At 41.2% G+C, this 57,671-nt stretch carries 48 protein-coding genes, 1 tRNA gene and 1 pseudogene (2 of these 50 cut by a window edge); 24 read left to right on the top strand and 26 right to left on the bottom strand.

The features are described 5' to 3' along the window. Positions 1–95: the start of a putative selenate ABC transporter substrate-binding protein gene (locus H5181_RS11140; protein WP_182751027.1), read on the bottom strand. The gene continues 760 nt to the left of window position 1, outside the view; only the first 95 of its 855 coding nucleotides appear in the window; it begins with the start codon at positions 93–95; its stop codon lies off the left edge, out of view. Between the two features lie 238 nt (positions 96–333). On the opposite strand from H5181_RS11140, the gene H5181_RS11145 reads away from it, so the two are divergent. Together H5181_RS11145 and H5181_RS11150 are read left to right on the top strand one after the other, a co-directional pair. Beyond that, the gene (locus H5181_RS11145; protein WP_182751028.1) at positions 334–1,008 is read left to right on the top strand and encodes a response regulator; all 675 of its coding nucleotides are present in this window, start codon (positions 334–336) and stop codon (positions 1,006–1,008) included. Then, entirely contained in the window at positions 999–2,351 is a 1,353-nt protein-coding gene (locus H5181_RS11150) for an ATP-binding protein (protein ID WP_182751029.1), read from the top strand. The genes H5181_RS11145 and H5181_RS11150 overlap by 10 nt, the downstream gene beginning before the upstream one ends. A gap of 70 nt (positions 2,352–2,421) precedes the next feature. Here H5181_RS11150 and H5181_RS11155 read toward each other — a convergent pair whose 3' ends face one another. Further along, entirely contained in the window at positions 2,422–3,117 is a 696-nt protein-coding gene (locus H5181_RS11155; RefSeq protein ID WP_182751030.1) for a 2OG-Fe(II) oxygenase, read from the bottom strand. 115 nt (positions 3,118–3,232) lie between these two features. Between H5181_RS11155 and H5181_RS11160 the strand changes: the two genes are divergently transcribed. Continuing rightward, positions 3,233–4,483: a DUF3391 domain-containing protein gene (locus H5181_RS11160; protein WP_182751031.1), complete on the top strand. Its 1,251-nt coding sequence runs from the start codon at positions 3,233–3,235 to the stop codon at positions 4,481–4,483. A 175-nt stretch (positions 4,484–4,658) separates the two neighbouring features. Here the strand turns inward: H5181_RS11160 and corA are convergent, their stop codons facing one another. Beyond that, complete coding sequence (gene corA, locus H5181_RS11165) at positions 4,659–5,606, bottom strand: magnesium/cobalt transporter CorA (RefSeq protein ID WP_011637944.1); 948 nt, start codon at positions 5,604–5,606, stop codon at positions 4,659–4,661. A 450-nt stretch (positions 5,607–6,056) separates the two neighbouring features. Then, positions 6,057–7,085, bottom strand: coding sequence for a nucleoid-associated protein YejK (gene yejK, locus H5181_RS11170; protein ID WP_182751032.1), 1,029 nt, complete (start codon positions 7,083–7,085; stop codon positions 6,057–6,059). Positions 7,086–7,268: 183 nt separating this feature from the next. On the opposite strand from yejK, the gene H5181_RS11175 reads away from it, so the two are divergent. From H5181_RS11175 to H5181_RS11185, 3 genes are all read left to right on the top strand, one after another. Beyond that, entirely contained in the window at positions 7,269–7,481 is a 213-nt protein-coding gene (locus H5181_RS11175) for a YejL family protein (protein ID WP_011637946.1), read from the top strand. Positions 7,482–7,566: 85 nt separating this feature from the next. After that, positions 7,567–9,357, top strand: coding sequence for a DUF3413 domain-containing protein (locus tag H5181_RS11180; RefSeq protein WP_182751033.1), 1,791 nt, complete (start codon positions 7,567–7,569; stop codon positions 9,355–9,357). A 283-nt stretch (positions 9,358–9,640) separates the two neighbouring features. Next, a tRNA-Pro gene (locus H5181_RS11185) sits at positions 9,641–9,717 on the top strand. Positions 9,718–10,088: 371 nt separating this feature from the next. Here the strand turns inward: H5181_RS11185 and H5181_RS11190 are convergent. The 6 genes and pseudogenes from H5181_RS11190 to H5181_RS11215 form a co-directional block, all read right to left on the bottom strand. Beyond that, a complete protein-coding gene (locus H5181_RS11190; RefSeq protein ID WP_182751034.1) occupies positions 10,089–10,529 on the bottom strand; it encodes a hypothetical protein in 441 nt (146 codons plus the stop codon). A gap of 116 nt (positions 10,530–10,645) precedes the next feature. Then, entirely contained in the window at positions 10,646–11,038 is a 393-nt protein-coding gene (locus H5181_RS11195) for a hypothetical protein (protein WP_182751035.1), read from the bottom strand. 416 nt (positions 11,039–11,454) lie between these two features. After that, positions 11,455–12,594 carry an HNH endonuclease gene (locus H5181_RS11200; protein WP_182751036.1) on the bottom strand — a complete coding sequence of 380 codons (1,140 nt, stop codon included), beginning with the start codon at positions 12,592–12,594 and terminating at the stop codon, positions 11,455–11,457. A gap of 438 nt (positions 12,595–13,032) precedes the next feature. Continuing rightward, a pseudogene (locus H5181_RS11205) lies at positions 13,033–13,401 on the bottom strand (hypothetical protein). Positions 13,402–13,824: 423 nt separating this feature from the next. After that, the gene (locus H5181_RS11210) at positions 13,825–15,264 is read right to left on the bottom strand and encodes an ankyrin repeat domain-containing protein (protein WP_182751037.1); all 1,440 of its coding nucleotides are present in this window, start codon (positions 15,262–15,264) and stop codon (positions 13,825–13,827) included. 117 nt (positions 15,265–15,381) lie between these two features. Next, a complete protein-coding gene (locus H5181_RS11215; protein ID WP_182751038.1) occupies positions 15,382–17,460 on the bottom strand; it encodes a hypothetical protein in 2,079 nt (692 codons plus the stop codon). Between the two features lie 1,153 nt (positions 17,461–18,613). Between H5181_RS11215 and H5181_RS11220 the strand changes: the two genes are divergently transcribed. Then, positions 18,614–19,270, top strand: coding sequence for a glutathione S-transferase (locus H5181_RS11220; RefSeq protein ID WP_182751039.1), 657 nt, complete (start codon positions 18,614–18,616; stop codon positions 19,268–19,270). A gap of 152 nt (positions 19,271–19,422) precedes the next feature. Here H5181_RS11220 and H5181_RS11225 read toward each other — a convergent pair whose 3' ends face one another. From H5181_RS11225 to H5181_RS11235, 3 genes are all read right to left on the bottom strand, one after another. Next, the gene (locus H5181_RS11225; protein WP_182751040.1) at positions 19,423–20,181 is read right to left on the bottom strand and encodes an ATP-binding protein; all 759 of its coding nucleotides are present in this window, start codon (positions 20,179–20,181) and stop codon (positions 19,423–19,425) included. A 372-nt stretch (positions 20,182–20,553) separates the two neighbouring features. Next, complete coding sequence (locus H5181_RS11230) at positions 20,554–21,438, bottom strand: DMT family transporter (RefSeq protein WP_259397034.1); 885 nt, start codon at positions 21,436–21,438, stop codon at positions 20,554–20,556. Positions 21,439–21,777: 339 nt separating this feature from the next. Continuing rightward, the gene (locus H5181_RS11235) at positions 21,778–23,484 is read right to left on the bottom strand and encodes an AMP-binding protein (RefSeq protein WP_182751041.1); all 1,707 of its coding nucleotides are present in this window, start codon (positions 23,482–23,484) and stop codon (positions 21,778–21,780) included. A 537-nt stretch (positions 23,485–24,021) separates the two neighbouring features. Between H5181_RS11235 and H5181_RS11240 the strand changes: the two genes are divergently transcribed. The 3 genes from H5181_RS11240 (at position 24,022) to H5181_RS11250 (ending at position 29,695) form a co-directional block, all read left to right on the top strand. After that, positions 24,022–27,354 (top strand): MHYT domain-containing protein, encoded by a 3,333-nt coding sequence (locus H5181_RS11240; RefSeq protein ID WP_182751042.1) that lies wholly within the window; start codon positions 24,022–24,024, stop codon positions 27,352–27,354. Positions 27,355–27,368: 14 nt separating this feature from the next. After that, a complete protein-coding gene (locus H5181_RS11245; protein WP_180957206.1) occupies positions 27,369–28,364 on the top strand; it encodes a two-component system response regulator in 996 nt (331 codons plus the stop codon). Positions 28,365–28,489: 125 nt separating this feature from the next. Next, positions 28,490–29,695, top strand: coding sequence for an MFS transporter (locus tag H5181_RS11250; protein ID WP_182751043.1), 1,206 nt, complete (start codon positions 28,490–28,492; stop codon positions 29,693–29,695). Between the two features lie 261 nt (positions 29,696–29,956). On the opposite strand, the gene H5181_RS11255 is transcribed toward H5181_RS11250, so the two are convergent. Beyond that, the gene (locus tag H5181_RS11255) at positions 29,957–31,150 is read right to left on the bottom strand and encodes an NADH:flavin oxidoreductase/NADH oxidase family protein (RefSeq protein ID WP_182751044.1); all 1,194 of its coding nucleotides are present in this window, start codon (positions 31,148–31,150) and stop codon (positions 29,957–29,959) included. 109 nt (positions 31,151–31,259) lie between these two features. Here H5181_RS11255 and H5181_RS20780 point away from each other — a divergent pair, with 109 nt between their 5' ends. Continuing rightward, positions 31,260–31,361, top strand: coding sequence for a LysR family transcriptional regulator (locus H5181_RS20780; protein ID WP_244262828.1), 102 nt, complete (start codon positions 31,260–31,262; stop codon positions 31,359–31,361). Between the two features lie 575 nt (positions 31,362–31,936). Continuing rightward, positions 31,937–32,815 (top strand): LysR substrate-binding domain-containing protein, encoded by an 879-nt coding sequence (locus H5181_RS11265; RefSeq protein ID WP_011637961.1) that lies wholly within the window; start codon positions 31,937–31,939, stop codon positions 32,813–32,815. A 132-nt stretch (positions 32,816–32,947) separates the two neighbouring features. On the opposite strand, the gene H5181_RS11270 is transcribed toward H5181_RS11265, so the two are convergent. Both H5181_RS11270 and H5181_RS11275 read right to left on the bottom strand, forming a co-directional pair. After that, positions 32,948–33,316, bottom strand: a complete 369-nt coding sequence (locus H5181_RS11270) for a cytochrome c3 family protein (protein WP_102035745.1) — start codon at positions 33,314–33,316, stop codon at positions 32,948–32,950. A gap of 10 nt (positions 33,317–33,326) precedes the next feature. Beyond that, on the bottom strand, positions 33,327–34,856 hold the full coding sequence (locus tag H5181_RS11275; protein WP_182751045.1) for a flavocytochrome c: 1,530 nt from the start codon (positions 34,854–34,856) through the stop codon (positions 33,327–33,329). 723 nt (positions 34,857–35,579) lie between these two features. Between H5181_RS11275 and H5181_RS11280 the strand changes: the two genes are divergently transcribed. Then, on the top strand, positions 35,580–36,479 hold the full coding sequence (locus tag H5181_RS11280) for a LysR family transcriptional regulator (protein ID WP_011637964.1): 900 nt from the start codon (positions 35,580–35,582) through the stop codon (positions 36,477–36,479). Positions 36,480–36,600: 121 nt separating this feature from the next. Here H5181_RS11280 and H5181_RS11285 read toward each other — a convergent pair whose 3' ends face one another. The 3 genes from H5181_RS11285 to H5181_RS11295 all read right to left on the bottom strand — a co-directional run bounded on the left by H5181_RS11285 (position 36,601) and on the right by H5181_RS11295 (position 39,215). Further along, the gene (locus tag H5181_RS11285; protein WP_182751046.1) at positions 36,601–38,088 is read right to left on the bottom strand and encodes a glutathione synthase; all 1,488 of its coding nucleotides are present in this window, start codon (positions 38,086–38,088) and stop codon (positions 36,601–36,603) included. 192 nt (positions 38,089–38,280) lie between these two features. Continuing rightward, positions 38,281–38,820, bottom strand: coding sequence for an RNA polymerase sigma factor SigZ (gene sigZ / locus H5181_RS11290; RefSeq protein ID WP_182751047.1), 540 nt, complete (start codon positions 38,818–38,820; stop codon positions 38,281–38,283). Positions 38,821–38,921: 101 nt separating this feature from the next. After that, positions 38,922–39,215: a helix-turn-helix transcriptional regulator gene (locus H5181_RS11295; protein WP_011637967.1), complete on the bottom strand. Its 294-nt coding sequence runs from the start codon at positions 39,213–39,215 to the stop codon at positions 38,922–38,924. Between the two features lie 106 nt (positions 39,216–39,321). On the opposite strand from H5181_RS11295, the gene H5181_RS11300 reads away from it, so the two are divergent. The 3 genes from H5181_RS11300 to H5181_RS11310 all read left to right on the top strand — a co-directional run bounded on the left by H5181_RS11300 (position 39,322) and on the right by H5181_RS11310 (position 41,936). Continuing rightward, entirely contained in the window at positions 39,322–40,257 is a 936-nt protein-coding gene (locus H5181_RS11300) for a permease (RefSeq protein WP_041413083.1), read from the top strand. A gap of 279 nt (positions 40,258–40,536) precedes the next feature. Beyond that, entirely contained in the window at positions 40,537–41,520 is a 984-nt protein-coding gene (dmeF, locus tag H5181_RS11305; protein ID WP_182751048.1) for a CDF family Co(II)/Ni(II) efflux transporter DmeF, read from the top strand. Positions 41,521–41,528: 8 nt separating this feature from the next. Then, entirely contained in the window at positions 41,529–41,936 is a 408-nt protein-coding gene (locus H5181_RS11310; RefSeq protein ID WP_102035743.1) for a MarR family winged helix-turn-helix transcriptional regulator, read from the top strand. A 171-nt stretch (positions 41,937–42,107) separates the two neighbouring features. Here H5181_RS11310 and H5181_RS11315 read toward each other — a convergent pair whose 3' ends face one another. The 5 genes from H5181_RS11315 to H5181_RS11335 all read right to left on the bottom strand — a co-directional run bounded on the left by H5181_RS11315 (position 42,108) and on the right by H5181_RS11335 (position 45,254). Further along, complete coding sequence (locus H5181_RS11315; RefSeq protein ID WP_102035742.1) at positions 42,108–42,443, bottom strand: DUF6488 family protein; 336 nt, start codon at positions 42,441–42,443, stop codon at positions 42,108–42,110. A gap of 55 nt (positions 42,444–42,498) precedes the next feature. Then, on the bottom strand, positions 42,499–43,020 hold the full coding sequence (locus H5181_RS11320; RefSeq protein ID WP_011637972.1) for a hypothetical protein: 522 nt from the start codon (positions 43,018–43,020) through the stop codon (positions 42,499–42,501). A 13-nt stretch (positions 43,021–43,033) separates the two neighbouring features. Beyond that, the gene (locus tag H5181_RS11325) at positions 43,034–43,732 is read right to left on the bottom strand and encodes a HupE/UreJ family protein (protein ID WP_182751049.1); all 699 of its coding nucleotides are present in this window, start codon (positions 43,730–43,732) and stop codon (positions 43,034–43,036) included. Positions 43,733–43,888: 156 nt separating this feature from the next. Continuing rightward, positions 43,889–44,773: a M56 family metallopeptidase gene (locus tag H5181_RS11330; protein ID WP_259397035.1), complete on the bottom strand. Its 885-nt coding sequence runs from the start codon at positions 44,771–44,773 to the stop codon at positions 43,889–43,891. A gap of 97 nt (positions 44,774–44,870) precedes the next feature. Next, complete coding sequence (locus H5181_RS11335) at positions 44,871–45,254, bottom strand: BlaI/MecI/CopY family transcriptional regulator (protein ID WP_011637975.1); 384 nt, start codon at positions 45,252–45,254, stop codon at positions 44,871–44,873. A 410-nt stretch (positions 45,255–45,664) separates the two neighbouring features. Between H5181_RS11335 and H5181_RS11340 the strand changes: the two genes are divergently transcribed. Next, complete coding sequence (locus H5181_RS11340; RefSeq protein ID WP_011637976.1) at positions 45,665–45,838, top strand: DUF6435 family protein; 174 nt, start codon at positions 45,665–45,667, stop codon at positions 45,836–45,838. Positions 45,839–46,078: 240 nt separating this feature from the next. Beyond that, the gene (locus tag H5181_RS11345) at positions 46,079–46,408 is read left to right on the top strand and encodes a hypothetical protein (protein ID WP_102037716.1); all 330 of its coding nucleotides are present in this window, start codon (positions 46,079–46,081) and stop codon (positions 46,406–46,408) included. A 12-nt stretch (positions 46,409–46,420) separates the two neighbouring features. Here H5181_RS11345 and msrQ read toward each other — a convergent pair whose 3' ends face one another. Both msrQ and msrP read right to left on the bottom strand, forming a co-directional pair. Beyond that, the gene (gene msrQ, locus H5181_RS11350) at positions 46,421–47,026 is read right to left on the bottom strand and encodes a protein-methionine-sulfoxide reductase heme-binding subunit MsrQ (protein WP_182751051.1); all 606 of its coding nucleotides are present in this window, start codon (positions 47,024–47,026) and stop codon (positions 46,421–46,423) included. Next, complete coding sequence (gene msrP / locus H5181_RS11355; RefSeq protein WP_011637979.1) at positions 47,026–48,063, bottom strand: protein-methionine-sulfoxide reductase catalytic subunit MsrP; 1,038 nt, start codon at positions 48,061–48,063, stop codon at positions 47,026–47,028. Before msrP ends, msrQ begins: the two co-directional genes overlap by 1 nt. Before the next feature lie 307 nt (positions 48,064–48,370). Between msrP and rmuC the strand changes: the two genes are divergently transcribed. The 6 genes from rmuC to recC all read left to right on the top strand — a co-directional run. Next, positions 48,371–49,867, top strand: a complete 1,497-nt coding sequence (gene rmuC / locus H5181_RS11360; protein ID WP_011637980.1) for a DNA recombination protein RmuC — start codon at positions 48,371–48,373, stop codon at positions 49,865–49,867. A 156-nt stretch (positions 49,868–50,023) separates the two neighbouring features. After that, positions 50,024–51,952, top strand: a complete 1,929-nt coding sequence (locus tag H5181_RS11365) for a transglycosylase SLT domain-containing protein (protein WP_011637981.1) — start codon at positions 50,024–50,026, stop codon at positions 51,950–51,952. A 446-nt stretch (positions 51,953–52,398) separates the two neighbouring features. Continuing rightward, positions 52,399–53,310: a MoxR family ATPase gene (locus tag H5181_RS11370; RefSeq protein ID WP_182751052.1), complete on the top strand. Its 912-nt coding sequence runs from the start codon at positions 52,399–52,401 to the stop codon at positions 53,308–53,310. Between the two features lie 12 nt (positions 53,311–53,322). Continuing rightward, on the top strand, positions 53,323–54,441 hold the full coding sequence (locus H5181_RS11375; protein ID WP_182751053.1) for a DUF58 domain-containing protein: 1,119 nt from the start codon (positions 53,323–53,325) through the stop codon (positions 54,439–54,441). Next, on the top strand, positions 54,438–56,495 hold the full coding sequence (locus H5181_RS11380) for a DUF3488 and transglutaminase-like domain-containing protein (RefSeq protein WP_182751054.1): 2,058 nt from the start codon (positions 54,438–54,440) through the stop codon (positions 56,493–56,495). Before H5181_RS11375 ends, H5181_RS11380 begins: the two co-directional genes overlap by 4 nt. 103 nt (positions 56,496–56,598) lie before the next feature. Continuing rightward, a protein-coding gene (gene recC / locus H5181_RS11385; RefSeq protein WP_182751055.1) for an exodeoxyribonuclease V subunit gamma crosses the window boundary here: on the top strand, positions 56,599–57,671 show its beginning. It continues 2,737 nt past the right edge of the window; the window shows 1,073 of its 3,810 coding nt (coding positions 1–1,073); it begins with the start codon at positions 56,599–56,601; its stop codon lies beyond the right edge, outside the window.

The following is a 57,671-nucleotide window of genomic DNA, read 5'->3' on the forward strand; positions in this document are numbered from 1 at the left end:
TCATCTGGGATAGCAGTAAAGGTAAAAGTTGCACTTAATGCAACTGTCGAAAATAAACTTAAAAAGCTAGCCGATAATAAATGTGTTAGTTTCATCTCAATCTTAAAAGTTAGTCGGTCAATGACGCTATTCTAACTTACCTGATGCTTGATTACATCGACTAAGCCCTTTCAGGGCAAAATGTGAGTAAAATAATTATCACAAGCACCATGATGGTATTCAGTTTGAATATGGTTATCATAAAATTCTGTTTAATATTTAACCTTCTAGATTTGTAAGGTAATATTGGTCAAGCACATTTCACATATAATGACGGCTTAACAAGGATGGATTATGCGCATATTGATTATTGAAGACGACCCTCTTTTATCACACCATTTACAGGTGCAGTTATCAGCTCAAGGTAATCAAGTGCAAGTGGCATTAACCGCAAAAGAAGGGTTTTATCAAGCCACTAATTATCCTATTGATGCTGCCATTATTGACTTAGGTTTGCCCGATCAAGATGGAATAAGCCTAATCAAAATGTTGCGTAATGCAGATGTTAAAGCGCCTATTCTAATTTTAACCGCTCGACTAACGTGGCAAGATAAAGTCGAAGGGCTCAATGCAGGTGCAGACGACTACTTAGTTAAACCATTTCAAAAAGAAGAACTCATCGCCAGACTTGACGCTATAGTGCGCCGCAGCAGTGGTTTTGTTCGCTCAACCATCACCAGCGGTGCACTGCAAATAGATGTTGCAGCAAAACAAGTAACACTAAATCAAACACCATTAGAGATCACTGCCTTTGAATACCTAATTCTGGAATACTTGATGCGTCATTGCCATGAGGTTGTCGCTAAACAGCGTTTACTGGATGTGGTCTATGCCGACAAAGAAGGCGACCCCAACACCATTGAAGTGATGGTCAGCCGATTAAGAAAGAAACTAGCTCAAGGTGGAATAGAACAGTCCATCATTACCCTTCGCGGCCAAGGATATAAATTTAATCACCCATGCGACTAATTTTACAACCTAAAAAACGCCTGCTTACAAGGATGTTCTTAACGTCCTTGAGTATTATCGCGTTAGTGGGATTTGGTCTGGCGTGGTTAATTACCCTACTTCATGCCCAAAACCGCTATAACCAAACCACCAGCGCTTTAATCGCCCAATTACCCATCATTGCCGCAGAGTTTCGCGAAAACAATTTAATCCCTATCACCCAAGCCCGTGAAGGTGATGACGTCGACACGCAATACATTATGGCTACCTGCAATAGTAGCTATAACACCTTATGGCGATCTGACTACGCTATCAGCTTAAACTTGAATAACATCTGTGAACAATATCTTGATATAAAAGATGATTTACCGCCTTTCTACCTCAACTTTAATGGCCAACAAAGCTACTTTGCTTACTTGCTCAGCATTGACGTTGAAACCGAAATGTATCATTTATTGATTTTGAAAGATGCCACTGCACTGAAAGCTGAACTCAATCAATTTAATCGACTTACTTATTTTAGATTGGCAATGGTAATGGCTATTGCACTACTGCTTTTAGTGAGTGCAGCTTACTGGGGAATGCGGCCGTTAACTCAGCTAAAACAAGAGTTATTGCAGCTACAACAAGGACGTAAAAACAGCCTATCACAAGATTACCCCGTCGAATTACAAGGCATCACCACAGCGTTAAATCAACTTATGGACCAAACAGACCAACGTCAAACTCGCTATCAAAATGCCATGAACGACCTTGCTCACAGCTTAAAAACGCGTCTCGCCGCCAGTATTGCCATCATTGATGATGACTCATTAGATCGCCAGCAACAGCATCAAAAAATACTTGAACAAATAAACGACATGGATCATTTAGTACAATATCAACTTAAACGCGCCATGTTAGGCCAACAAAGTTTACGTCAGCAACAAACCGTTATCGCGCCAATTGCTCAACAACTTGCGCAAATGCTCGATAAAATCTATCGAGACAAACATGTCATATTCACCCTAAACATATCACCTTCATTGCAACTACCACTCAGCAAAGGCGATGTTATGGAGCTATTGGGTAATCTGCTGGAAAATGCATTTCGCTTATGTGGCAATAACGTCATGATCAGCGCCGCTAGCCTCGATAACAATCTCATCCAACTCAGTGTGGAAGATGACGGCCCGGGCGTAGATAACGCCATTAAACAAAATATAATCCAGCGCGGTATGAGAGCCGATACTCAATCATCTGGGCAAGGAATTGGTCTAGCAGTATGCCATGAGCTCGTTAGCAGTTATGGCGGCACAATGACTATTGGTACTAGCGAGCTTGGCGGAGCAGCTTTTGTCATTCAGCTCCCCGCAACGGTATAAGCACGCAGCAACAAAGTCATCAATCAAATAAGCATATAAAGCCACAACTGGTTTTGCTCAACAGTAATCACTAACTTAATGGCGCATAAAGTTGCTCGGCACGATTAAACATCGCCCAAGAAGTCGCAATATATTTATCGTTACTAATGGGCACATTGCCACGATGGCTATGAGTAAAACCCGCTGGAGCAATCACCATAGTGCCTTTTTTAGGGCTTATTTTACGTTGTTGATAATAAAACTCCGTTTCACCGCCCTCTTCAACGTCATTCAGGTAAAACATGTATAACACCACCCGATGAAGCGCCTCATTATGGCCATTCTGTGGATACTGCTCTGAATGCCAATGCGGATATCCACCCACACCTTGCTGATAATGCTGCACATTAATCGTACCACTGCGGTACAAATACTTGGTTAATGCCGCCGCCCTTGGCCGACCTAACACATCAAAATTATCAGGCGTTAACGTTTGTGGTTGACCATTTTCATCTGCTACTTGTACAGAAACCGCCCCCATTAACGTTAATGAGTATTGAGTAAAATAATCGCTAATATGGGTAAATGTCGACGCTAAAAGTTCATTTTTTAATTCGGCTAAATCATCAAAAGCATCTAGCATTAAATCACGACTGCGCTTTTTCTCGGTATCTACACCAAAACCCGTATGACCAGGACCCACACTCGGATGCGTTTCAAATGCCGCAATTAAACGATCACATAAGTCATTACTTATCGCATTGGGATATACTTCAATAAAATCCATAGGGAGTAACTATTGTTAATAAATTTATAGTAGTATGCTGCCACGCAATTAAAGTGCCTGTAAAGGGCAATGCATAACATAGCTAATTGTTCTTCAAAGTAACTATCGATTGAATATGAAAAAAAACCAAAAAATCTCTGTAGAACAGTTAGAAGTGGGCACCTTTATCCGCTTGCCAATTTCCTGGAAAGACCACCCTTTCCTGTTTAGCAGTTTTAAAATTAAAGACGCTGCACAAATAGAACTCATCAAAGGCTTAGGCCTAAAAGATGTTTTTTTTGATCCCGAAAAAAGTGATGTTGAACCTGTAACGTCCGAGAATGCCAGCACCCAGAAACCCGATGAGCAGGCCCTCAACGCGCTAAAAGAACAAATGATTAGCCAGAAGTCGGCCAAAATCGATGAGCAACAGAAACTCAAACGAGATTTGAAGAAAACTGAACAACAATTTAATCGTTCTGTGTCGATGATGCGTTCAATGGTGTCTAAAATCAGTAGCCGACCACTCAATGCGGTCAGTGAAGCGAAAGACCTCATCAGCAACATGACCACCATGTTACTCAATAGTGATAATTTAGCCTTACATTTAATGGGCGATGCTAAAAATGATGAGCATATTTATCACCATTCACTTAACGTCGCTATGTTATGTATGTTAATGGCAAAAGAGCTAGGTTGGAGCCGCGAAGAAGTTGAAACGATTGGTATTGGTGGGTTATTTCACGATATAGGTAAACTCAAAGTTCCGAGCAACATTCTCAACAAGCGAGTGCCGCTTACCACGCCAGAAGAAAACTTTATTAAACAGCACCCATTGATGAGCATTAACTTTCTCAAACTCGCTGACAGCTTTCCAGATGAAGCCAAACCGTTAATTGCTAATCATCACGAATATTTAGATGGCAGTGGCTACCCACAAGGGCTCAAAGCCGACAAATTAGACAAGCTGTCACAGTTAATCGCCGTGGTTAACGAATACGACAATTTGTGTAATGGCACCAACCAAGCTAAGGGTAAACCACCCAGTATCGCCTTGGGGTTGCTGTATAAAAACTATAAAAACAAACTCAACACTGAATATATTAGCAAGTTAATCAAAATGTTAGGTATTTATCCGCCTGGCAGTATTATTGAATTATCCAGTGGCCAATTTGCTATGGTTATGTCGGTAAACTTGCAGAAGCTATTGTGCCCCAATATTGTGGTTTACGATCAACTGGTACCCAAAGATTTAGCCCCCATCATTAGTTTACAAGATGAAGGCTTGAGCATTGTACGCAGTCTACCTGCCGCAGCATTGCCAGAAAAAATCCATAAATACCTCAATCCTAGAGAACAAATCAGCATAGGAATTGGTCAAAACTAGTGTTGTGCCGGAGATGAATTAAGCAGAATTGAATAATCTATTTTATCTCTTTAAGTAGTGGCTTACATAACACTTTTCAGTCGACTTATTTCCGCCTAACTCAAGTATTTGAGGCATAAAAAAGCCATCAATCGGCAACAATTGATGGCATTATTTTGTGTAAAATAAGCTACTGCTACAACCAACCTTTCCGTTTAAAGAAAAAGTAGGTTCCTGCTGCACTGGCAAGCATTAATGCCACTGCCATTGGGTAACCAAAGCGCCAATCGAGTTCTGGCATAATATGAAAGTTCATCCCATAACTGCTGGCAATTAGCGTAGGGGGTAAAAATACTACCGCTGACACCGAAAATATTTTAATGATTTTGTTTTGTTGCAAGCCACTGAATCCCATCGCCGCATCCAGTAAAAATTGTAACTTGTCGAAAATAAACTGGCTGTGTGGCATCAATGATTCAATATCCGATAACATCTCACGAATATCTTTCAAGTTTTCATCCGACAATCGGTCACGATAATAACGTTGCATATAACGTAATGAACGCTGAGTATCCAACAAACTTAATCGAATTTTACCGTTCGAATCTTCTTGTAAGGTAATCAGTTTAAAAACGCCATCAAGCTCTTCGTCATTAAATACTTGCTCGCCAACATTTTCTAAAATACTATAAATATCTTCAATTAAGTCAGATAGATAATCAACTTTCAAAGTAAAGAGCTCTAACAACAAGCCTTGTGGAGTGGTAATATCCAAGCGCCCTAAACGTAGGTAATTACGCAGTAAACGAATAAGGCCGACATCTTCTTCACGCATTGTTAGCAAAAAACGTTCTCGCAAGTTAAACGACACGTTCACTGCGCGTACATCTGAACTCACACGCTGAGGAAACAACGAGTTAATGTGTAAACCGTCTTGGTTTTGGTAAAAACGCGCCGAAGCCTCAATTTCTTTAATATCTTCTTCGTCAGGAACTTCTTCAGCAGAGAATAGCCTCAACCATTGACGCTCTGCATCATCGGGTTTTAATAAATCTAACCACAAGGTTGATTCAGGGACTTTATCGCCCACATTCAATTCGGTGGTGATTAATTCTCTATTTTGATAGGCGTATGCAGTGATCATCGCTCCCCCAAAGTCCGTTAGGCTATTACAAGCATAACAAACAAAAACACTCAAAAAGTGGCGCTAGTTTACTCAACTACAAATGAATGAAAAGTAAAATATTCAACTGCGCCAAAAATCGTACCAGTTAGATAATTTGTTCGGTAATTTGCTAAATAAGCCATGAGCTAAGCCGTTAGATAAATCCAAACAAAACGTTGCAAAGTTCACCGCCACTGACACGTTTACGCATCAGTATATTGATATAAAAAATCTGCGTAAGTTAATGTCACTTTGCACGCTATTGAACCCAAAAATCACACGCAATACTAGATGCTACAACATGTTAGCTCGCTTTACTTACTAACTCACCAAAGCATAGCACGCGTTAAACCTAGACTCGCTATTATCTTCGCTCATAAAAAAGCGCCCAAATAGGACGCTGTTGTAACAACACCAATTAAGCTTACGTTATTCGCCTTTTAAGCGACGATCTAATTGGTCTTTCAAATTAGCTGGCACGCCTTTAATCAAAATAGTGTCAGATATCGGATCATAAATAACCCGCTCACCTAAATGGCCGCCATCAAAGCTCAATGTCACCCCACCGCCGGTACCCGAGAACTTCTTCAAGCTGCGTAAACTGGCTTTATCAGCTGGAAACTCTTCATCTAACTCATAGCTGCCGCCACAAGCAAAATCGTAAAATGAATCCATACCAGAATCCGCTAACTCATCTGCTAAGTCTTTAACCTCAATCACTTCACCCGCGTCAGCGCGTTCAGAGCAATACTCAAATACCTTGTTACGGCAACCTTGGCGTTCATCTTTGGTTAACTCACTGCCCGCGACAAAATCTTCAACCGCATGGATCAAGGTTTTGTTTTGCGCCTTAGTGTTCACCCCTTCGACACAACCCATAAAGTCTAAAAAGAAATCGGCAACTTTACGGCCAGCACGGCCACGAATAAACGAAATATACTTACGTGAGCTTTTATCTGCCTGCCACTCGGTTAAATCTATACGCGCCGCTAACTGAATATTATTTAAATCTAAATGATTGTTTTGCGACAATTCCATGTCATCTAATACTGTCATCGACGACTTAGCGCTTAATAACGCCACAAATAAATAGTCGCTTGTCATGCTGGTGTAGCAAGACATCAACAAAAAACCGCCTTGGCTAAAATCGTACTTGGCCAGTTCTTGTTGCAACAGTTGGCTCGCTTGACCGCTAAACTCAACAAAACCTAAATCGCCTTTACGATAACCGGTCAGAGCATCAGAAAATTCACTGTTGGCTTCGCCATCATCGCCATGGGTTCCAAAAAAACCAAATCCCTTGCCCGCTTTACCCGAATAGGTTTGATGCAACTCTTCTAACATGGTTTCAACGGCGTGAGTATTCAACAACGGTTGCGGACGTAAACGACAACGCATTTGTCCCTGACTGTCTTGAGAAATTTCGTGAATAATTGCTTGCTCAATACTAATGCTCATAAGCCTTGTTAATCCTAGTCTGTCGCAGATGTTATTTTAAAAAAGAATGATATCAGACCAACCGTATAAATCGAACAAGGGTTTACAATATTCCTCACATACAGCGAATAAAACTTGAGGCGAGCGCCGGCTAAATCCGTTATTATGTGCAGCTAATTCATTATTTATTGAAGTTTTCTGACTATGGCAATTCAATCTAAATACACAAACACTCAAGTTGAAGCACTTATCAGCGAGCTGCTTGCTGTACTAGCTAAGCATCAAGCACCTACCGATTTAAGCCTAATGGTATTGGGCAATTGCGTGACCCATTTACTAGACAAAAAAGTCCCAGGTGAATCACGTCAAAAAGTTGCCGAGCAATTTGCTAAAGCCTTAACACAGTCGGTTAAGTAATCGACTAAATAAAATTTATCATCAATGCTAACAATCAGTTACACTGAAAATAGTCTGTGATAATAACGTAGGAATACGAGTTAACATGATCGAGCGCAAAAAGCAGCAAATGACGCGTGATAAAGTGTCACGCTTAGTTAATTGGGGTCACTGGTTTGCCTTCTTTAATGGCATATTAGCGATGTTAATTGGCGCTCGATATATTGGCAGTGTCGGCTACCCAGAAACCATTATTGGTTGGGCTTACCTGTCAATCAGCACCATTGGTCATTTTACCTTTTTGGCCTTTATCGGTTACTTAATTTTTATCTTCCCGATTACCTTATTATTACCTTACTCCAAAATTTTACGTGGTTTTGCTGCATTTATCGCCTCTCTTGGTTTATATGCCCTACTGTATGACACCATTATTTATGACGACTACGGTATCCATTTAAGTCCTTTTGCGTTCGACTTAGCCTGGCAAGATCTCAACGCGCTATTACACAGCACTTCATACATAGTGACACCTATCGTCATTGTGATTGTAGAGCTTACCGCGGCCAATTATTTGTGGAAACGCATCGACAAAATTCAGAAAAAACAATGGGGCAACAAAGTAGTGCTGTTTGTCGGTATCTGTTTTGTCAGTAGCCATTTATTTCATATTTGGGCCGACGCGACCAATATGACTGAAGTCACCCGTTTTGACGACGCCTATCCTGTGTCATACCCTGCGACAGCACGCTCGTTTATGGAAAATCACGGCATTGACAGCAGCATGCAGTCAACAGAGTCTCGCAACACTAAATCACGTAAGTTGAGCTATCCCATCAGTCCGATGCAATGTACTGCAGACAGCCAACCCAATGTTATGGTTATCAGCATAGACAGCCTACGAGCAGACATGGTCGACAGTGTCACCATGCCGTTCTTAAGCCAGTATCGTATTAAAAATCAGCGCTTTATGAATCACTATAGCGGTGGTACAGACTTTGAAACCAGCATGTTTACCCTCATGTATGGCTTACAAGGCAACTACAGCGATCGCAAAGAGTTTGATAGCACCAGCCCAATATTGACCAACACGTTGTCACAGCAAGGCTATCAATTAGCCATGTTTGCGCCTGAAAATGATCAATACGCTGCTAATAGCGCAATGTTCAGCGGTATAAACATTCATATCAGCGAAGGCGATAATGGCAGCGCAGATGCCGATATCAACACCATTAATGCGGTGAATGCTTGGCAGCCAAAACAAACACAACCGTGGTTTGCCTTAGTGAATCTTACCGCACCAAAAGATTACGACACCCCAGTCGGATTTTTAGGCGTACAAACCATCAAACCGCATATGGCATTAAAGCCTGCGCAAAAAGTGCTGTTTAATCAATATCGTCAATCACTTAACTTTATCGACCAACAACTGGCTAGCCTACTCAATAACGTTAGTGATGATACCATTGTGCTCATCACTGGCACTTACGGCCAGGTCTTTACCAGTAATACCAGCGACGCCCGCAGCGATTTATCGCCAGGTAATGTTAAAGTGCCGCTGATAATCCATTGGCCCGACAGCCATGGTAATAAAGTGAATTACCGCACCAGCCATTACGGCATAGCGCCAACCTTGCTAAGCCATGTGTTAGGCTGCACTAATCCAAGTACAGATTACAGTTCAGGCCGCAGCTTGTTAGAACCTAATAATGAAACCTGGGTTTACATAGGCGACAGCCGCCGCTTTGCCATTTATCAAAAAGCTGAAATAACAGTATTGGATAGTTTCGGTAAATACCGCATTTACGATTTAGACTATAAAAAACGTTTAGATAAGAAAATGAGCGCACCAGAATTAATCCAAGTAATGCGTGAAGGTCGTAGACTTTATAATCAATAAGATATTTTATAACGAATAAGATATTTAGTTTAAATATTGTAAACGAGCGAGCTTTTCATTAAGCGCTATCATGCTTGCTTATGCATAGATAAGGTCGAGTGTTTTATTGAATGGATAGTTTATAATCAATCGATAACCGACTGATAACTAACTACTTGCGTAAACAAATCGCAATTGATACAGTAATTATCCACTTAGTAACCCCCCAAGGCTCTCAGCCGTACTAAGTGGTTGACATGTATGATGATATTTTCATTATATCTAAAGTCAAACGAAGTCATTTCGGTATGTAGCGCAGCCCGGTAGCGCACTGTCATGGGGTGTCAGGGGTCGGAGGTTCGAATCCTCTCATACCGACCAAATTAAAAATAAAAAATCCTGTACGCATCAAATGCTTACAGGATTTTTTGTGTCTAAAGATAATACGTGAATTTTATTAATCCGGTCAAACTCCGGTCAAACCCTCTGCTCTACAATTACAACTTACGTTATTTCTGTCATAACTTTTTTTAATGTCTAAATGTAGCGGGTCGCGAGGTTTGAGAAATGAAACGGGTGGTTTGAGACCGGCAATATCGTATATTTCTCAAACTGAGTGACGTCACTTGGTTTGAGACAAATCAAAAATACATCAATTGAATAACGTTTAAACCTGCCTTAAATCGACTGTAACCAACGAAGTTTAACCGTCCCAGCACCGCAGGTGCGAACACCAACTTTTTGTTAGGCCGCTATTTAAGAGCAGCTTCGATTTTTTCGGTATCTAAGTACTTCTCAAATGCACCCAAACTTTGAGAGACGGATGATTCTGTCATTAACTCTTGCATTGCCACTTTCCCTACAATACTGAATGCAGACTCAAATGCTGCTGAATTTTCTTCCATAGCCTTATTGGATATTTCTTTGCAATCTTTAGTTATTAATCTAGTTATAAGCTCTCCAACATATTTATTCATTTGATCTAAGTTAGCATCTGAGACATTTGAATAAGGTTTTATAGTGCTATGCTGGGACATACCAAAGTAGATCCATTTAGCTAAATTCTTCCTTTCTTTTCCATTCATTGAATCTGTTAAACAGACACCTAACTGCTGCGTTGCAGAGACTGTGCTTGCTAATGCATGCGGGCTCATTACAGCTGCTATTAAAATAATAGTGGAGATTAACTTCATAATTATTTCCTTATTGATTGCCTAAAGCCCCCCTCTAATAAGTGAGCTAGGTGCTGGCGGGTGATTTGCGCAGCAAATGGCATGACAACCTTGGTGAGTCTGAATTTAGAAGCTTGTTATACGCAACTTTCAGCTTTAGGTCTAAAGTAGTTTTTTGAGGCTGGTAATAGCAAAAAAATCATTGCAAATAAGGGGATGATATATATTCCCAATATCGGATAAATTCTAAATGCCTCAAACAGAGAAAGATCGTAAAAATACTGATCATAAGCCTTCCAAAGCCAAAAAAGAGGTAATCCACCAGTCCCTATTAAACCAATAATCAAAGATTTTTCATCTCGCTTTTTCAAAGCAGAAGCAACCCAAAAAAAGGCTACTCCAGAAATTAACTGTGAAACTGCAGTTGATGGCCTAGCATCTACGACGAACATCATCCATGCAGCAAGAGTAATGCTGATTCCTGAACTCAAGTAAAGCAACATTAAAGTCATTTTGGCAGAAAAAGGCATTTACAAACTCCTTGTGTATAACGTTTTAGTATTTATGCGTTGCGCTGTTTGCATGGCACAAACCGCTTGTTGGATTTGGCTGATGCCGAGTCCAGGTTAACGGGTACACGTTATGCTATAGGAATTTGCTTTTTTTGATGCTGGCTCTGGGCTGAAAACAATTTTGAATTGATTATGTGGCTTGATTTGTATGTGTTCAATTGCAATTTCCTTGTCATTGTGGTGTTCCATCACATTTTATAAGTCTAGCTGATTCAATATGAGTAATACAGTCAATTGAAGCTTGATTTGGCTCCGCGCAGCGGCTTAGTTCAACTCTGCCAGCAGGAACGCTGAAAGCGACCCTGCGAATAATCGTGGGTGGTAATGTTAATTTTTGATTTAAAAGTTATCAGTAATTGAGTTAGCAAGCTCACCTATGAACGATACATACTGACTAAGTAGGGCGCCAAGCAATCAGTTAAATGGTTTATGAAAAGCATATAATCTTCTTTTGTTAACTCCTCATCACCTGTAACACCCATCTTGTTAAGGGCATATTCATAAGCTAAGTGAATCTCTTTTTCTGTCTGCCTCTCCCTGTCTATAGCAGCCAATGTACCCAAAATGCTACCCATAGCAGTATTTAGCACATCTGCGTCATACCTTTTATATTGGTAACAATCTAAGATATCCGACTTGGTAAGTGAAATATTGATATCTAGCTTCAGTTCCTCACCCGTTAATGGGTTTATAGAATAACTGGCTCTGAAAGATCTACCGGAATAGTTAGAAGATAACAACAACACGTATCTTAGATGACCAAAATATTCTACATACCCTTTAATCAATTTTTCTTGCTCGTCACTTTCGACATGTACACAATGGAATGGTAAACCTTCAGGGCGATTTAAAACCAAATCACTTTTATCATAATAAAAACCAAAACACGGCTCACTTCCCTTACTCCCCCCCAAGAAAGGGATCGCCTTCTCGCAACATCTGACGTCAACTCCACTTTCAGCAACCATTGCTAGAGCAGACTTAACAGTTGATCTCCCTGCAGACAGCCCTCCATATGATTTTGATATTTCAAGTGGACTTTCTAGATACTCTCGCTGAGCTTTGAATTCTATCGCGTCAATATCTATAGGTTTTGCTTTTGGATATTTTTCACTCATCTTTTGGGATAAGCCAGAAACTATCTGTTTCGCTTCTTTTATATTCCTTGCTGAAACATGAACTTTTGCTCCTTTTGCATGCTCTTCAAGATTAATAGTCGGTTTTGTATGCTCCATAGAGCCATCAGGCAATACTCTTATTTTTCTACCATCAACTGTTTTGAATTCTTTCTTAGAAAGGCTGCCTCGGTCCCGATTTATCTGAAATAGCAAACTAAAATGCTCTAGCTGCCCGCAAAGCTCAAAGTCCCAATTGGCTCCAGATTCGTTATTACACCTATTGCAAATAAAATTCTTAATCTTCTTAACTCCACCAATAGCATTCGGAATAACGTGCTCTTTAGTATTATTACTGTCATTCAGTAAAATCGAACAAATGGCGCAGATATGTGGCATCGTTATTTCCTTGAAAGATATCCTATTAATAGATTTACATACCATAATCTATCCCCCTCCAAAAAGAGAATGCTTTAGCTAACTAATTTTAGAAACCTGAATTCGGGAGCTTATAAAATTTGGTTGTGACAAAACGATCTGACTACGATCAAAAATTACATATCCACTTTTACGAGAAATCAAAAACACCTTTACCTATTCAAGCTAAGCCCATGAAAATATTAACATAAAAAATTAAGTGAATTTTTAGTTATTTCCATTTTTACCACAAGATAAAACAACAACGTAACCCCCTAAATTTTTCATAAATAGTGAAGCACTGCGCTTGTCCTTCCCCGCAGTGCACCGAGCCAGAAGGACCCATTTAATTCCAACCCAAAATGATAATCGATCTCATTTGAGTTAAGTCAACCCAACACCTTGAATTATCGACATATATCAATCCACTATTTCAATCTCTGCCCTTCTCAACCAATAGACATAAAACTTCTTACTATCAAATCCCATCAAGGCCCACAGCCCTTTGCAGATGTAGTGCGCTCTAATGGCCCGTATACATTGCGGTGATAACCGCTCAATCATCTGGTCGAACTGTCTTACTTCTAGTGGGGGCGTTATCTCGACCACAGCCGAACGACCGTAAACAATCACTTAACCTAACTTGTCGCACTGGCTTCGGCTTGCGAACCCTTGACCATATTCTTGATGGACCCAATAGTTACCCCAGCGTGTTAACCCATGACGCAACGCTTTCATGTTCAGCGTCACTTGCTGCAGCTGCCGCTGCTGCACATTAATCTTCGTCATTTTTCTTGACCACTAATCATCATTATTCTTGACCATTACTCTTCATCATCAATCATTGCCCTTATTTCATCAATCCCTAACTTAAACACCTGGGCGCATATTGCCGAAACATCATCAAATGGCACTCTCACATCACCCGCTCCCAACGCTGATTAATTCCAAGCTCAAAATCTTGGTCACTTTTATGGTCACTTTTTAGGGGGTTAGACTATGACAACTCTGTGATTACGTTCTTCAAAGCTAGCTTTCATGGCACTGCCATGGGGGCAGAGATTGGAATCCTCTCCTAACACAGGAGGATACCGACCAAATCTAAAATAAAAAGCCTGTACGCATAGAATGCGTATAGGCTTTTTTGTGTTTAAAAACAAATGTGAATTTTATTAATCCGGTCAAACTCCAAACTCAATATGCTTTTCAATCTCAACATCCATCGGCGTTATATTTAGCTCCCTTTGTGCATAATAACGCTACAACGTTTGCATGCACTTGCTGCTTGGCGCGCATTAAAACGGTTCTGCCTTTATTATCGCGTAAATTGACATCTGCACCTTGGGCTAATAACAACTGCATGATGCCGATGTGTTGCTTGTCGGCAGCGTAGAACAATGGCGTAAAATGCTTATTATCATATCGATTGACCTCAGCACCATGAGAGAGGAGTGTTTGCACTATCTTGAGCTGACCTTGCTCTGCCGCAGCCATTAATGGCGAAAAATCATCACTGTTTGTGCCATTAACATCTGCTCCGTTATCTAATAAAAGGCTAATCGATTCAATATCGTTATGCTCAATGGCCAGTAATAGTGGCGTCATCTTACTTTCAGCGCTTTGTAACTCAGTTTCAGCGCCATGTGAAAGCAATAAACTCACCATTGCCACATTGCTAGTGGCAACCGCATATAACAAAGGAGAGGTGCCGCCATTATCTTTGATATTAATATCAGCGCCATGGTTGAGTAATAACGTGACTATATTTAGGTGCGATCGATTTGCCGCCCAGTTAAGTGCGGTATGGCCTGTTCTATCTTTTAAATCCACACTGGCACCTTGTTTAAGCAGTGTATTAACCACGTTTTCATGACCACTCAATGCCGCTAGCATTAATGCTGTTCGCCCTATTCTGTCTTTTGCTCTGGCATTTGGGCTTGCTCCTTGCTTGAGTAATGCTTTTACCGCTGGCTCGTCGCCAAATGCGGCTGCATGAAGTATTCCTTTGCGCTGTTGGTTAATGATCGCACGTGTTTTGACCTTATTTGCTGAAGCATCAACCGATGGTTTATTTGTCTGTGCATCACTATTTTGTTCGGTTGGTTTAGTCTGTACTGGAGACGTATCTGCTGGAGTAGTCTCTATTGATTCAGCCGGAAACCGTGGCGGATTTTGATATTGTTGATGTTGTGGGTAAGCCGAGTCTCCCTCGCCGCGGTAGCCAGGAAAACCTACATCTGCACCACTTTTGCGCTGGTTATCTATGATTGATGGCTCTTTTGATTGACTCTCTGGATTGTTGATTATGGGTTGAGCATCAGATACAACCTCCTTCCCACCACGATAATTGGGATCACCTTTGCCAAGCTTGGGCATATTTTTTTGGTAATCGTGACCCATTGCCGGTTTTTTCGCACTTTGTTTAGGCGCTGGCGGGGTTACTGCAGGGTTTGCTATAACTGGCGTTACTGGCGCAGCCGACGTTACTGCCGGAGTTGTGATAGCTGGCGTGACTGGCTCCGGCGTGGTTGCAGTAGCCGGTGGAATGGTAGTTGCCGGTTGGATTGGATCGCTGTTTTCTTCAGCGAATAACGAGGTAATCGCCGAGGATAAAATAATGGCCGAGACAAAGATTATTCGTATGATGCGCATTTGCTATTCCTATCTTCTAAGTCCGTAAAGACCGTTAATAACAATATCAATTAGGTTAAGTTAAAAGGAGAGAAACAAAAGTTCTCCCCCTTTGATTCACCTGCTAATCCTTAATTATCATCTACGGATTTTTGTTGTTGCGGAGCGAGTATCGTTATCACTATTAAGATCGCCTTCAGCTTTCACCGTCGCCGTCCAGCTAACAGCGGACGTTCTGATGATGTTGGCTGTCCAACTTGCATTTAATGAAATCGTATCTCCTTCAGCCAAGTCGCTGAAAGCCATCGGCGGCAGTTCAATAACCACGCCTTGGTTAGTGACTCCAGTAATGGTTACCTCACCACTGACACTACTGGGTTTAAGATTGCTCACATCGACAACCATTGCAACCGTTTGATTAAAGGACACTGTAGCTGATGCTGCAAAAGCAGTCAGTGCAACATCGACATCAGTATTCACCACAGGAACTTCGCCTTCATATTCGATAATGAGCTGTGCGTTATATAAGGCTGTTGATTTACTATCACCCTTAATGTAAACCGCAAGGTCAAAATCTGATGTCATCGGTAAACCATTGCTGGTAACCGCCGGTTCGCCGTCCTCAGTGACAATTGTGACATACTCATTTGCAGTCACATCAACCCAACCTCTACTGGTTGCCAGCGGAGATATTTCTCCCTCTTCCCAGTCAAGTAAATTGATCACTGTCGTTGTTGGCGTACCTACCTCATACTTAATATTTTCTTTGGCAAAAGGCGGCGCGCTACATTCAATCAACGGGATCTCTAGCCCAGGCAGGTCTTGACCAAACTTATTAGGTTTAAGTCTCCAACGGGGGCCTGAGACAAGCTCACCGAGTGACGCATTTGGCAATGCACTACCGATGAAATCCTGAATTTTTGGGTCAGGATTGGCATCATAAGACCATTCAAATGGGTCACGATTGATGGTGGTATAGTAAGCATTAGAATAGCCACCAGCGAGATCTGATGAGAATGCATAAGGGTGCTCTGCAGCGCTTTCACCTGGTGTAGCCAAAGGATCCAGTGCTTTAGGGGTATTCTTTAATATTGTACCGACACCGATAAAGGATGGATCGAAAGCGCCACTTTCAGTATCGATTATATCGCTGTCGCCTTCATAACATGGGACCGTACTTTTCCATACGGCTGCATCACCATCACCTTCAATTCTATAGGAAGGCTTACGCCCTGTTGCAGCTTCGTTTTCCAAGTCTTCTGGACGAAGTTGGTCATTAGGGTTATTGGTGATCCAGTGGTTAACCACAAGCTCAGCACGTGTAACGACAAAGTTTTCTGTGGATGTTTTCCATTCGTCAGGGAGTGCCAACTGGGCATACATGCGGATATCGTTCGGCCGTTTATGTATTCCGCCCCAACCATAAAGTGGCTTACCATCATCTTTAAGCTGCACGGAATAATCACTGCTTAAGGCGATGTTATCAAGCATGTTGGTCTTGTCGTTAGGAAACATTTGGCACCCTTCAGGCTGACCATCTGTTTCACAGGGTATCGCATTGGTTAGGCGATGATTTGGCTGTCCACCCACTAATACCTGGACATTGTCATCTAGTGGCGCGTTAGCACAGTCATACGATAGAGTGCCGTCTGGGGTTGATATAGTTGCTTGTGTACCATCTGGGCTGGCAAAAAAGTATGGGATAGTCTCATAACAACTGAGCGCATGCTCCATAACGGTATAATGCTCTGTTTCACATTTTACCGAGGTGCCGCCGAGCCCCTGACACCATGTTCCCAATGGTGGTTTTACCTTGTATTTTTCGGTGGCAGCATTCGCAACTTGAATACCAATCACCCCTCCGCCTTCGTCAATATTACCAACGAATCCTTCTAGGTAATCGCCATTACGCGCTTTGGGCTGCGCGCCTAGAAAATCAACCACATAAAAGCCAAACTCGCTATCCACTGGATATAACATCACCCCCGACTTGTCGAGAAGCGCTGGATTATCATCAGGACAACTCACTGGGCCAAGACCACAAATGATCGTTTGATCGTCTGCGAAGGTCACTCCATTCAACCCTCCCAGTACGTCATTAACAGAAAACACATGCACTGGCGATTCATAAGCCACCGCATTTCCTATTGAAGCCAGCAATGCTAAAGAGATAGCAAGGGCAATTGGCCTTTTATTAAAGTATTTAACAAATAACATAACAACCTCCTGTAATTATTGTTGGGGTTAAACTAGTTAGACATAACGGCCTCCTGGATTTATTTTTAACCTAAACACGTTAACTCTGCTTCAACACCTACACGCACTGCAAATTGACAACAAATGTCGTCACTCAATAAAAAACTGACGGCAAGTAAGCAATAAGTAGTACATTATTTTTGTAACCACACGATGCTATATCTTACTTTTACAGCACTCGAGATATTTACTTTTGCACCTGTTATTAACCATAGAAAAACCATGGTTAAATTCAAGAGGCAAAAAACCATAAAAGTAGCGTTAAACACGTTTTTGGCGAGGGAAATCCTTCAACATCAACCTATTAAAATAATACGGGGTCAGATCAATAAAAAGTCATATTTTCACCTATATTACTCAATAGCTTAGCGTCATCATCCTTTAGAATGACGCCTAAATAAAAATTGAGAAATCAGCCCGAATAGGCTGTATTGGCTAGTAACATAGAAATGAATCAGGCGATGATGTAATGGAGACAAAACCACGTTTTAGATACTACCAAAAGGTAATATTGATGAAAAAACAGAGTAATTCGAACGAATAAATCAGACTAAATAATTATTCTTTTTTATAATTTATAATAATTTTTACCTACAAAGTGATACTAATGCACCATAAAATATGGCACGCATTGTTAATGCTCAAACACTCACTTTAGATGGCAAAAATCATGGCTATTTTGCTGTTTGAAACATTGAACAAAAGAGCAAGCTTAGTCATCTACAATGGTTGATTGGGTAAAAAGATGCCATTAGTACTTCCCATATAAAATAAATACATCCAACATTTAAAGCCTAATAGGCCAAGTAAAAGCACACCAGGGAGAAATAAACTGTCAACGATGGCAGTGCATTTAAGATCCAATGCTTAATCAGCACAGCAAATTATTCCCTTGCTGATTAACATAAAACGCCTACTACAGATTTATACCGATACTATTGCTGATTCGAATTAGGTAGACCGCTATCTAGTCAGAAATGAGCTTCAAACGATACCGTTGAATCTTCATAAAAGGCTACCGTAATCAATATTTAAAGGGTGATGTAATTAGTGATAAAATGAAGAGAATTATTTTGTTAACTGCATTACTGACTGAGAGATAATAAACAACATCATGGTATTACCTGTACTCTATTCGTTGAGAAATTGTCCTTACGCAATGCGCGCTAGACTGGCCATTTATGCATCTAATCAGCAAGTAAACCTGCGCGACTTAGTGCTAAGTAACAAGCCTGCCGAAATGCTTACGGTGTCGCCCAAAGGTACCGTGCCAGTTTTAGTCACCGCAGATAATGAGGTCATCGATGAAAGTTTATCCATCATGCTATGGGCTTTTTCACAAACAGACCCTGACGATTATGTTAATAAAGCAACGCCAAACGCGTTAACTGAAATGTTGGCGGTTATTGCGATATTTGATAATGAATTCAAGGGACATTTAGAGAAATATCGCTGCTCTAAACGTTACCATGAACCGTCGCTTATAGAAGATAGACAACAATGTGAGCGTTATCTTGCTGATCTCGAATCAAGGCTTTGCCAGCACTCATATTTAATGTCTGACCAACCAAGTTTGACTGATTTAGCATTAATGCCGTTTATTCGTCAGTTTGCCAGAGTTGAGCGACAATGGTATTTACAATCCCCCTACCCCAAATTACGACAATGGCTTAATCACTATTTACAGAGCCGAATGTTCAGCAAGGTGATGGTACAAAACCCAATGTGGTTAGACTCAAAACAAGAAGTTGTTTTTGGGGCCAATGTATAAGGCCGGCTTGATGAGCCAGTCATAAAAACTCGCGGCGGTAACATATAAATATTTCGCCTCAGAATATGAACTAACAACCGTCTAAAATAAAAATCATCTAAGTTAAACGTCACCTAAGATAAACGTCATCTAAGATAATAATCGGTGGTCTATTAAGCTTGTGCATCGCAGAGTAAGTTGGCGTAACGTTCCATCGGAATACTCATTTGCTCTTGTAACGCTTTGCCTTTCGCCAGTAGATCGTTTCTTTTTATCGCAGGAATGTCGCTTTTGAATGCAAGCACGATGGTATTGCCGCTTTCAACATCAAAACTGAGTAATCGATTTTCAAATTCGAGCGCGAGTAATTCATCTAACTCTTGGCGTAATTCAGCTGACGTATGCCAGATATTGAGCACCAAAACCCCTTGTTGATTGAGTGCATTTTTACAATCGTGTAAGTAGGATGATTGTACTTGTTTCGGCTCCATACCTTGTGAGTTGTATAGATCTGAAAAGATAATATCGCTTTTTGTGTCGGTATTTTTAATGTAATTCACCGCATCGTCTATATGAATAGTAAGACGATCTGTTTCTGGTAAATAAAAATATTCTTTTGCAGCCTTCGCTACTGCTTCACGGTATTCAACCGCGTGCACCTTCAAATCGACGAAACTACTGAGCAATATTTTAGCCATTGAACCTGCACCCAGCCCCATAATTGTGGCTGTTGTTACTGCGGGAATAAAAAATAAACCGACCATCATGGCTTGGGTGTAACCTAGATGTAATCCATTAATATCATTGATTTTCATGCTGCTTTGATAGATTTTCCCATCAAAGCTGAGAATGCGGCTGTTTCTTGTTTGATAAACATAAATGGGGCCGTGCTCATCTGCTGTAGATGAAATGCAGGTTCCTTTGATATCCATGGTATTTTTGATACCTCTTAAATAAGGGTATGTAGCGGGTAAGGCAGTATAACGGAAAATAAGCTCAGGTCTTTGTTATTGATTTTTATCGTTTAATAAATGAAAGTATTTAGTGAGTAGCCACTTTTATTTGCTACCGTTATCACGCAACAAAGTATGACACTTCATGCTACAGAGTATGAGTTTTAGATCAAAAATATCTGGTTTATAAAAATGAACCTTTCATAGTCAATTTAACATTAGTCGCTTTTTATCCGTCATCAAGCTTATGCGAAATATCTTCTCTATCGTTAATGTCTAACCTAGTAATGTCTAACCTTGTAGTGTTTAACCTTGTTATACCTTACTGCAGGATGAATCTACTCCCCCTGCTCATGCGCGACTCTTTATCAAACTTGCGGTGACTGTTTTACGAGTTTGAATTAAGGTATATCCGCCACTTAATACCACCAACAGGCTTCCATGAAGGGTCGCTAAATCTGGTGACTCTCCAAATATAAATATCCCCAAACCTAAGGCAAATAATAACCGCGTATAACGAAAAGGAGAAATAACCGATACATCGCCAGCGCGCATAGCGATTGTAAGGGCATTATACGCCATCACTCCGAACACAATTGCACCGATAATTTGCACTGCGGCGGTGGAACTAAGTTGTAATGGCTCGTGTTGGTATAACTGTATGGCAATGCCAGCCGGGATTAACACAAAAAAACCATATACTCCAAGTTGCATATTAGACAACACAGGCGAAGCAGCACGAGTGGCTAAATCGCGGCCCGCAAAACCTAAGGTCGCCACGACGGCAAATAAAGACGTTGCTTCAAAGCCATCAAAGCCGGGACGAATGATCATCAGCACACCACAAAAACCAACCAACACGGCAATCCAGCGTTTAAACCCCACTTGTTCACCAAACAATAAGGCTGCACCTATCATTGCGATTAATGGCGTGGCTTGCAAAATGGCCGATGCACTCGATAAAGGCGTTAGCGTAATAGCCAATGCAAAACAGAATCGACCAATAACTTCGCACACCGCACGAATGAGTATTGGCTTGGACATCAGTGCTGGGTGTAAAATTATTTGCCCTTTACGCCAAGTGAGCAGCATAAAAATCAACATTCCACCCAATCCAAATAACGCCAAAATCAGACCAATAGAAGTGGTTTCGGCAGCCGATTTAATCAGCATGTCTTCAATAGAAAATGCCGCCATAGCAGCAACCATAAAAAGACTACCTTTAGTATTATTCAAAATAACTCCAACAATGGGTCGATTGTATCCAACTGAAAAAGCGCTAACGCTGGCGTACTCAGCCGATAAAAATATAAGCCGGCAATGGTATCACTCACCATATGCTATTGAGAAAACATCATTTGTTTACAACTGTGTCTAACTTGAACTCAACTCTACACTTGAAGCGCTTGTCACAAATAAGACTATTTCAACTATGCCAGCACTTATGACTCTGCTATTTAATGATTCACTCGTTGTCGCGTGTTGTCTCTACTTCACTTTTAAGTAGATAACCCATCAATATTAAAGCCCAGTGCGATAACTCAACACTGGGCTTTAATGATTACACGCAAAATATCAGTTTATGGCTTCATGTAACTCTTGATACATCAACTCGCGCATCTTAAATTTTTGAATTTTCCCCGTCACAGTCATTGGGTATTGGTCAACAAACTTGATGTAGCGTGGCACTTTAAAATAGGCAAATTTTTCGGTTAAAAAGTGGCGAATATCGTCTTCGGTGATGTCAGCATTGGCACGGACCTTAATCCACGCACATACCTCCTCGCCGTATTTGTCACTCTGTACTCCAAACACGGCGGCATCCTGCACGTCCTTATGGCTATAAAGTTTCTCTTCAATTTCTCGTGGATATATATTTTCACCGCCGCGAATAATCATGTCTTTAATGCGGCCAACAATTTGCACGTAGCCTAACTCGTCCATTTGGCCAATATCGCCCGAATGTAACCAGCCTGCGCTGTCGATGGTTGCAGCGGTTTTGACTGTATCATTCCAATAACCTTGCATGATGCAGTAACCTCGGCTGCACACTTCACCGGGCTGACCAATAGCAACCACGTCGCCAAATTCATTGACGATTTTCACTTCAGTATGCGGCAATGCTCGGCCAACGGTGAGCACTTGCTTTTCGATTGGGGAGTCAATTTCAGTAATGTGATTTAACGGGCTGCACTCGGTTTGTCCGTAACCAATTAGTACTTCTTTCATGTACATTAACTCTTGTACTCGGCGCATGACTTCTTCGGGGCATGTGGCGCCCGCCATAATGCCAGTGCGCAATGAGCTAAGATCAAACTGGTTAAATTGTGGATGTTCTAATTCAGCAATAAACATAGTCGGTACGCCATGTAGAGCAGTACAGCGCTCATTTGCGACCACTTGTAAAGTGGTGAGTGGGTCAAAAGACTCACCAGGATATACCGCAGCCGATGCATGAATAATACTGGATAAACTGCCTAACACCATGCCAAAACAATGGTATAGCGGTACAGGGATGCATAACTTGTCGGCTTGAGTAAAGCCCATAGCATCTGCGACTAAATAGGCATTATTTAAAATATTATGATGCGATAACGTCGCGCCTTTTGGGCTGCCTGTGGTACCTGATGTAAATTGAATATTAATAGCATCATGAGTATCGAGAGAGTCAGCAATGGTGGCCAACACATGTTGAGCTTCGTCGTTAACCTCCAGCAGCAAATCATTAAAATTGAGCATACCGGGAGTACGGTCGGTGCCCATTCGAATAACAAACTCAAGCTGAGGCAGTGCGAGTGTGGTGAGCTTACCTGCTGTGCTGGTGCTTAACTCTGGCAGCAACTCATTTAACATCTGTAAGTAATCACTGGACTTAAATTTATCTGCGCAAATGACTGCTCGGCAGCCCACATTACTCAAGGAGTATTCTAGCTCTTCAGGCCGATAAGCCGGATTAATACACACCATAATGGCGCCAATTTTAGCCGTAGCAAATTGGGTTAAACACCACTCAATATTGTTAGGAGACCAAATGCCGACCCGATCTCCAGGTTGAATACCTAGCACTAATAAACCAGTGGCAAGCGCATCAACTTTTGCTTGATATTCTCGGTAATTCCAACGGATTTGTTGATGATGAACGACTACCGCAAGATTGTCTGGGTAAGCATTGGCGATATCATCAAAATATTGACCAATGGTTTTATCGGTAAGCGTCGTTGAGGTGACACCATGATATTCACTTTGGGTAAGCGGTAGTTGTGCTTGATGTTGTTTGACCATTAAAGCCTCCTTGCATGTGTTTCGTCATGCTCAAGCTAACCAATTAACGGCCTGACTCACAAGTAAAAAAGCACAGCATTAGACTAAAGAGGCATGGTGAGTAATGTTTACAGCAAAGGCTAATATTAACAGTAAAGCATTCATTTTTATCAATAACGGTTTAATGATGGCATCTGAGCAATCTTATTATTGCCAATTTATTAGCGCCGCTAAAAACAATACACAAAAGTGAACAACACGCTGGAGTGATAACCAAAAGAATAATTGGAGCGATAGCCGATATTGTAAATATTAATCATAGTTAAAACTAAAACACTCAAACACCACAACCGATTAGCATTATTACAACAACACCCTGTAAGTTAACTACAGAATGGGAGTAAAAAACACAAAACCATTAACCATAACTCGCGAAAAATCATTTAAACATTGATCTAGCGCAGTCTTTAGTTAAAAATCGAACAAATACTGATGTTATTTAATTCCAAGCCGATAGCTTCCTTATACTTATCTAAAAGTGACATTCATCTAATTATTATGCTTGATACAATCCGCACACTCTTTACTGTTACAGATGAAAGCCTATTAATCGTTGGTGATTTTCAACTTATAGTTGTTTGCATATCCATAGCTATCGCAATATTTGCCTCGTTTATGGCATTACAAGTCGCATCGCAAGCAGCATTAACACTCAATAAATTTAAACGACACTTACTCACCAGCTGTGGCAGCATCGCGCTTGGTGGCGGAGTGTGGTCAATGCATTTTATTGGCATGTTAGCATTCAGCTTATGTACTCCGGTGAGCTATGACATCGGCTTAACCGCGTTATCTTTTATTCCCAGCATTGCAGCATCCTGGGTAGCCTTAAATGTCATATCCACAACCAAACCAAAGCTAAGCCAATTTGTGGTGGGTGGTATATTGACTGGCGCAGGTATTGGCACCATGCATTATGTCGGCATGGCCGCCATGGAAATGGCTCCCCTACTTCGTTACAACTTATTCTATTTTGGCTTATCAATAATCATTGCCATTATTTTGGCCATTCTCGCGCTGTGGATACGTTTTAGCTTGAACCATCTAGGTCGTTTTGCATTAAGTGATTTACATAAAAATGCGATTGCAGCGATGGTGATGGGCTGCGCAATTTCCGGTATGCATTACATCGGTATGGCTGCGGCTCGTTTTGTCCGCCCACCCGGATTTGAATTTTCTGCACAAACCAAAATGATGTCACTGTATTTAGGCATTGCAGTTGCCACGATTACTGTGGTGATTATTTTATTGGTATTAGCCGTCAACATGTTGATGAAATACCAAGCCTCGTTACACCTAGCCAAATTAACTGAAGCACGTTATCGCGCGACCATTAGTACCGCCGTTGACGGTATCATTACCTTCAACGCTAAAGGCCGTATTGAAAGCGGCAACCAAGCGGTAGAATTACTTCTTGGCTGGCGACTTGAAGATGTATGTCATCAAAATATTCGTGACTTTATCCCGAGTCCATTTATCGATGAGTTTAACGCCCGTTTAGACAGTTTTACCAACAACATAGGGCAACAAAAAAGTACTGGCCGCGATGTAGAAGCGCTACATGTTAACGGTACGACCATTCCAGTTAGAGTTTCAATTGGCCATGCGTGCATTGAAGGTAAAAGCCTGTTTGTGATGTACATAAATGACTTACGTCACCGTATTGAAATGCAACGTGCGTTGATTAAAAGCGAAGCTCAGTTTCGCTCACTTATTACTAATATTCCCGGTATCGCTTATCGCTGTTTAAATATTGAAAACAGGCCGATGGTATTTATTAGCGATGCGGTAGAAAATATTACCGGTTATCCAGCAAGTGACTATATAGGCGCAACACCAAAACGTCATTTTTACCAACACGTACATCCAGATGACCTTAAGCAAATAAGCAATCAAATCGTCACAGAGCAAGTGTTTAAGCTGGAATACCGTATCTATAATGCCAACGGTGATATTCGCTGGCTGCTCGGTTATGGTGCTAAGATTGACGGGATAGATGTACAAGATAAATGGCTCGACGGCTTTATTATGGACATCACCGTTCGCAAAGAAATGGAGCAATCCTTATTAATTGCCAAAGACAAAGCGGAACAAGCAGCATCTGCCCGCTCGGCATTCCTAGCGAACATGAGCCACGAAATTCGCACCCCAATGAACGCCATCATTGGTTTTAGCGACATTTTACTCGACGATTCGCTCCCCGCTGAACAGCAAAAACATTTACGTACTATTAATCAGTCTGCTAAGTCTTTATTGCATCTACTAAACGATGTTCTCGATAGTGCTAAGTTAGACAAAGGCAAGTTCGACCTCGAATTACGCGATTTCTCTGTTATCGAAGAAATTGATTCGGTGGTATCGACACTATGGTTACAAGCTAGTTCTAAAGGTTTGTTCTTAAACGTGAATGTATCAGCAGATGTGGCAATGTCTTATCATGGTGCTCCAGACCGAATTCGCCAGGTATTGACCAATTTAATTGGTAATGCGATTAAATTTACCGCCGAAGGTGGCGTCAGTATAGATGTTAGCGTTAAACCAAGCGGTTGCATTGAATTTGCGATTAACGATACCGGTATTGGCATGACGCCAGAACAACTAGCCTTGGTGTTTGATGCCTTTGCTCAAGCAGATGCCAGCATGAACCGACGCTTTGGTGGCACTGGTCTGGGGACAACCATCAGCAAACAGTTGGTTGAATTAATGGGCGGTAAAATTACCGCTAAAAGCACATTTGGCCAAGGCAGTTGTTTTGGTTTTGCCTTGCCATTAACCGCACCCAAACACATCAACAACACGTTGACTCCGTTAACAACCCGCCACATTAAACCACTGGCTATTTTGATAGTTGATGACATCCAGCAAAATATTGATTTGCTCACCATTATGATGAAGCGCCAAGGTCACTCTGTTATTACAGCCCGCGACGGTAAACAAGCCCTACTGCGAATGCGCAACGACAAAATAGATCTTGTATTGATGGACGTGCAAATGCCTATCATGGACGGATTAACCGCCTCGCGTAATCGTCGTGAACAAGAGCAAAACGAACACTTACCACATATGCCAATTATTGCATTAACGGCCAGCGTACTGCCTGAAGACAAAAAAGCAGCCTTAGATGCCGGTATGGATGGTTTTGCCAATAAACCTATCGATATGATGCTGCTTAATCATGAAATTGCCCAAGTGTTGAAACTTGAACAAAGCAATATGGCCGTCGATAACACCGCTGTTGATATCGACAACAGGCAAGTGGTTAATGAGAAAAAAGGCATCTCGATGTGGGGAAGTAAAGACACTCTCGTGAAAGAAATTAGCCTATTTATGACTAAACAACACGATAGCAACCAACAGCTTAAACAATTAATACAAACTGCCGACTGGCCAGCTATTAGTCAGCATTTACATGGACTAAAAGGGTTGTCTGGCAATTTATCGCTAACGCAACTAACACGTTTATTTAGCGATGCCGAGCGCTTAGCCATGACAAAATCCACCACTGAATTATTGGCTTTGCTGCCCACTATTGAGCAGATTTTTGACCATGTGACAACCTATCTTAGCACTCAAGATATCAGTCAACACCCAGATCAAACCGCAGAAAAAGATAGTATGAGCGTTGATGAGTTCATCCAAATCATTAACCTTATTCGCTTAGCTGCAAAAGAAAACCAATACAATGAGCACGATGTAGACACACTAATTGCAGCAACTCCGTCGGCATACCGACAGCAATGTATCAACATACAACATGCTCTAGACGACTTTGAATTTGAACAAGCAATAACACAACTCAATGCACTTGAGTCCAATGTTACTGCACAGTAAAAAGACTGAATTGAATGATATATAGCAACCAAGACCGTATGCCGACAATTCTTATTGTCGACGATGAACCCGCTAACCTTAGAGTGTTAAAGAAAATGCTTGAGGATCAGTACAGGCTGATTTTTGCTAAAAGTGGCGAAGAAGCCTTGCGTTTAATTGAACGCGACTTGCCGGATTTGATTTTACTCGATGTGATGATGCCGGGTATGACTGGTTTTGAAGTCTGCCAGCAACTTAAAACTGTGCAACGCACCAAAGCGGTACCGGTCATTTTTATCACAGCGTTAAGTGACGAAGTGGATGAGGCCAAAGGCTTTGATGTGGGCGCGGTAGACTACATTACTAAACCCGTGTCACCTGCGGTGGTTAAAGCACGTGTTCGTACTCATTTGTCTTTAGTGCAGGCAGACGATTTGCGCCGTACACGCTTACAAGTCATTCAACGTTTAGGCCGAGCATCTGAATACAAAGACAACGAAACCGGTATGCATGTGATGCGCATGAGCCATTTTTCTAAAATTATTGCCCTTGCTTATGGTTTATCCAAATCGGCCGCCGACAATTTACTCCATGCAGCACCAATGCACGATATTGGTAAAATTGGTATTCCCGACAGCATTATGCTTAAACCGGGTAAGCTCACCGATGAAGAGTTTGCCATCATGAAAAAGCACCCTGAAATCGGCGCCGAAATTCTAGGTGAATCAGATTCAGATTTGATCGCCTTAGCCAAAGTCGTCGCCATGACTCACCACGAAAAGTGGGATGGTAGCGGCTACCCTCATGGACTTAAAGGTGAAGATATTCCTATTGAAGGACGTATTGTGGCAATTGCCGACGTATTTGATGCTCTCACCAGCAAACGCCCTTACAAAGAAGCATGGACTGTCGACAAAGCCATGGCATTTTTACATGACCAAAGCGGCATACATTTTGACCCGCAGTTAGTGACACTATTTCAGCAATCTTTGCCCAGTATTTTATACATTAAGCAACGCTGGCAAGACTAATAGACCGTAATTGGCCCGTTAGTTTAGTCGTGAACTAACGGGCCAATTAGTTTTTAGGTTTTGCCCGATTTCAATCGCTTAATGGTTCAATTCACCCAACTCCCTTATTACCAACAGGATTTTTTATGACCCCGGCTGCTGCATTACCAAGCCAACTGAACACCACCGCCATTTTGTTAGTGTTAGCCTTAGGCACGTTTATATTGGGATTATCAGAGTTTTCGATGATGCCAATGCTGCCATTAATTAGTGAAACATTTTCCTCAACACCGTCACAAAGTGGTTATGCGATTAGTGCTTACGCGATAGGCGTTGTTGTCGGCGCCCCTATTTTAATGCTGACCACAGCCAACATGAAAAAACGCCATGCCTTGGCAATATTTCTGACATTAATGTTTATCTCTAATGGCTTAAGTGCGATGGCAACCTCACTTGAACAGCTTATTGTATTTCGCTTTTTAAGTGGCCTACCCCATGGCGCTTATTTTGGTGCCGCTATTTTATTGGCTGCCGATATTGCCCCTCAAAATAAACGTGCAAGTTACATGTCTAAAGTGTTTATGGGCCTAACCATAGCCACTATTGTAGGGGTTCCCATTGTCACTTTAGTCGGCCAAAACTTAAGCTGGCGCTATTGTTTAGCGGGTGCATCTGTCCTCGCCTTAATTGCATTAGTGTGCGTATATGTGGTGATCCCTAAAATTGAAAACAACCAACCATCAAATTTAATCAATGAGTTTAGCGTATTAAAGAATAAGTTGGTCTGGTCAATTCTTGGCATTGTGATTATTGGTTTTGGTGGTGTATTTTGTATTTATACTTACATCGCCGATACCATTTTAGTGGTGACGGAAACGCCGGCATACACCATTTCAATCGCGATGGTCATGTTTGGCATTGGTTGTACCTTAGGCAATTACGTATTAGGCAAAGCAGCCGATCGCGCAGCCTTAAAAACCACTGGTATAGCTTTAGTTTGTACGATTATATTTTCGCTTGCTTACGTCAGTGCCAGCCATAATATTTGGCTATTGTATGCGGTAATTTTCTTTATTGGCTGCAGTGTGGGTTTAGCGACACTGATTCAAACCTTACTGATGGACGTATCGCCAAATGGTCACGCGATGATAGGGGCATTAGTACAATGTTCATTTAACACCGCCAATGCTATCGGCCCTTGGGTGGGTGGCATGTTTATCGCACAAGGCGCAATGCCTAACGAGACAGGCTATGTAGCGGCAGTGTTATTTGCTGGCGGCTTAATGATGTGGTTGTTAAGTTATCTGCAAATGAATAACAAAAAGGCTCAACTGGAACAATGTTCTGCATAATCAGGCTTTAGAATTTATTCTTTAACGAATTTTATAACAAATAATCTAACTAATTATCTAACTAACTCCCTAACGAATTATCGAACAAGTTGCTGGGCTCAATACCGATAACATTGTCGGTAACATTGTCGATAACCGTTAGGGCAAGTAGTTTGAGCGTCTGAGAAACACCTATCTCGGCGACTTATCAAACCATTAAAAACGTCATTTATATTACGTGATGAAAATGTATCAATATCAATAATGTAAATTAATTAACTATTATTTAATCTCAAATTTTTGCATCCATTTATCACAACGAGCGTCATCAAGCTCTTCATAAAGATGCAGTGCAGGTAATAATTCAAGCTCAAAACTTTCCTCGCTTTCATTAGCTATAGCGGTTAACAGCATGGTAAACCAAGCCGTTATTCCACCTTGAGGTGGCGCCTTGAATCGAGGAAAACTAGGGGCAGTTGCCGTCCCAATTAGCCAGTCTTTCGCAAGCTCGGGGGTTATGACTAATGCACGCGCTAATCCAACAAAATCAACAGCGCCAGATTCTATTACCTTTAATGCCTGTGCATAGGTTTTAAACCCTCCAGTAACCGCTATAGGCACATTCGATAAGCGCTTTGCTGTTGCTGCAAACTCTGCAAAATAAGGGCCTTTTGTAGATGAATCAGAGCTAGATTTGGCTCCAGGGAAATAAGATCCACCGCTTATTTCTATCAAGTCTAATGAAGTTTGATCCAATATTCGGATAGCGGCTAATGCATCTTCCTGCGTTAAACCACCTTCTAATTGATCGGTGGAATTAATCTTAATGCCTATCGGGAATGAATCCCCCACTGCACTTCGCACCTTTGCAATTATTTCGACAATAATTCGACATCGCGCTTCAATAGAACCACCATATTGGTCTTGTCGATGGTTAAACAATGGCGACAAAAACTGACTAAGTAAAAATCCATGACCTGCATGAATTTGCACACCTGTAAATCCAACGTCTTTAGCTAACATAGCAGATTTGGCATACATATCAGGTAATTGATAAATTTCATCAATCGACATTCCGGCACACTGAAACTGGCTAATATTAAGCGCTGATGGTCCTTTGGGTTGGCTTATGGGTAAATGAGAAAGCCCACCAGCATGACTTAACTGAGGCCATATATGAGCGCCATTAATAGCGGCACGTGAAGTTAGCTCACGCAATGCAGCTAAATCCATCCCATCAGCTAAAACCAGATTACCCGGCTTTTCAGGAAACCGCGGATCAACCTGTACTTCACCTATAACCGATAGTCCAAGTCCGCTCTTCGCCCACCGTTCATAAAGCCTAGCCTGCAGATTTGTAGCATTACCCTCGCCATCGGCAAGTGAATCTGACATCGCAGATTTTATAAGCCTGTTTTTAATAACAGCGCCACATGGCAGCTTAAGTGGGTCTTTCAAGCTTATTGGATTGGTCATAACTGTCTCTGGTTACTCTAATTATCTTAACGGTTAAAGACATTATGAACCATTGTCTATAAACTAAAAACCAACCAATAATATATATACTATTAATAATAAGTTTATAATGAACACTTCAGATCTGCATTTATTCGTTCGAACAGTTGAAACTGACAGCATAACGGAATCTGCCAAACAGCTTAACATCACGCCTTCAGCCGTCAGTTAAGCACTACGTCGATTAGAAAAATATTATAAGAACGACTAGGCAGCTGCGTATTACACCTGCAGGTAAGCAATTTCTGTTTCACTGTCGAGAGCTTTGGAAGCTTAGCGCAAGGGCAAATAGCGGCTCATCAAATACAAGGTAAAATAAGTGGACATTTACGGCTATCAATATCATCAGATTTAGGGCGCAATATCGTTCTACCCTGGATAATGGAATAAACAGAGCAACATTCCACCTTATCAATAAACGTTGATTATCGGTGAGTAACTTTCTGATTTTTCTTAGATAATGCTAATACTGTCCTTAGGTATGGTAAGCAAGAATACACTCTAGATCTCACATTGAGATAAATACCTCTATGACATAGTTCATCAAATAATTATAACTTATTGTTATTTAATAATTAAATTGAATTATTAAATCTTTTTTAATAGTCTTTTAACAACGCAGCCATTTATGTTTATTGTGACATATAGATAATATAAAGTTAGTTTTTTTAATAACATATGAATTCAAAGGCTATTTATTTTAAAGAATATCTTGTCCGACGAAATATGCATATTTGGATGATTTAAATGCATCGATTACCACCACTACGAGCTATACAAGTATTCGACTCTGTTGCACGTAATCAATCTTTTTCTATCGCGGCTTCGCAGTTGGCTATTACTCAAGGAGCTGTGTCGAAGCAGGTAAAACTTCTTGAAGAGTTTTATGCTGAGAAGTTATTCATACGTTGTGGTACCAACATAGAACTGACGAAGAAAGGCACTTGGTTAGCATATCAGTTAACGCCCATTTTTGACCAACTTAACGGAATTTGCAATTTCAATTCTATAAGTCGCGGAAAAATACGAATTGCTACCTACCCATCTCTTTCACTCGGTTATCTTACATATGAAATTGAACAATTTAATTCTGCCCATCCAAATATTGATGTCGAAATTATATTAGCCATTAATCATCCAACAATGTGTGATGAAATTGCTGATTTATTTATTACAACAGAAGAGAGTATTGATGGTTATCACTATCAACAACTATTTCAAGAAAGATTAATTCCTGTTATCAGTCCTAAAATAATTAACGATACAACGATAATAAAGATAAAGGATTTGACTGGCTACACGCTATTGGTAACGAATGGAAAAGAGAACTCTGATTGGCAGTTATGGTTTAACCATCATAATTTAAAACCGGCAATTTACCAGAAAATGAACATGTTTAGTGATGCACTATTATCAACTAGAGCTGCAGAATTAGGCAATGGCATTGCCTTATCATGTGAGGTTACTGCACACCGAGATATAATTGATGGTCGTTTGTGTAAAGTAGGACTACCATCAGCGCCAACTGGGCGGCGCTATTTTTTATGTTGTAAAAATAGACGACGATATGAACCCAATATCAAGTTACTCTCTGATTGGATTAATAAAAAATTCATTAATGATTAAAAATGAATGCAAATAATAGAAAACGTCTAATTTTATATATATTTAAAATGTCATTTTATCACTAATTTATAGGTAAAAAGACTCAATTCACAACCATAATGGCTAGTGAATTGAGTTGGATAGTTAATCGTTCTATTTATTGGTTGGAAAATCCGGATATTCAAAGTTGTGATGGCAAGTGTTGCAATAAATCTTGGCGGGCTTATGTTCACTATGACAGGCGGAGCATTCTAGTCCATCACCATAGTGGAGTGAATAATGTGGATTTGTATCCCGAAAAAGCTCACTTTCAGGTTGTTTTGCAGCATCTCTTAGTTCATCGAGTGGACCATGACATGTTAAGCAGGCCTCTTTGGTTGGAATTACCTTTTGGCCGCTAGCGTGACAATCCTTGCAACTGAGTTCCATTTTTTTATGATGTTGGCTCATATCTTTAGCGTAAGCCGTCGACAACATTAAAATAATGATGCAAATAGAGAGTGTTAGTTTGTTGAATATCATCACTAAGTCCTTATGCTTTTGCTTTTGCTGCAATATGTTTTGCTGCGATACGACCCATCACCATAGGGTCTGCGGTACCGCATCCACCTAAACGACCAGCTCCGTGGGCACCTGAAGAAACCTCACCAACAGCATATAAGTTTGGAATAGGTTCGCCTTCTAGCGATAATACTGATGCATTTTCATTAATGTAAGCTCCCCCTTCAGTGTAATGGATGGTGTTACTCACACGTTGGGCATAGAATGGCGCGGTGCTGATTGGCTTTAATCGAGATACAAGTTTTCCAAAATCCTTGTCTACTCCAGCTTTTACTGAAGCGTTGTAACGTTCTACTTGCTTTAGGAAAGGGGCGACTGGGATACCGTAATGTTTTGCAATTTGCTCTAACGTCGCAAACTCCTTCACTGTTCCAGATTTTATAATACGACGGCGTCGGGTTGCCGGAATACCGGGATCATTGTGACCAATAGAATCGCAGAATAGAACAGGATAAACGCCAGGTGTTTTGTCTAAAATATTAGTAATATTTTTAGCTCGGATATTACGATCACCCGTTTCATTCAAGAATCGCTCACCAGTATTCACATCCACTGCGATACCGTGCGTATAGCCAGCAAAAGGAGAATAATCGGGAGAATCCCCATAACCATGCTCATCTGGAGAGGCCCAAGGGCCTATTTGGATAATTGATAATTGATGAGGGGCACCACCAGCGCGCAATACTTCTTTAAGTCCTTGAGCGGAACCTCCTGGTTGATTGGTATTAGACATGGAAGCATCGAGTCTTGGATCTTGCATCTGGCGGAACTGGACATCATTAGCATATCCGCCTGTCGCGATAACAACTCCTTTTTTAGCACGAATATTTTTCACGATACCACTTTCAGCATTGGTCCAATCATGATGATTAGCCACCTGAATACCTATCGCTTTACCATTTTCTAGCAGAATGCTTTTCATGGAACAACGTGAGCGATATTGCGCGCCCAAGAGCTCGCCTTTTTCACGTAATGGGATGGTTATATCGCCACCAGTAGCACGTACACCTATTTTTACTCGCGCAACAGAGTGACCGCCATAGAGATATACGCCATCAGCAAACTTAACCCCATGAGACTGGGCCCATTCAAAAGCATCCTTCGCACCATACGCTATGGCATGTGCAAGTTTAGGGGTACTAAGCCCTTGACCGGAACTAAGGATGTCCTGCATAAATTTTTCTGGGCTATCATCAATTCCCAGTTTAGCTTGCTCGTCAAGGCCTGCTACAGCAAAGCCTGATCCATTCAAACAAGAGTTCCCGCCAAAAGCAGGCATTTTTTCTACCACTAATACACTCATGCCTAACTCTCTAGATTGAAGCGCTGTAGCCAGCCCACCAAACCCAGAGCCAACAATAACAACATCATAAGTTTCATCGAACTCATGCATAGGCTTTGCTTCTGCAGTCAATGACAAAGTAGTGCTACCTACCCCAGCAAGGGCGGCCGCCTTGATTATATTTCGTCGAGTTTGACTAAACACTTTTTCATTCATCATGTATCTCCTAGTTGATTCGGAGTAATGATATGTATGGAAACATGCCCAAAATGTAAGAAACATCACATTAACTTTCTTGCTAACCGACTGATGCTCATAGTGGTATGAGTTCTACTCACCGATTAGAGGCTGTAGATCTATGCTGATTACATTTTGAAATAAAAACGTGTTAATCGAGGCGAGTGGATTACTACCTCGCAGTCTAAGCTATTATCACTTCAAGAAGATGTACTCAACAATGAGTAAAACGTTTTTAGCCGAACCTTACAGGCAACGTTTGTTGGCCTTTCTACCGCGTTATCAGCTCTTAATGTAGAACAACGACACTACCAAGCCTCTGACTTGTAGCTCATGTTTACGTAATGGCTCACGATTCGCCGAAAAAACAACCTTAAAAGATCAGCTTCCCCTAATATAAAAGGCACAAAAAAATGCACCCAATTGTTATTTATGAATATATTTGCAGTATATATCCTATGCGCTAATTTTATATAATGTTGAGTTTGTTGCTTGAGGTCATAACTTTTACATCAAAATGATGATTTTATCTGACCTATTTTGATAACAAACTTACAGGGCAACTAAAGTCGACCTTCGATTTGTTAGTTAGCCTAAATTGTGTTTATTAACGCAAATTGACTTCACATTTACAGACATTAGAGGTGATTCTGTATAAACTAAAAACCAACCAATAATATATATACTATTAATAATAAGTTTATAATGAACACTTCAGATCTGCATTTATTCATTCGAATAGTTGAAACGGGCAGCATAACAGAATCTGCCAAACAGCTTAGCATTACGCCTCCTGCCGTCAGTTCAGCGCTGCGCCGATTAGAGAAACAGCTCGATGTTCAGTTGTTTATAAGAACAACCAGGCAACTGCGTATTACACCTGAAGGTGAGCAATTTCTGTTTCACTGTCGAGAAGCGTTGGAAAGTTTAGCGCAAGGGCAAATAGCGGCTCATCAAATACAAGGGAAAATAAGTGGAAATTTACGGCTATCAATATCATCAGATTTAGGCCGTAATATCGTTTTACCCTGGATGATGGAATTAACAAAGCAACACCCCACCCTATCAATAGACTTGAATATTGGTGATTCTCTTTCTGATTTTTTCCTCGATAACGTTGATATTGCCCTTCGATACGGTAAGCCGGAAGACTCAACGATGGTTTCATTTCTTATTGCAACCATGGACAGAATTACTTGTGCATCTGCAGATTACCTATCTAAATGGGGTGAACCTTTACATCCTGAAGAACTGAGAACACACAATTGTTTATTGCATAAAAAAAAGGGATATTTATTTAATCAGTGGGAGTATTCGAATCAATCAGGAAACCACAAAATCAAAGTCGACAGTAATAATATTAGTAATGATACTGATATTGTTCGACGATGGGCTATTTTCGGACAAGGCATTGCATATCGTGCAGAAATAGATGTTCTTGCTGATTTACGCAGTGGAAAATTGGTACAAATCCTGTCTGACTATCAATCCCCTCCAGTAGAGCTACATCTTATTTGTCCAAGCCGAAAACAGGTAACTCCCGCTGTATTAGCGTTAAGAGAATTACTAAGAGGCAACTGTAGCAAAATGCTGGCAGCTATCTAGTTTATTGACCTAAGACATGGATCATTTAGCTCAACGCCTAATGAAGAGCTCCGTAACATGTTGGACAAAAAATTAGTTACAGTCTCAATTCAATCTTTGTTATTCCATTAAATTGGACTTGTTAATCAATCAATGTCAGCGAGTCTAAAATGCCTTTACCACTATGTATACCACCCTCATTTTCACTCGCAGGTTTGCTGCGGATAAGGTAACCGGCATATCCATCCATTTCTGTGGCTGGCTCCCCATCGTAAAATACGCTAAATAGCCCAACCTCGCTAACCAGGTTATCGACGAGTGTTTGCTCACCATCTCGCACTGCAATAGTTGGCACTTCACGCTCATGGGGATACAAACGCTGCATAAGCGCCCATGCATTATATTCTTGAGGGACAAGTTTTGTTAATTTATCGCTAATATCATCGCCAAAAATACAGTGACCACCGCCTTCGCCTTGGTTTTTTAATACCCACTGGTGTTTATTGGCGTGGTTGTTAAACCAGCTGATGGTTTCAGGGTTTATTGGCTTCATGTCCGCGAGCACACTCTTTACCAACAAGGCTTGTTCGAGATTTAACCCCCAACGAGCATATTCTTCAGCTGGCATCTGGGTCAGTAACATTTGCATGGTTTTACTGGTGGCGAGTTGTTGGCTAAAGGTCGCATTCACCGCCACATGATGCTGCTCAATAAACAGTCGAGTCTGACTTAAAGTTTGGCAACACACCGCTTCATTTCGCTCCGGCGAGTAGTAATCTGCATACTGATAACCCGCTCGCAGATACACAACATCGATAGCGCCAACGCCTTCTAACATCAAACGCTGATTGTCACCCGTTGAAAGTTGACTGCTGAGCTGTTCAAAGGTGCGCCTAATGGTTCGTAACCCTCGTGTTTGCAGTGCAACTTCAAGTAGATGTTGATCATAAACATTATCTTCATTTTCTTGGATCACCATCAAAAAGGTCGGTTTATGCAGGGCTGTCGCTGATTGCTCTACAGTATCGGAATAAAATGCCGCCGCGACTTTTCGAGCGGCTTGTGCAATACCGTGGGCCAGTTGATCTAGGCCTTGATTATCCGCTGGTGTCGACCGTCTATCTTCTAACCACTGTCGATAAACTTCCGGCCATTGCTCCTTTAAAAAAGCATGAAACTCAGTGGCACGTTGACCAAAAGGCGCCATGCCAGCAGCAATGCCATTAAACTCAATAACTTTGGCACCATGTTGACGATCATCCATAAAATCGGTTCGCATTAACAGTAACGGTTTACGAGCAGGGTTAAGTCGATGCTCAGTATTGCCATGGGCCTGTTGGTGTAAAGACAATAAGCGACCAAAAAACGGATCTGCTTTGGCGACATCATCCAGTACAGATTGGAGGAAATCGTGATCTTCACTGACATTATTTATCAATTTAGTAATAAGCGGGGTCACTTTACGTAAGTACTGAAACACTTCACGCTCCATCGTCATGGGAGCAATACTAAAGGGACAATGTCTTGCGCTGTTATCTGCCTGACGAAACGCAACACCATGCATAATGGCCCATTCAGTTGCTTCATTAATGATTTGCGGTGAAATCAAAGGGGGAGTTGTACGAGCCATAGTTGCTCCAAAAAATAATTATTCTGCCCACGACTCAGCACCAAGCAACCATACAGTTACAAGCGCCCATATAGTTTCAAGTAAGGCATCTGGCAATGATGAGCCTCTAAAAGTCTGACTTAAATATAAAAATATTGTGTTAGATATCAACTAACATGCAGTGACTAACATGTAGCAACTAACGTGCACCGATTAACATTTAGCTCGCTGGAGTGGATCTTTCGGGACATAGCTGGTTATACCTTCTTGACCTATTTCAAAATCACAGCAAGCCATCATTTGCTGGCGAAATTTAACTCGACCTCGTTGAATTCGACTTTTTGCCCCAGAGAGTGACAAGCCTAACTGATCGGCAATAGCTTGTTGCGATACACCTTCTAGTTCCGCTAAACGCAGTGGTGTGCCGTATTTTTCAGGCAGTTCGTCAATCAATGGTCGTAAACATTCTGCTAATTCTTCACGCGCCTGTTTACCTGACTCTTGCTCTTCTGCAACGAGATCGTCAGGCAATGCTTCAAATTGCTGCCGCTGCCGATAGAAATCCATGATGGTATTGTGAGCAATACGATAAAGCCAACCTTTGAGGCTACCTTTGGATTTTAACTGATGCAGATTACCACTGGCTTTGAGGTAAACATCTTGCAAGATGTCATCTACTGCATCAGCATCATCAATGCGATTACTAACGTAACTGCGCAGTTGCGCTTTGTGATGTTGCCATTCAGATATCATATAAACAGACTCTCAACTCACTATAAATTTACGATACAAATACTAAGACGCAGCAGTCAGTATAAAAACGCAAGATTATTAATTATTATTGAATTCGGCGATTAAAAAGTACTGTCGATACAGCATTCTTGTTGCAAGAAGTTGAGTACATTTTCACGCATTTCATAGTTGGCGATACAATATAAAACCCTGCCTTCCCTATGTTGTGTAATCAATCCCGCGGTGATCATACTTGAGATATGGTGAGACAATGTAGAATTGGGTATACCAATATTGTCACCTAACTTACCGACAGCAACGCCCTTTGGCCCCGCTTTCATAACCTGTTTGTAAACGGCCAATCGTGTCGGATGACCTAACTCTTTCAATGCTTTAGCAACTATCTCGATACTCATCAGAAATATTCCTATTAACTTTATATTTCGATAATACTAGAAATATATTGACGATACCATAGATTAATATTATATTTCGAATATACTAGAAATGTGGAAATTTAAAATGATAAATATTACTCAACAAATGCTTATAGAAACCTTAAACATGTTTGCCTTCCTTGCTGTAGAGCTAACGGTCTTGTTTTTAGTGATCAGTTACTTTGTCGGCATACTTCAGGAATACATCCCACCATCAAAAATACGAACCATTTTGAGTGGTAAAAATGGCAAAGGATATATCGTGGCGGGATTATTAGGGGCAATTACCCCGTTCTGTTCATGCTCCACTATTCCTTTCTTAAAAGGGCTTTTACGAGCAAACGCAGGATTCGGGCCGATGATGGTTTTCTTGTTTGCAAGTCCTCTGCTCAATCCCATTATTATTGGATTATTTGCCGTGACCTTCGGTCTAAAAGTAACAGCCTTCTATTTTGCTATCGCAATGGGAGTATCAGTAATTGCAGGTTTTACCCTTGAAAAACTGGGCTTTGATAAGTATGTAAAACCTGAAGCCAATTTTGCACCAGATGTGACAAATGCACCTGAAAAAACAACTTGCGGGTCTTCCTGTGGCGGCAAAACCAAACAGGTCAGTAAATGGCGAAAAATTTGGAACAGCACATGGAGTGACTTTAAGAAAGTTCTTCCTTATTTAATCGGTGGTATCGCTCTTGGTTCAATGATTTACGGCTTTATGCCAACAGAGTTTGTGGTAAGTGTTGCAAGTGAAAACAACCCTTTTGCTATTCCTATCGCTGCTGTCATTGGTATTCCATTGTACATTCGTGCTGAGGCTATTATTCCATTAAGCGCCGCATTGGCAGCAAAAGGGATGAGTCTTGGCGCAGTCATGGCGTTAATTATTGGTAGTGCTGGAGCAAGTTTAACTGAAGTCATTTTGCTTAAATCTATCTTCAAAAACCAAATGATTGTCGCTTTCTTATTCGTCATATTGAGTATGGCAATGGGTGCTGGATTTCTATACCAATCAATATTTTAGCCAAATAAACGGTACACTCTAGCGGGTGTGCCGTTAACCTACTGACTTCTCTGTAAAATATTTATCGCATTCCCCCTCTCTGTTTATTCACTCCGCTATAAAAATCTGCAATGTATTTATCAGTCAACAAAGGGAATCAAATAGTGGATCTACAAAATACATCATCTAAAAAGTTTCGACTTAGCGGTTTTGAATACTGAAATAGAGTAATCAACTCATTTACTTTGACTATCAAATAATATAACATCGAGAATTACTTGATAATCAAACTACTTTCTTATGAATAACATTGCCGAAAAATATATTCACCAACACAATTTCACCTCCGTTAACGAACAAAATGTCAAACGCACCTGGTATGTGCTTGTTATCACAGTTATCACCATGGCCGTCGAAGTGATAGCGGGTACGATATATGGTTCTATGGCCTTGCTCGCTGATGGCTGGCATATGGGGACTCATGCCGCCGCTTTTTGTATTACGCTATTCACTTATAGTTATGCAAAAAAGCATGCTAATAGTGACAAATTCTCTTTTGGCGTAGGCAAAGTCGGCGTTCTCGGTGGATATACAAGTGCAATCGCATTAGCCATTGTCGCTATCATTATGCTGGTCGAATCTCTACACCGTTTATGGTCACCTATTGAGATCCAATTTAACCAATCTATTCTTGTGGCTATCATAGGTCTAGTCGTTAACATCGCCAGTATGTTTATATTGGGACATGAACATCACGGCCATGATCACGGTGACCACAAGCATCATAGCCATAAGCATGATGACCACAAACTTCATAGCCATGAACATGATGACCACGAGCGTCATAGCCACGAGCACCATAGTGGTAACGACCACAATCTGAAGGCAGCTTACTTCCACGTACTCGCTGACGCATTAACATCGGTGTTAGCAATTTGTGCACTTTTGGTAGGAAAATTCCTTGGATGGTATTGGTTAGATCCTATCATGGGGATCGTTGGTGCGATGGTGATTACTAAATGGGCTCTAGGTTTAATGAAGCAAACGAGTCCTATTCTATTAGATGAAAATATCGACGAAGATTATCAATTAGACATTGTTAATACTATTGATGATGAACAAACCAAGGTCACCGATATTCATATTTGGAGAATTAGTGCAGATCATTATTCTGCGTCTATCGCTATCTGCACAACAACTGACGCCAGCGTAGAATCATTTAAACACTCATTGAATAAGTTTGATAAGCTAAGCCACTTAACTATCGAAGTGAATTACTGCTGAGGCCCTTTATGCATTCTTTGAATAATTTAATCATTGAGTTTTACGACAAACTGTCTTCTTGGGAGCAGTCTGTCGTTAAAGATACCGGTTATTCACTGGCACAAGTGCACACTATTGAGGTGCTAGGCTCTCACGGTTCCATGAGAATGAAAGAGCTAGCAGATAGGCTTGCAATTACCACTGGCACCTTAACGGTTCAGGTAGATAAACTGGTAAAGTTTGGACTTATAACCCGCTCTCCACATGAAGACGATAGACGTTCAATATTAGTTGGATTAACAAGCGAAGGCATGGCGCTTCATAAGCACCACAATCGCATGCATATACAACTGACAGAAGATATTACTCGTCATTTAGATCAAAATTCGATAGATGTTCTGACCAAGAGTTTTGAAAAAATGAACCGAGAATTCTAATCTTCAGATTGTAGAATATGATGTTACAACGTCAAATGAAGTGCTAATAAGATAACAAATAAAACTGTTACAAATCAGTACTTTGAGCGAAAAACTAATTTAGCCAGGGCTTGTTTTTGAATCAATGTTAGTTTTGGACACTCGAAGTTTGTGTCCAAAACTATTTATCAATTATTTAAAAGTGCTACTTTCAGATACAGCCATGACTTCACCATCGTCAGCGATTTGAAAATATAACGTCTTTTTATCTTCTGCATTAGTGGCACTCACAATATAAACGCCTCCTGTAACGCTAAAGACCGTTACATCTGCAACGGTAATATTTTTCCATGATTCCGGAAGCTGACCAACCGCATAGCCGAAGTCCTTAAATGTCATTTGTTTTGCAGACTTGATGACAACACTGATGGCAGCATTATCATTCATATGGCCATGGCTTGAATGTGCCAGCGAATAACTGCTGATAAAGCTGCTCAAAAGCACCATTGTAAAAAGTAATGTTCTCATAAATTTCCCCTTATTATTTTAAACCAATAATTTTAAACCAATAATTTTAAACCGATCATTTTAAACCGATGACTTTGTATTGTCCTTTTACCAATAACTGCACTGCTACCGGTTGATTAGACTTATTTTTCCAATACCATCCGTGGGAACCAGCAAAAGGTGCCGTAAAACTACCTTTCATATCAGCCGACGTCGCGATGACATAACTTTCGTAATATCCTGAGGTATCTCCCTTTGGCTCACCATGGAGATCAACAAATAAAGCTGTCCCATCTGTTATCCATTCATAGGTCATTTTTTCAAATTGTTGCATGTCGAATTTATATTCTATTCCACGCCCTGCAGGTACCATCACTTCTATCGTTTGAAACTCATTAGAGCCTTCGGCAGGAGCGCTTTGTTGCACTTCTGGTTCTGCCGCTTGCGCTAATACTGTGACACCTATTTTTTGTCCAATACCTGTCGGATCGATGTTGTATTCGGCGGGTAAAATTAGCGTAACTAAAACAATGCCTGCTACGACAATCGCTGATAGAGCGGCTTTAATTAACGTACTGCTGCTGACTGTATGTTGCATATTTATCTCTTTTTTATTTGTTAATTACGTAGCCAGTCAGTTGATACACAATCAACATGACACCTGCGCTCATTAATAGAGTGTTTGTAAGCGTAGAAAAACGCTGAAATGAAGGCCATTTTCGCCATACATTAATGACAATCAAAATAACCACTAGCGCAGCAAATTGACCAAGTTCTACCCCAATATTAAAGGCCACTAGATTGGTAAAAAGGCCTTCTTTTGGTAAATTGAATTCCTGCAACTTAGTCGCTAAACCTAAACCATGAAACAACCCGAAAATTAATACTGCCCATTGGGTATTAGGCTGCCAATTAAAGCAACGCTTAAAGCCGCCTAAGTTATCAAATCCTTTGTACACGACAGATAAACCAATAATCGCATCAACGAGGTAGGCATTAACTTGAATATCACCTAAAACACCAAGTAGTAAGGTAGTGCTATGGCCAATAGTGAACATCGTGACATATAAGAAAACATCTCGGCTTTTATATAAGAAAAAGATAACACCAACCAGAAATAATAAGTGGTCATAGCCGGTAATCATGTGCTTAGCACCAATGTAGAGAAAAGGTACAAACTGCACGCCACTATTTTGTTCTAAAAAAGCTCGAGTGTTGTCATCAACCCCATGGGCAAATACTTCTATACTGATAAAAGCACAGCCAATGAGGATTGCGAACACGCAATAGCTTGATAATTTACTTAGCATTGGATGGCTCCAAAGTGTCTGTTTCAGTCAAAATAGCTTCCTTATGGGTGTGTAACATTCGATATAATGGAATGTGGTAAGCAAAACAAATAAATCAGTTGGTCATCGGTTTTTACTTTTACGGTTCTAACGAATTAATTCATTCATAGTCCTGATTCAATGGATAAAATAAGTCTCAATTAGATGATGGAGACCATCTACCATTAATACCGTAAACAGCATTGCAGTGAGAAAACACAGTCCCGTAAATACCAGAGTAAGTTCGGATATTTGGCTCTGTGGTGATAGAAGCTTTTGTACCCGCAAAGTAATTTGATCCTGACTAAAATGACTAACCAGACTCCCCTCACAACTTTGGGGAAACTGACGTTGTTTCTTGGCTACTGAAATTAATGTTTGTGCCACATCAAGGTTATCGTGATAACCCGTTACGACGGAGTCTGCTTGTTGTTCTGTGAGCAAGGTAAAATGCTGTTGTAAAATGCGGCGAATTGGCTTTGGATAAAGCAGACAGAAAAAAGAGTAAATACTTTTAAATAGAGGATCTCTTGCACGAACATGTGCCAATTCATGTTGGATAATGATATCCAGAGCCGATGGTTCAAGTTGTTGAAGTAATCCAGTGGTAAGATAAACCCTAGGCTTGAGCAAGCCAATTGTAAAAGCTGCTGGGATGCTTAATGCAATAGAATAAATAGTCTGATTATTATCACAACTTATAGGTTGCACATCTGAAAATTTAAAAAGGTTGTGCATCGCGATTGAGTGTCGACGAACTTGAACAAACATAAGGTTAATCATCACAGCCAATATGAGGGCTGCAACAACCAACGTTAAGCCATGCCAGCTTGTAAACTTGAACACATCAATATGGTGCCAATGAGCAATTTTTTCCATCAAAGCGATTAAATTATTAGTATCTTGACGTGGAAAAAATATGACAACGCAACATAAAGCTATCCACCAAGGCGCGGTTGCTAATAGCCATAACGTTCGCTTTCGAGCAATAAAACCAAATGAATTGAGGTTATTTTTAATCAACGGGATAATGGCAGATATTAATATCGTCACGATAACGAAAGCCGTTATTGCAACACTCATTAAATTCAAGAAAATAGCCTCGTTACCCTCTAGCATTTTATATTTGCCTGCTACGTAACTGGCGTTGCTGTTCGATAAGTTTTTCCAACGCTTCAAATTGAGCATCATCGAGATTGGCTGACGAGGAAGCAAAAGCAGCAATAAGACTATGCTCGCCATCTTCGATAAAATCGGCTGTAACATCTGTAATTAACGTGGCGATGAGAGATTCACGATCGACTATAGCGGTATACAAATGTGCATGCCCCTGCTTAGTTCGACTTAACAGACTTTTCTTGAATAATCGATCTAATGTAGTTTGAATCGTGTTTAACGAGTTACCACGACTCATCCCAACGGCAATATGAACACGCTTCGCATCGGCTTCTTTTTCAGACCAAAGGAATTGAAGTACTAACTTTTCTAGATCGCCTAATTGCATTACATAGTTCTCTTAACAACGTATGCAATAGTATGTCAAACTAAAAACCTATCGGCAATAGGTTTTTGTAAGCGTGAGTGATCGGTAATTTATAATATTGATAATTAATAATATTTTATCACTGAAACGATTTCTATTTTAACCTCAGAGTTCACAACGCTAACGATAATTTAGCAGCGCTAATCTTTCGATGCCGTTCATTACCAGCACGGTAATAATTTGTTTTTATAGCGAAAATGAATCAATATCCATAAGAGAAACCACAATATCCTTTGAGTAATAACGCGCTTTATACCCAGTAATCAGATTTGTATAACGAGGAACACGGTGTAAAAGAGCGTGAATGATATTGGGCTGAAACCCCGCAGTATTCGTACCATATGCAATTAATCATCACGAAGGGCTACACAATGTTTTCATTTTTAAAGCCAGACCCAGTCAAAAAATTACGTAAAAGCTATGATTTAATACTCGAGCAAGCCATGCAAGCACAGCGTAAAGGCGATATAAAAACCTATTCGTTGCTCACTGCAGAATCAGAACAGGTTTGGGCTAAAATTGCCGCTTTAGAAGCTGTAAAATAAAGGTCATTTGTTTTACTAACAAGGCGCAATGCCGTTAGCGGAACAAAGATCGGTTTGATAGCCGTTAATATTCTAAGCAGATGTAATTAAGTAATATGTGAACCACAATCAAGATTCGGTCCCCATTTAACGTTATGCTGCGTCAGTCAAGGTCAATTAATACGCTAGTAATACTGGCAATGATGTTATTGACTCGTTACTGATGACATTTGTTATCGCACGTTATTGAGGAGAATTTGTATGTGGTGGCGAGTAACCATTATTAGCTTGGCTTACCTATTATTGGGCGCACATTTCTTACGATTCGATCAGCACATAATGGCTATTATCGCCATTTGTTTACCATTGCTGATGTTCATTAGACATTCATTTGTGCGTACATTGCTCAAATTGGGTTTATTGATCAGCGTGGTATTTGTGTGGGCGGTAACCACGTTCAATTTCATTGATATGCGCATTGCACTCGAACAGCCTTGGTTAAGATTGGCCATTATCATGATATCAGTGATGATCTTTACCGTATTTGCGGCATTTTCTACCAACGGCCTCAATCAAAGATTGAGGCGTTAGTCATAATGAGGGTTATGTTTTTGGCTTCAGCCATTTATAAATACTGTCTTTGCGGTAAAACAATAACACCGCAAATAACGCAATATAAATGCTAGGTTCAATAATTTCAGACTTTACCGACCAATAAAAGTGGATAGGCGCCAATATTGCCGCCAGATAAATCCAATTGTGCAATGATTGCCAGCGTTTACCCATACTGCGTTTAATCCGGTTAGGAGAAGTTATCGCCAGCAACAAAATGATAATCAAGGTCGCCGCGCCAACTAAAATATAAGGTCGCTTTATGACCTCTTCAAACAATAATCCCCACGCAAACAGCAAATCTAAGCTAATAAACGCACTGATGTGCAGCAGCGCATAGGCGCACACATACAAGCCCACCAAACGACGAGTTTGCATCAGCGCCGCTATTTTAAATCGCTTGGCGATAGGTGAAATAAGCAACGTCGCTAATAGGCTATTAATCGCGCCCATGCCGGTGTAGTGAATAATATACTGCACCGGATCGCCGCCCGCATTGTCAGTTAACACTAGTGCCACGAGATAAAAAGCAGGCAACAAAAAAATAATATGCAACAACACCTTTAGCCAAAACAGACCTCGAGGGCTTATCCGCATTAGTAAAACTTCCTCAAATCGATATTTTTGTATAAATCGGCCACTGAATCGCCATAACCATTGAACATTTGCGTAGGAATACGTTTAGCAGAAAATAAACCGCCTTCGCCAATACTGCGCTCAGATGCTTGCGACCAACGGGGATGGTCAACTTCTGGATTTACATTGGCGTAAAAACCATACTCACTTGAGGCCAATTGATTCCAGCTTGTCGGTGGCTGCTTATCCATCACCCGAATACGCACAATAGACTTAATACTTTTAAAGCCATATTTCCAAGGCACGACTAAGCGGATTGGCGCACCATTTTGTGGCGGCAAGGTTTTACCGTATAAGCCTACGGCTAAAAACGATAAATCATTCATGGCCTCGGCAACCGTTAAACCCTCAACATACGGGTAATGGATCCCGCCGCCCATTAGGCGACTCTTTTGCCCAGGCATTTGGTCTGGGTCAAACAGGGTTTCAAAGGCAATGTGGGTAGCATTACTTTGCACGCCAGCTTGTTTAAGTAAGCTGGCTAACGAAAAACCGACCCACGGAACCACCATCGACCAAGCTTCAACACAGCGTAAGCGATAAGTGCGTTCTTCAAGGGCAAAACGGGTTGTCAGCTCATGTAAATCTAGGGTAATCGGTTTATCGACTAAACCATCGATGGTTAGTGTCCATGGATCAACCTTAAACCCTTGGGCATTATCAACTGGGTCCGATTTGCTGGTACCAAACTCATAGAAATTATTGTGACGAGTCACTTTATCTTCAGGGGTTTTCGGATTAGGTAACACAAACTTGGCAGGGGTGGCGTATTGCAAGCCTTGAGTTACAAAAGGATTTTGCGCTTTTTGCTCGCCAAATAAATCAAAAATACCAGCTTGAACTTGACCCGGTAAACTTGCTCCCAATGCACCTAACCCCAAAGCTTTAATGATATTACGACGATCATTAAATACCGACTCAGGCGTAACTTGGTTATCAGGAATATGCCAAGAAGCACGTTTTTGTATGCCTTGAGTAAAACGTTTTTTACCGGTCATAAATCACCTCGTTAAAATATTTGTCGACAGCCAAGTATTAACATAATCTGCCTTACGTCTCTCAATAGACAGGTAAAAAGCTATTTTTATTTCAGCTGATGGTTAAAAGACTTAAAAACCGTCAACCTTTATCTATCGATAAAATAACACACTGAACATGCCATCATAGTTGTCTATACGCACCAATATAGCGAGTAGATTTAAATTTAATCATTAACAACAATATTTCATTAAATCCTTATTTTATCCCTTGCAGCTGTTTATTAGCCGTGCGACCCTTAACCATTATTTTCTATCGGTTTTTGTTATGCCTTTTGCAGTGTCGTTAACTCCTCCTCAAATTGCAGCTGTGATTGCTGTCGCGTTTGTTGCCTTTTTAATTGGCGCCCTAATCAATCAACGATTAACTCGTAAACGATGGGAGCAGCTTAAACTGCAACATGAACAACAAACACTTCAACAGCTCAACGAAGTTCAAATTGAAATGTCGAGATTACAAGATAATCTCGATGATAAAATCGATCACAGTAATCATCTGCAAAGTAAAATAGAAGATTTGATTGCCCAACTTTCTAGCGCAGAAACTAAAGCGGATCGGGTTAACCTCGTCGAACAACAAATGGTCGACACCCAACATCGTTTAATGGAATCGCAGCTCAACTTAGCCAAGTCAAACGCGGTGCAACAAACCATTTTAGTAAAAGCAGAAACCGAGCAAAAGTCATTACAAGATAAAATAGTGCTACTCGAGTCTGCTGAAGAACGCCTTAAACTGCAATTTGAAAACCTTGCTAATCGGATTTTTGAAGAACGCAGTGAAAGCTTTAAACAACAAAATGTCTCGCAAATAGACGGCGTTCTCGGGCCGCTGAAACAACAATTAGAAGGTTTCAGACGTCAAATTCAAGAGTCGTATACTCATGAGCAATCTGAACGAAGCGCGTTGAAACACCAGTTAGATAATTTGCGCGATCTCAACTTAAAAATGAGCCAAGACGCCATTAACCTCACCAAAGCACTTAAAGGTGACAACAAGCAACAAGGTAATTGGGGCGAAGTTATTTTAGAGCGCGTACTACAAGAAAGTGGTTTACGCGAAGGCCATGAGTACCAAACCCAACAAGATTTAAAAGACGATAACGGCAAACGTTTTAAGCCCGATGTTATCGTGCATTTACCCGAGCAAAAAGACGTAGTAATCGATGCCAAAATGTCGCTAGTCAGCTACGAACGTTATTTTAATAGCGAAGACAAAGTCATTCGCGACCAAGCCATAAAAGAACATGCATTATCGATTAGGCAGCATATTAAAGGCCTTAGTCAAAAAGATTATCATAAGTTGCATGGCCTCAAGAGCTTGGACTATGTGCTAATGTTTATTCCTATTGAGCCGGCATTTTTACTGGCCATTGAATACGACCCGAGCCTGGTTAATTTCGCCCTTGAGCAAAATATTATGCTGGTGAGTCCGACTAATTTATTAGTGGCTTTGCGTACTATCAATAATATATGGCGTTATGAGTACCAAAATCAAAATGCCCAAAATATCGCCAAACAAGCAAGTCGTATTTACGACAAATTATGCGGCTATCTTGAAGACATGGAAAAACTCGGACGCGCCCTAGATACGGCAGATAAAACCTATCAAAGTGCCATGGCAAAGCTGTCTTCAGGTAAAGGCAATGTCATTAGACAAGCGCATTACATGCAGCAATTAGGTGTCGACACCAGCAAGCAGTTAGATAAACAATTGCTCAATCGTGCACTTGATGAGTCAGTTGAAAAGCACGCCAGTAATAGTTAATCGATAAAATGAGTGATTATTAATCTTTATTTAAGCAACAAGGCTAATAGTCACTCAACGCCGTAACAGATTTATTTACAGCAACACTTATTAGCAATCATTTATCACACACATACTGATAGCAAACGAAATACAGAGGCGGGGATTCTCATTTAAATGCGTAACACTTGGGCGAACACTTTAATTACAGGCGCATTATTATTCAGCACATCATTGGCCTTTATTGGCCAAGCTAATGCACTGACTTCACAACAGCAACGCTATCTTGATGCCCGCCAAGCTCTGGATAAAAAGCAGCTCGACAAGTATCAAGCCCTACGCAACCAACTCGGCGACTATCCATTAACGGTTTACCTTGATTACCACGCCAAAATCGACAGCATAGTGCAATCTTCTGGCGACAAAGCGCTCAATGCCATCAACCAATTTGATACCACGCCGCTTTACAACAATGCGCGTTATCGCTACCTGCTCAATGCTGGTAAAAAACAACGTTGGCAAGACTTTCTAGTGATAGCGCCAGACACACCTAACGATGTGCGCTTACAGTGTTATTACTACCAAGCTCAACTTGATGCTGGTAACGAAACCATGGCTTACAAAGGCATAGAACGTTTATGGGTTCATGGCTATTCACGTCCCAATGAATGCGATGCGGTGATAAACCAATGGACTAAAGCGGGCTATCGCACCCAAGAGCTCATTTGGGCGCGGATGTTGCTCAGTTTTAATGCTAGGCAATCCAGTTTGCTGAGTTATTTATCGCAAAAAGTTACCCAACACAATAATGAAGCCAAACTACTATTGTCGGTGTATCGCGATCCTAATATTTTGCGTCACATGAACAAGTTTTCCAGCTCTAAACCCATAGTGGGTGATATTGTTGATGCAGGCTTACGTAAGCTAGCGCAAAAGGATTTACATCAAGCGATTAAATTGTATGTTAAATATCAAAAGGCCAACCGTTTCAGCGATCTTGAAGCGCGCCAGCTCAATCGCTATTTAGTCCGCCGAGCGCTGATTAAGCAAGACGATAAATTGGTGGCGCATATTGATACCATGCTGCCATTACTAAAATCTGATGATTTGTACGAAATGCGCCTACGTTGGGCTATTCGTGAACAAGATTTCAGCACGGTAGAAAAGTATTTAGCGTTATTGAGCGATCAAGGTAAAGCTGATTCTCGCTGGCAATATTGGCAAGCTAAAATGACCTCTCGTCATGACAAAAACCGCGCGACGCAATTACAGTCGACCTTAAGTGGCGAGCGTAATTTTTACGGTTTTAATGCGGCTGAAGCATTAGGCAAACCTCTGGCGATGAACGACGACAATTTAACCCCTAATCCTGAGCTGCAAGCAACATTAAACCAAGACCCTGGTTTAGCGCGCGTTGTGGAATTAATGGCCTTAGATAAGCAAATTGATGCTCGTAACGAATGGCTGTATTTAATGCGCCGCCACAACAGTGAAATGACCGCTCAATATGGTCTATTAGCTTTAAAAAATGGCTGGCATGCATTTAGTGTTGAATCCAGTATTCAAGGTAAGTTATGGGATTCAATAGCACTGCGTTTTCCTGAAGCGGCTAACGATGAGTTCCTCAAAGCCAGTAAAAAGTTTTCGGTAGACATTGATGAAATCCGCGCTATTTCTCGTCGAGAAAGTGCGTTTTATCTGTATGCCACCTCTGGTGTGGGGGCTAGAGGCTTAATGCAATTGATGCCCGCTACAGCCAAACAAACCGCCAAAAAGAACAAAATACCTTTTAATAACGTAAAAGACCTGTACGACCCGAAAGTGAACATTATGTTAGGCAGTGCCTATTACAGTGAATTACTTAAGCAGTTTGGTCAAAACCGCGTGTTAGCAACAGCAGCGTATAATGCCGGTCCTGGTAGTGTTAGGCGCTGGTTAAGACAGTCTAATGGCAGCTTAGATGTAATGAGTTTTATTGAAACGATTCCTTACACTGAAACTCGCGAATATGTTCAAGCAGTACTAAGTTACCGAATGATATTCCAACAACAAAAATCATTAAATGAAGGTATGTTTAGTGCAAAAGAGCTCAGCTACCTTTATTAACCGCTAGTCGCCGTTGTTAGCTGTAAGTTGTTTGTAGTTGTTTGTAGTTGTTTGCAGTTGTTAGTTTTTATTAGTTCGTATTCGTTTTTATTCGTTTTTATTCGTTTTTATTCACAATAGCCGCCACTCTGTGGCGGTGTATTTTGTTTCACACCCGTCAGCAAGATAACGTATGCTTTAAATATGTTACAGGCTCGCTGAATGTTGCAAATCACTTGCGGGTAAATGCAGTAAGCGATTTGGATCAGATAATGAGCAATCGTGGCAATATACCAAAGTGAGAAACCGAAGCGCTAAACCATAGCTAGAAATCATAGCGAGTAAGCGAGTAACCATAGCGAGTAACCATAGCGAGAAAGAGCGCTAGAATAAAACGACAAACCATCACTACAAACCGTCATTTACAATAAACCCACAACGGTTTATTACCAACAGTTGGAGTTTTCGTGTCGCAATCAACTATTCAAACATTACTTAACCAACTAAGCCAAGTTTTGCTCGGTAAACCTGAGCAGATAAAACTTGCCGTCGCTTGTATCCTCGCCAAAGGTCATTTACTGATTGAAGATTTACCCGGCATGGGCAAAACCAGTTTGTCTCAAGGTATTGCCAGCAGTTTAGGCATGAGTTACCAGCGGATCCAGTTTACCAGCGACATGCTACCAGCGGACATTCTTGGGGTATCCATTTACAGCAAAGAACAGCAACAATTTATCTTTCATAAAGGCCCAGTGTTTAATCAAATGTTGTTGGCAGATGAAATTAACCGCGCCAGCCCCAAAACCCAAAGTGCTTTGCTTGAAGCCATGGCTGAACAACAAATTACTATCGATGGCATCACCCACCCGCTGAGTTCACCATTTTTTGTTATTGCCACCCAAAATCCGGTTGATCAAGCTGGTACCTTCCCGTTGCCAGAATCGCAACTCGATCGATTTATGATGCGGATTTCCATCGGATATCCCAGCGCAGAAGCCGAGTTAGCCATGTTAAAGTCGCGCACTCAAGCAAATAAACCAGCATCATTGTCACAATGCTTAACGCCGCAAGAACTAATGCTACTGCAACAACAAGTGTCGCAAGTGTCTGCATCGGATGCGGTACTGAATTATTTAATTGCCTTGGTTGATTTTTCTCGGCAACACAATGTCGCTAACGGGTTATCGCCTCGAGCCAGTATTGCTTTGCTACAAGCAGCCAAAGCATGGGCTTTTATCAACCAACGTCAGTACGTGGTACCCGAAGATATTCAAGCAGTATTTGCCTCGGTTGCCGAACACCGCATTCGCAGTAGCAGTCAATTCCAAGGCCAAGCGTTGTCTGACACTATTCTCGCCAGCGTCAACCCAATACGTTAACGGCGCAGGCACATGGCTAAATCGACGACAGCAAACAAGCACTCTTCAGCAACCTATGCCAATGGCGCTATTAAGCCGTCTCGGTTACGTCGGTTAATTCCAGCATCGTTAACCCAACGCTGGTCAAGGTGGATAAGTAAGCGCCTGCCACCACAAAAGCAAATTACCCTCAGCCACAAAGGTATTTTTATTCTCCCCAGTGGTTTTGGATTAGTGTGGATTGGGTTGATCGTTTTACTGTATTTATTTGGCACCAATTATCAAAATAACTTAGTGATAGGCTTAAGTTTATTACTCGCCAGTGTGTTCCATACCTGCATAATATACAGCTATAAAAACCTCGCCGGGTTAACATTTAATGCCGTCACGCCACCGCAAGGTTATGCCGAAGACAGCATGCCATTTCCCATCATGTTAACCGGCCATACTCGACAAAATAATCCCGACACCACCCACCAGCAGATTTGTTTGCAATTTAGTTATCAGCGCCATGTTCGCGTTAAACAAATGCACGAGCAAACCATTGCGATTGTGCCGTTTGAACAGCCTAAGCGTGGCAAACTAAACCCTGGGCGGATCAAAGTTTCATCCTACTTTCCGTTAGGATTATGCCGCGCATGGTCCTATGTCGACTTAGACATACATCATGTTATTTTCGCTAAACCTGAAATGTGTGATATCGAACTGGCAAGCCACATCAGCGACAATGATAACCACTATGAACACGGTAAATTACGCCCAGGTGTTGACGACTACAAAGGCTTACGCAGCTATATTCCCGGTGAATCACTTAAACAAGTGGCGTGGAAGCAATGGGCTCAGGATAAAGGCATGTTATCCAAAGAGTTTGCTGAACCAGAAGGATTACCCGTTTGGTTAACCTTGGCCAATACATCAGGCAATGATATTGAACACCGGCTCAGTAAACTCGCATGGCAAGTCGATAAGTTAAGCCAAACTCAGCAAATATTTGGCTTAATTCTGGATGACCATATTATCAATCAGCAAACAGGCGAAGCCCATCGCGTGGCTTGTCATACCGCTATTGCAACTTATCATGCTCCCACAAATATGAATCCCGATTTTAATCCCAGTAATGTGGCAAAATCATCCGTGGGTGAACCATCATGACCGATAACTTTGATGCCATCATTAGCCGTAATACCTTGTTTTGGTTATTAATCACCAATGTCGCCATTCTGAGCCCTTTGCATCAACAAGCCACCTTATGGAGCATTGGCATTTGTGCGATTTGCTTTGTTTGGCGCCTGGGTATCTTCCTTGGCAAAGTAGCAGCGCCACCTAAACTATTGGTGACCACTTTGGCCATTGGCGCCGCAACCACCCTCGCCTTAGTGTCGAGCCAAATAGGTTTGCTCAATGCATTAGTTAACTTATTAATATTAGGTTACGCGCTAAAGTACATTGAAATGCGCGAACTTAGAGATGTTAAAGCCATTGTGCTAGTCGGCTATTTCCTTATCGGCCTAACCTTGCTTGATCAACAAAGCATGCTTAATACCCTGCACTTATTGGCCGTAGCGGTGCTCAATACCGGCGTGTTAATCAGTGTTTATCAAGACAAATCAAACAAAGTCGCTAACCTCAGTTTTAGTCTTAAAATAATATTACAAAGCCTACCGTTAGCCATATTACTGTTTGTGGTGTTCCCACGTCTCGGGCCGCTATGGTTAGTGCCTAATATGAAAACGGCCAAGACAGGTTTATCTGATGAAGTGTCATTTGGTGACATTAGTAAACTCACTCGTTCAGCAGAATTAGCCTTTAGAGTTGGTTTTGATAATCCAGATGGCAGCACCCTAGGACCTGCTAACCAGGATTTATATTGGCGTACCTTGGTGATGGAAAATTATGACGGCAAAACCTGGCGTCAAGACCCGAGTATTCAACAAATTCAGCGACAAGCATACTTTAACAAGCCCATGCGCCAAGCCCCTAACAACGTTGCTAATGCTAGCAGTAAAAAAATCGACTATGTGGTCATTAGCGAACCCAGTCATCAAAAATGGCTATATGGCTTAGATGAAGCGTTTAGTAGCAATGATCAAGTGGTTGAATTAGCAGATTATCGCTTATATTCGTTAAGGCCTGTCGATCAGCGTATGAGCTATAGAGTGACCTCATATCCTGAGACGATCATGGATCTCAAACTCGACTTACATACTCAGCAGCTAAACCTTGCGTTGCCAGCCAATAGCAATCCAAAAACCCGAAAACTCGGTTTGCAGTTCGCCAAAGATTATCCAGATCCACAAGCGCGCATTAATGCGATGATGAATTACTTTGCTGAACAAGCCTATTACTACACCTTGAGCCCGCCTAGTGTTGGCGAGCAACAAATTGATGATTTCTTGTTTGAAAACCGTGCAGGATTTTGTGCTCATTACGCCTCTGCGCTAGTGTTTATGGCACGCGCTAGCGGAATACCAACCCGTATGGTAACGGGTTATCAGGGCGGCGATTATAATGCTAAAGCGGGCTATTACAGTGTTTATCAATACATGGCCCATGCGTGGACCGAAGTCTGGTTTGAAGGCCAAGGTTGGCAGCGTTTTGACCCTACCGCGATGATTGCACCGCAGCGGGTGTTAGATGGATTTGACGCCACCTTTGACAGCCAAAGCAGTTACTTACAAGACAGCCCTTTTAGCACGCTGCACATGAAACAATACCCATGGTTAAATGAATTACGCCAGCAGTTTGCCAGTGTCGATTACTACTGGAGTGTGTGGGTATTAGGTTTTGACGAGCAACGTAAACAGCAAGTACTAGCAAAGTTATTGGGTGATGTTAGCAGCACTAAAATCGCCTTACTGATGATTGTTAGCTTTATCATTATCGCACTGGTTATTGCCTATTACGCCGGATTGTTCAATGTTGATCGCCACCAAGATCCCCTTAATAAACGTTATCAACTCGTTTGCCAACGCTTAGCGAAAAAAGGTATCGCCCGTCAACAAGGTCAAGCACCGTTTGATTACGCTGCAGCAGTTAACGCCCACTTAAGTACCCTGTCCCCTCAAGTGGCAGCGGACTTTACAGCCTTAAGCAATGCCTATGTGGCACTTAAATATCAACCGCTGTCGGAATCACAAACCCAGCAACAGCAACAACACTTTAAGCGGTTATATCGCCGATTGCGTTTGCGACTGCTGCGCAATTGAACTTGTGCACAACATCAGCAATCATCCTGATTATTAACGGTTTTGATTGATGATTTAAGGCAGAGTCCATAGAATGAATTAATCTCAAATTAGCGGGTCGACCATGCTTACTTTAATTCAATCTAATCAGATGGAAGTGTTGTCTGAACAACTGGCCAAACTGTTGGCTATTCGTTTAGATAACGTCAGTTTATTAGCCAGTGAGCATGTGTTAGTTCAAAGCCCCGGGATGTCGACTTGGCTGCGTTTAGAAATTGCTAAACACAATGGTATCGCCGCCGCATTGTCTTTCCCGTTACCCTCTAGTTTTACCTGGCAGTTATGCCACGACTTGCTGCCCGATGTACCAAAAGATAACGCTTTTACCAAAGCGGCAATGACCTGGAAATTAATGGACTTATTACCAAGTCTGCTAGATAACCCCGACTTTAGCCCACTCAAACAGTACTTATCGCCTCAAGTTGATACCACTACTGATATTGCTAATACAGATATTCTTGATACCGATGTAGACGCGAATACTAATACTGATATTGAAACTGATACCGATATTCATACAGCAAACAGCCACGCCATATTGCAGCTCAATCAGTCACATGACGCAATTAAACTATTTCAATTGTGTGGCCGCATTGCCGATATTTTTGACCAATACTTAGTTTATCGCCCTGAGTGGATTTTAGCGTGGGAGCAAAACCAGCCATTATCGAGCCTAGACAACCGCTTGGCGTTAGATGAAAACCAGCTATGGCAACCGATCCTGTGGCGAGCATTAATCGATTATAACCAACATCATTTGCACGCCAGCCATTATCATCGCGCCAATTTACATGCTGATTTAATTGCAACCCTGGCTAATCCAGATACCGATTTATCGATGTTGCCCGCGCGGTTATACGTGTTTGGTATTTCATCCATGCCGCCACAAACCCTCGATGTGCTGTACCATTTAGCCAGTCGAATTGATGTCATTATGTTATCTCTCAGCCCTTGCCAGCATTATTGGGGCGATATTATTGAGCCGAAAACCCGCGCCCGCATGGCACTGCAATATGCCAATAAAAAACAACTCGACCAAGACTGGGAAGACAAGCTCGAAGTGGGTAACCCTATACTGGCCAATAATGGTCAAATGGGCCGCGAACTGCTGGATTTATTACTGTCTCTGCCGCCAGA

Origin of the sequence: Shewanella sp. SG44-2, from assembly GCF_014164215.1 — a bacterium.
In the GTDB taxonomy this organism is placed as follows: Bacteria; Pseudomonadota; Gammaproteobacteria; order Enterobacterales; family Shewanellaceae; genus Shewanella; species Shewanella frigidimarina.

Coding starts and splice junctions, on each gene's coding strand:
- H5181_RS11215 (WP_182751038.1), bottom strand. CDS start 17,460: ATGTTATTTGTTAAATACTTTAATAAAAGGCCAATTGCCCTTGCTATC.
- H5181_RS11240 (WP_182751042.1), top strand. CDS start 24,022: ATGCTTGATACAATCCGCACACTCTTTACTGTTACAGATGAAAGCCTA.
- H5181_RS11365 (WP_011637981.1), top strand. CDS start 50,024: ATGCGTAACACTTGGGCGAACACTTTAATTACAGGCGCATTATTATTC.
- H5181_RS11250 (WP_182751043.1), top strand. CDS start 28,490: ATGACCCCGGCTGCTGCATTACCAAGCCAACTGAACACCACCGCCATT.
- H5181_RS11220 (WP_182751039.1), top strand. CDS start 18,614: ATGGTATTACCTGTACTCTATTCGTTGAGAAATTGTCCTTACGCAATG.
- H5181_RS11255 (WP_182751044.1), bottom strand. CDS start 31,150: ATGACCAATCCAATAAGCTTGAAAGACCCACTTAAGCTGCCATGTGGC.
- corA (WP_011637944.1), bottom strand. CDS start 5,606: ATGATCACTGCATACGCCTATCAAAATAGAGAATTAATCACCACCGAA.
- H5181_RS11285 (WP_182751046.1), bottom strand. CDS start 38,088: ATGGCTCGTACAACTCCCCCTTTGATTTCACCGCAAATCATTAATGAA.
- H5181_RS11235 (WP_182751041.1), bottom strand. CDS start 23,484: ATGGTCAAACAACATCAAGCACAACTACCGCTTACCCAAAGTGAATAT.
- H5181_RS11265 (WP_011637961.1), top strand. CDS start 31,937: ATGCATCGATTACCACCACTACGAGCTATACAAGTATTCGACTCTGTT.
- H5181_RS11200 (WP_182751036.1), bottom strand. CDS start 12,594: ATGCCACATATCTGCGCCATTTGTTCGATTTTACTGAATGACAGTAAT.
- H5181_RS11315 (WP_102035742.1), bottom strand. CDS start 42,443: ATGAGAACATTACTTTTTACAATGGTGCTTTTGAGCAGCTTTATCAGC.
- H5181_RS11270 (WP_102035745.1), bottom strand. CDS start 33,316: ATGATATTCAACAAACTAACACTCTCTATTTGCATCATTATTTTAATG.
- H5181_RS11325 (WP_182751049.1), bottom strand. CDS start 43,732: ATGCTAAGTAAATTATCAAGCTATTGCGTGTTCGCAATCCTCATTGGC.
- rmuC (WP_011637980.1), top strand. CDS start 48,371: ATGCCTTTTGCAGTGTCGTTAACTCCTCCTCAAATTGCAGCTGTGATT.
- H5181_RS11375 (WP_182751053.1), top strand. CDS start 53,323: ATGGCTAAATCGACGACAGCAAACAAGCACTCTTCAGCAACCTATGCC.
- sigZ (WP_182751047.1), bottom strand. CDS start 38,820: ATGATATCTGAATGGCAACATCACAAAGCGCAACTGCGCAGTTACGTT.
- H5181_RS11280 (WP_011637964.1), top strand. CDS start 35,580: ATGAACACTTCAGATCTGCATTTATTCATTCGAATAGTTGAAACGGGC.
- H5181_RS11190 (WP_182751034.1), bottom strand. CDS start 10,529: ATGAAGTTAATCTCCACTATTATTTTAATAGCAGCTGTAATGAGCCCG.
- H5181_RS11380 (WP_182751054.1), top strand. CDS start 54,438: ATGACCGATAACTTTGATGCCATCATTAGCCGTAATACCTTGTTTTGG.
- H5181_RS11310 (WP_102035743.1), top strand. CDS start 41,529: ATGCATTCTTTGAATAATTTAATCATTGAGTTTTACGACAAACTGTCT.
- H5181_RS11340 (WP_011637976.1), top strand. CDS start 45,665: ATGTTTTCATTTTTAAAGCCAGACCCAGTCAAAAAATTACGTAAAAGC.
- H5181_RS11300 (WP_041413083.1), top strand. CDS start 39,322: ATGATAAATATTACTCAACAAATGCTTATAGAAACCTTAAACATGTTT.
- H5181_RS20780 (WP_244262828.1), top strand. CDS start 31,260: ATGAACACTTCAGATCTGCATTTATTCGTTCGAACAGTTGAAACTGAC.
- H5181_RS11195 (WP_182751035.1), bottom strand. CDS start 11,038: ATGCCTTTTTCTGCCAAAATGACTTTAATGTTGCTTTACTTGAGTTCA.
- H5181_RS11345 (WP_102037716.1), top strand. CDS start 46,079: ATGTGGTGGCGAGTAACCATTATTAGCTTGGCTTACCTATTATTGGGC.
- H5181_RS11295 (WP_011637967.1), bottom strand. CDS start 39,215: ATGAGTATCGAGATAGTTGCTAAAGCATTGAAAGAGTTAGGTCATCCG.
- H5181_RS11210 (WP_182751037.1), bottom strand. CDS start 15,264: ATGCGCATCATACGAATAATCTTTGTCTCGGCCATTATTTTATCCTCG.
- H5181_RS11320 (WP_011637972.1), bottom strand. CDS start 43,020: ATGCAACATACAGTCAGCAGCAGTACGTTAATTAAAGCCGCTCTATCA.
- msrP (WP_011637979.1), bottom strand. CDS start 48,063: ATGACCGGTAAAAAACGTTTTACTCAAGGCATACAAAAACGTGCTTCT.
- H5181_RS11225 (WP_182751040.1), bottom strand. CDS start 20,181: ATGGATATCAAAGGAACCTGCATTTCATCTACAGCAGATGAGCACGGC.
- H5181_RS11150 (WP_182751029.1), top strand. CDS start 999: ATGCGACTAATTTTACAACCTAAAAAACGCCTGCTTACAAGGATGTTC.
- H5181_RS11245 (WP_180957206.1), top strand. CDS start 27,369: ATGATATATAGCAACCAAGACCGTATGCCGACAATTCTTATTGTCGAC.
- H5181_RS11275 (WP_182751045.1), bottom strand. CDS start 34,856: ATGATGAATGAAAAAGTGTTTAGTCAAACTCGACGAAATATAATCAAG.
- msrQ (WP_182751051.1), bottom strand. CDS start 47,026: ATGCGGATAAGCCCTCGAGGTCTGTTTTGGCTAAAGGTGTTGTTGCAT.
- H5181_RS11145 (WP_182751028.1), top strand. CDS start 334: ATGCGCATATTGATTATTGAAGACGACCCTCTTTTATCACACCATTTA.
- yejK (WP_182751032.1), bottom strand. CDS start 7,085: ATGAGCATTAGTATTGAGCAAGCAATTATTCACGAAATTTCTCAAGAC.
- H5181_RS11175 (WP_011637946.1), top strand. CDS start 7,269: ATGGCAATTCAATCTAAATACACAAACACTCAAGTTGAAGCACTTATC.
- H5181_RS11335 (WP_011637975.1), bottom strand. CDS start 45,254: ATGCAATTAGGCGATCTAGAAAAGTTAGTACTTCAATTCCTTTGGTCT.
- H5181_RS11180 (WP_182751033.1), top strand. CDS start 7,567: ATGATCGAGCGCAAAAAGCAGCAAATGACGCGTGATAAAGTGTCACGC.
- H5181_RS11155 (WP_182751030.1), bottom strand. CDS start 3,117: ATGGATTTTATTGAAGTATATCCCAATGCGATAAGTAATGACTTATGT.
- dmeF (WP_182751048.1), top strand. CDS start 40,537: ATGAATAACATTGCCGAAAAATATATTCACCAACACAATTTCACCTCC.
- H5181_RS11160 (WP_182751031.1), top strand. CDS start 3,233: ATGAAAAAAAACCAAAAAATCTCTGTAGAACAGTTAGAAGTGGGCACC.